Origin of the sequence: Herbaspirillum sp. 1130, assembly GCF_017833835.1 — a bacterium.
Classification (GTDB): domain Bacteria; phylum Pseudomonadota; class Gammaproteobacteria; order Burkholderiales; family Burkholderiaceae_D; genus Herbaspirillum; species Herbaspirillum huttiense.
In genome coordinates, this window is the sequence record NZ_JAFICQ010000003.1 from 628426 (window position 1) to 685862 (window position 57437).

Here is a 57437-nt window from a genome sequence, read left to right on the forward strand (position 1 = left end):
GCTTCTCGCAGTGAGGCTTCAAAAAGCATGATGCCCTTATTCAATGATTGGATGCCTCAATCATTGAATAATCGAATGATGCTTTTTATCAGGCTTTTCTCCGTTTCTGATCCGGCTCAGGAATTCAAAAGCAATCGCCGGAGTGCCGCCCCGTCAGCGCAGGCCTAGAATCAGTGGCATCCGATTCCGGGAGCGCTCCATGCTGACCATGACTTCTTCTCCTCCGCCGACTAGCTCCACTGCCTTCACCGCCGACGTCAACGGACTCGATCCCGACACCTGCTGGCAAGCCGTGCAGCAGCGCGATGCATCTTTCGATGGCCGGTTCTGGTATGCGGTGCGCACCACCGGCGTGTACTGCAAGCCCTCCTGCGGGGCACGCACACCCTTGCCCAAGAACGTGGCCTTCCACGCCAGCTGCGCTGCGGCCGAAGCAGCGGGCTTTCGTCCATGCCAGCGCTGCAAGCCGGACCAGCCGCCCTTGCACGAGCGCCAGGCACAGGCCATCGCGCAAGCCTGCCGCCTGATCGCGCAGGCCGAGGAACAGCCGGATACGGCCACGCTGGCGCAAGCCGTGGGCTTGAGCCGTCATCATTTTCATCGGGTCTTCAAGCAGCACACAGGACTCACTCCCAAGGCCTATGCCGATGCCCATCGCGCCGGCCGCCTCCGCGCGCAACTCGGCGGCAGTGCCAGCGTGACCGAGACGTTCTATGACGTCGGCTTCCATTCCAGTGGCCGCTTCTATGCTCAGAGCAAGGCGCAACTGGGCATGCAGCCGGCGACCTATCGTCGCGGCGGCCGTGGCGAGAAGATCCGCTTCGCCGTTGCGCAATGCTGGCTGGGAGCCTTGCTGGTGGCGGCCACGGAGCAGGGTATCTGCGCGCTCACCTTGGGCAGCGAGCCGGAGGAGTTGCTGCGGCAACTGCAGGATCGTTTCCCCCATGCCGATCTCGCCCCTGGCGATGCTGCCTTCGAGCAGACGCTGGCACAGGTACTGACCGCGCTGGACGATCCGCGACAGGGTGCCGCCTTGCCACTGGACGTGCGCGGTACCGCCTTCCAGCAGCGTGTGTGGCAAGCACTGCGCGCAGTGCCGCCCGGGATCACCTTGACCTATGCCGAACTGGCTGCGCGCATCGGCCAGCCTGCGGCGGTGCGGGCGGTCGCCAATGCCTGTGCGCGCAACGAGATCGCCGTGCTCATTCCCTGCCATCGCATCGTCCGGCTCGATGGCGCACCCTCCGGCTATCGCTGGGGCATCGCGCGCAAGAGCGCCTTGCTGGCGCGCGAAGCCGAGGGCAGGGAAGACGCCGCCAGCCCGAAAGACCAGCGCGCCTGAAGCCTTTGCCCTGCGCAGCTACAATAGGCCTTCCTTCATCGCTGGAGTTGCGCATGCATGTTCTTGGCAAGGCTGGTCTCGCATTCGCGGGCGCGGTACTGATCCTGGGTGGTGTGGTCGCCTGTTCGCCGCTGTCGGCCATCAATGCCGTCACGCCCGCTTCCTCCTACGTCAAGACCGAAGGGGTGGCCTACGCCAACACCGATAACCCGCGTCAAAAGCTGGACATCTATCGTCCTGCCAACGCGCCGGCCACCGCCTCCGGTCCGGGCTTGCCGGTAGTGGTGTTCTTCTATGGCGGCAGCTGGAACGAGGGTAGCCGCAAGGATTACGCCTTCGTCGGCGAGGCCCTGAGTTCACGCGGTTTCATCGCCGTACTGCCTGATTACCGCGTCTATCCCGAAGTGCGTTATCCCGATTTCGTGAAGGACAGCGCCCAGGCCGTGGCCTGGACCTTGCGCTCGGCGCGCGAGCTGGGTGGCGATCCGCAGCGCGTCTTTGTCATGGGACATAGCGCCGGTGCCTACAACGCCGCCATGGTGGCGCTCGATGCGCGTTGGCTGCGCGCAGCCGGGGCCTCGCCGGCACAGCTGCGCGGCTGGATCGGCCTGGCCGGTCCCTATGACTTCCTGCCCATCGAAAACGAGGATGTGAAACCGGTCTTCTTCGCGCCCGATTCGCCACCGGATTCGCAACCGGTGCGGCACGTGGAAGCCGGTGCGCCGCCCGCGTTGCTGATCGCCTCGCACAAGGACAAGCTGGTGGGCGCCGAACGCAATACCGGTGGCCTGGCCAAACTGCTGCGTGCACAGCAGGTGCCGGTGGTGGAGCGCTACTTCGACAACACCTCGCACGCTTCGCTGGTGGGCAGCCTCTCTCGGCCGCTGCGTTTCATCGCGCCGACTCTCGAAGAAGTGAGCCAATTCATTGAAAATCCGCCACCGCGTCCGGAGCCTTCCAAGTGACGGGTGACCTCTTCGCTGGCCTGGCGCGTGACCCTTCGGTGGAGACCATCACCGAAGGTGCGCTGCTGCTGCGCGCCTTTGTCGACGAAGAGGAAGCCGCAGCCTTGATGGCGGCCATCGACAAGGTTCTGGCCGCCTCGCCCCTGCGCCACATGCAGACCCCGGGCGGTTTCCGCATGTCGGTGGCGATGAGCAATTGCGGCCAGTTTGGATGGGTGACGGATCGCCGTGGCTATCGTTACCAGTCACTCGATCCATTGGCCGAGCGCGACTGGCCAGCCATGCCAGAGGCCTTTGCGGCATTGGCCGCGCGCGCCTCAGCGGCGGCGGGGTTTGCAGGATTCGATCCTGACGCTTGCCTCATCAATCGCTACGAACCCGGTGCGCGCATGTCGCTGCATCAGGACAAGAATGAACTGGACATGGACCAGCCCATCGTCTCCGTCTCGCTCGGTCTGCCCGCGACCTTCCTGTTCGGTGGCATGGCGCGCACCGACAAGCCGCAGCGCATGCGGCTGGAGAGTGGCGATGTGGTGGTGTGGGGTGGCCCGGCGCGGCTGGCCTTCCATGGCGTCGATCCCTTGCGCGACGGCGAGCACCCGCTGACCGGGCGCTGCCGCTACAACCTGACTTTCCGCCGCGCGCGCTGAGCGCTGCCGATTCAGGCGCGTGCCGCTGGCCGCGCCGCTTTTCTGCGCGGCACCGAAGCGGTGGCGGTGCGCGCGGCAGGTTTGCGACGTGGCTTGCGGGCCGGTTGTTGTTCCGCCTCTTGCAGACGCTGTTGCAGCAAGGCCAGTACAGCGGCTTCCTCCGGTGACAGATCCTGCAACTCTTCCACCAGTTCGGCCTGCACCCGTTCTTCCAGCCGCTCCGCAAAACTGCCGTCCAGGTAGCTTTCGATGACGGCAGGATGCACGTAACACTTGCGGCAGATGGAAGGCGTATTGCCCAGGCGGCGCGCCACGTTCTCGATGGCGCGCACCACGTTCTGCTTGGCCTGCGCCTGCGAGTCCACCCGCTCGAAGGCCTGCAGCGCCAGTGTGGCCAGCACCGTGCCGGCCCAGGTGCGGAAATCCTTGGCACTGAAATCCTCGCCCGCCGCTTCACGCAGATAGGCATTCACGTCACCCGAATCGATGCAGTGGCGCTCGCCCTCGTCATCCACGTACTGGAACAGTTCCTGCCCCGGCAACTCGCGCATTTTGCGGATGATGCGGGCCACGTAGGGATCGTGCAGCTTGATGTCATGCTGCACGCCGCTCTTGCCGCGGAAGCGGAACAGCACATCGCTGCCATCCACGCGCACGTGGCGATGGCGCAGCGTGGTCAGGCCGAAGGATTGATTCTGTTTGGCGTATTCGTCATTGCCCACGCGCATGAAGGTGGTCTGCAGCAGATGCACGACAGCGGCCAATACTTTCTGCCGATGCAGGCCGGGACGTTTCAGGTCTTGCTCCACCACGCGGCGGATGGTTGGCAGCGCACGCGCAAAACTGATCATGCGCAGGTACTTGGCATCATCGCGCACCGAGCGCCAGCGTGCGTGATAGCGATACTGCTTGCGTCCGCGCGCATCGCGTCCGGTGGCCTGGATGTGGCCGTTGGCGTGCGGGCTGATCCAGACGTCTTCCCAAGCGGGCGGGATGGCCAGAGACTTCAGGCGCGCCACCACATCGTCATCACGAATGAGCTCGCCGTGCGCATCGTGATAAGCGAAGCCCTTGCCACGCCGGCTGCGGCGTATGCCCGGCATGCCGTCGTTGACGTAGCGCAGCTGGTTGGCGCGGGCGATGTCGATGGCCTCGCCCTGATAGCGGGCATCGGAGGGCGGCGGGGCCGAAGGCGACGGCGATGACGATGATGAAGATTGTTCGGACGCTGCGGCGATACGATCCATGGTGGTCTCCTCGGACGCTGTCCGCCGGGAGATCCGGCGGCCGTCCATGCGGGCCATTATTGAGCAATCGCCGTGATGCGGCAGTCAGCCATCGGCCGGGGATGGTGTGGGATTTTTCCGGCAGGCAGCTCGACTCAGAACGCCCATTGCAGGTTGAAGCCGCCCGTCACGGCCGCCGTCTGGAAGCCTTGCGGCTTGGCCAGGGGCGTGGCCACGAACATGTCATAGCTCAGCTTGCCGAGGTTGCCGCGCAAGCCCAGCGCCGCCCCCGTGAGCCGCTGGCCGGTGAGGAATTGCGCCGAGGGCCCTGCGACCGCGCCGGTATCGATACCGGCAAACACTTCCTGTCCGCTCTCGCCCAGGCTCAGCGCCAGTTCATTGCGCAGGAACCAGCCACGCTCGGCCTGCAGCGTCAGTTCGCCGTCGAAACCGCGCACCGTATAACGGCCGCCGATGGAGAACTGATCCTGTGGCGGCAGACTGCCCCGGTTCCACTGCGCGCGCAGCGTGCTGCTGTAGCGCAGGCGCGCACCGGCCAGCTGGAACGGCGCATTGAGGGAGGCATCCAGCAGCCACAGACCATAGCGCGTGCCGATCTGCGGCAGGTCGAAGGGCGAGCTGGGCTCGGCTCCTTGCGTATCGAGTGAACGGCGATAGGCCAGCGTGGCATCGGCAATCGCATCGCCCAGAAACTGCCGGTGATTCAGTCCCGCTTCCCACGCCGTGGTGCGGCGTTGCTGGGCGCCGACTTCGAGTTCGTCAATCGCGTTGTAAGCCTTGCGCAGCAAGGCTTTGCCGAAGGCCGTGGTCTTGCCGGCCGCATCGCGATGGAGCAGGCGAGACAGTTTGAATTCGGTGGTTTCGGAACGCCCGCTGTAGACGAAATTCTCGAAGGCCCCCGCGACCGTCTGGTGATAGCGGTTGCCCGACATCGTCACGGCCGCCATCCAGTTGCCCAGCGGGAGCGAGTAATGCAGCGTGTAGGCATGGCTGCCGTGGTCGCCGTAGTGATTCAGGCTGCGGCTGACGCTGACGTAGAAGAGGTCATTGAGGGTCCACCAATTGTCATAGGACAAGGTCAGCCCGGCCAGGTATTTGCCGGTGGCCTTGGCACCGCCATCGTCGAGCGATGCCGTGAGACGGAAGGGGAAAGCCTGCTGGTACTGGATCACCAGATCGCTGTCGCCCGCCTCGGCCCCCTTGTCCTCGGAGGGCGTGATCTTGATGTCGGCCTGCACGGTCGGCAGGCGCTTGAAATTTTCCAGGCCCTGTTCGATATCGCGCAGGTTGAGGATGTCGCCCGGGCTGATGGGCAGGGCATTGAAGGCGGTCCCGCGCGCATCGGCGTCGGGCGCAAAGCGGATGTGGCGCACGCGCCCCGGCACCACGCTCAGCACCAGCCGTCCCGTCGACAGATCTTGCGGACGTGCCAGCACGCGCGTGGTGGTGTAGCCGCGCGCGACGATGGCGCTCTCGACCCGGGCCAGGACCAGGTTCACCCCTTGCGAGCCCAGGCAGCGGCCCACCGCGCCACGTTCGCCGGTGACGCTGTCGAGCGCAAAACGAAAACGCTCGGCCTGTTCACCCTCCAGCGCAATCGCCGTGATCCTGCGGCAGGGTTGCTCCTGCTCGGGGAAATCCTGCGCCATCGCGCTGGCGGCGGGGGTACCCAGATTCACGTCAGGACGCTGCTCCTGTTGCTGGCGCAGGGCGCGTTCGCGCTCGCGCTGCAACTGCTCCTGGTTGACGGCGGTTTGCCCGTGGGCAAGGGAAATGACCAGATTCAGACCAAGGATGAGTACAAATCGGGGAGACGGCGAACGGAAGATGGAAGACATCGGAAACATGGTGAGTCGTCCCAAAGCCACACTGGGCAAGGGATTCAAAAGAAATGGGAGGGCTGGCAAAACAAGTGTTGGTTTTTGCCTACAGGAAAGCTTCTCGTGTACTGAAAAATCACCTTTCCTCGTTAACCTAAATTAACATCCCGACCCTGGCAAGCAAAATATTGCTAACCGGAAACGGAAAACAACGAATCGGGGTTCGTTGTCGTGGCCGGTCATAACGACAACAGCACCCGGGGTTTTCATGAATCGTCAGCGTTACAAGCTGGTTTTCAACCGGCATCGTGGCCAGTTGATGGCCGTTGCAGAAATCGCCTCCAGTATCCAGCATCACGGCCGCACATCGGCCAACGGTGCGGCGATGCCGGACCTGTTACCGTCCGCTTTGCGCTTTTCGCTGCTGGCGGTAGCGCTGGCCCTGGCCATGAACACCGTGGCCCATGCGCAGATCCTGGGCGACCGCAGCGCCCCGCGCAATCAGCAGCCGACCGTGCTGGCCACGCCCAATGGCGTGCCGGTGGTCAACATCCAGACCCCGGGTGCAGCGGGGGTGTCGCTCAACAGCTACCGGCAATTCGATGTCGGCCCCAATGGCGCCATCCTCAACAATGCGCAGGGCACCACGGCCACCCAGCTGGGCGGCTATGTGGCGGGCAATCCATGGCTGGCCACGGGCGCAGCGCGCGTGATCGTGAACCAGGTCAACTCGGCCAACCCCAGCTATCTGCGTGGCTACCTGGAAGTGGCGGGGGCGCGGGCGCAGGTGGTGGTGGCCAATCCGGCGGGCATCACCTGTTCCGGTTGCGGCTTCATCAATGCCAATCGCGCCACGCTCACCACGGGCGTACCGCAGATCGTCAACGGCAATCTGGACAGCTATCGCGTGTCCAGCGGTGCGGTGCGCATCGAGGGCAACGGCATGGATGCCAGCCGCACCGATTACGCCGAGATCATCGCGCGCGCCGTGCAGGTCAATGCCGGCATCTGGGCCCCCGAACTCAAGGTCAGCGCGGGCCTCAACACCGTCAGCGCGGATCACGCCAGCGTGGTTCCCGGTGTGGCCGCCACCGACGCCGCACCGGCGGTGGCCATCGACGTGGCGCAACTGGGCGGCATGTATGCCGGCCACATCTATCTGACCTCCACCGAGCATGGCGTGGGCGTGCGCAACGCGGGCAACATCGGCGCGTCGGTAGGCCAGGCGGTGGTGACGGCCGATGGCCGGCTGGAGAACAGCGGCAGTCTCACTGCTACCGGCCTGCTGGCGGTGCAGACCACAGGCGGCATCAGCAATGCGGGCGAACTGGGCAGCAAGAGCGCGGCCAGCCTCAACACCACAGCGCTGGACAACAGCGGCAGCATCGCCAGTGCCGGTGCGCTGACGGTGCAGGCCAGCGGCGCGCTGCAGAACACCGGCAGCATCGGCGGCGAGGGCAATGTGCAGATCGCCGCCGCCAGTATCGACAACCGCAACAGCATCGGCAGCAGCACTTCCCTGGCCGTGCAGGCCGCCGGTTCCCTCAGCAACAGCGGCACGCTGCAGGCCAATGCCGATGCCAGCATCAACGCCGCCAGCGTGGACAACAGCGGTACCGTGCGTGCGGCGCAGGGTGCGCTGAACGTCAGCAGCAGCGCCCGCACCGGCAACAGCGGACGCATGGAAGCGGCGCAGGCCGTGAACCTGCAGGTCGGCAGTCTCGCCAACAGCGGCGCCGTCAATGCCGGCGAGCGCTTGCGCATCGAGGCTGCACAGAGCGTCAGCAACGACGGCACCCTGGCCGCCAATGGACCCGTGGCCGTGCAAGCCGCCAGCCTGGCCAACCGGGGAACGCTGGCCTCCAGTGCAGATGCGGTCAACGTGACGACCAGCGGAACCCTGGCCAACCAGGGCCAGGTGAATGCCGCACAAGCACTCACGCTGACAGCGGCAGGCATCGACAACCACAGCGGCAAGCTCAGCGCCAACGACATCCGCATCGACAGCCAGAACCAGTCCCTCGACAATCGCCAGGGCGACATCGCCGCGCAGCGTGACGTCCGCATCGCCAGCGGCGCGCTCGATAACGGCAGCGGCAACATCGTCGCGCAGGGCAAGCTCGACATCCGCAGCGGCGACCTCGGCAATGACGGCGGCCTGCTGCAAGCGGGCGATGCGTTGAGCCTGGATGCCGGCAGCAACACCGTGCGCAACGCCAATTCCGGCAGCGCGCGCGGCATCGTGGCGCAAGGTCCGCTGAGCGTGAGGGCAGGGGCGCTGGTCAATCGGGGCAATGTCTCGTCCAACGGCGACATCAGCCTCAAGACCACCGGCCTGGACAACGATGCCGGCGTGATCGGTGCCAATGGCAAGCTGACGGTGGAGGGCAGTGCCGTGAGCAATCGCGGCGGCTCGCTGCAGGCCAGACAGGGCGTGGATCTGCAGGTGGGCAGCGGCAACGTGGACAACAGCGCGGGCCTGATGCGCTCGGATGGCACCGTCAACGTGCAGGCCGGGACCGTCCGCAACGACAGCACCCAGGGCCAGAACCAAGGCATCGAAGGCGCCACCGTCAGCGTCAGCGCGGCCGATATCAGCAACCGCCAGGGCGCGATGCGCGGTGACGCCATCACGCTCACCGCCGGCACCCGCATCGACAACAACGCCGGCCTGATCTCCGCCACCAACAGCGCCAGCCTCACGGATGCCAACCCGGCCAGCCGCGCGCTGGTCATCGACAACAGCAACGGCACCGTCATCGCCGGACAGCAGACCAGCGTTTTGGCCTATTCCTTCACCGGGAGCGGCAGGTTCCTGAGCCAGAAGGACCTGCGCATCGACCTGGTGGCGTCGATTCTTCATACCGGCCAGATAGGGGCGAGCGGTGACATCGACCTGCGCACCGCAGGCACCTTCGCCAATGCCGGTGCGGTCGGTGCGGGCGGCACGCTCATGCTCACCGCCGCCACCATCGACAACCAGGCCAGCGGCTCGCTGGTGGGCAATACCCTGAAGCTCAAGGCCACCGACGTTCACACCTTCATCAACCGTGGCCTGATCGATGGCGTCAATACTGTCATCGAGAGCAGCACCGTCAACAACCTTGGCACCGGCCGCATCTATGGCGACAACATCGCCATCGGTGCGGACGTGCTGAACAACCAGGCCGAGACCGTCAACGGCGTGACCAGCGCACCGGTCATTGCGGCCCGCAACCGCCTCGACATCGGCGCGGGCGTGGTCAACAACAGCGAGCACGGGCTGATCTATTCGGTCGGCGACATGGCCATCGGCGGCGCGCTGGACGCCAACAAGAAAGCCACCGGCAGCGCCCGCGAGATCAACAACAGCAGTGCCACCATCAATGCCGATGGCAACCTGAGCATTGCGGCGGGAAGCATCAACAACACCAATGCGCATCTGGAGACGACGGACCAGACGGGGCCGGGCAATCGCATTGTCAGTTATCGCGTCAATGGTTCGTCGACGTTGATCGATGGGAACACGGCCAGTCTGGTCAACATCGGTTCGGGACAGGTGGTAGGACCGACCAACTGGCGGGCCATGGGCGATGAAGACAATTTTCGTCTTGTCCTGCCGTCATCGGCTTATCCAGCGGAACGCTATGGTCCTCCTTTCACTTATTCGAAGGGTGTCAAGGGGGGCGACGATGCCATCGCGCCAGCTTATTTCCCGGGATGGCAGGACGGTAGTGCGGGCGGCGATTCGACCGTCGTCGATCATCCGGCCATCTTCAACTACGAGGTGACGGATCGCGTCTGGCAAGTGATGGGCGTGACACCGCCGGAGGCGCTCGGGCCCATTCCCATCATGCCGCTTCCTACCGAGAACTGCTATGAGTCTTGCAGCACGACGCTACCCAGTGCGGAAGAGATGGCCAAGTACAAGGCGGAGTACGCAGTCTGGAAGCCCAAGTACGATGCCTACATGGCGGCGACGCTTGCGCTCAATGACAAGATCATCGCTTTCAACAACAACGTCCGCAGCCGTTCCTATCGAGAATGGACCATCTACGACGGTACCGAACAGATCACGCGCACGGTCGTCACCAAGAGCGATCCGGGCATGATCACGTCCGGCGGCAACATGAGCCTGGCCGCTGGCACGGTCAACAATTACGCCAGCCAATTCATCGCGGGCGGCACGGTGGCCGGCGACAGTGTCAACGGCACCAACCTCAACAACACCGGCCCGCTGGGCCGCCAGCGCGTGGTCTCGACGGGCTCGGCCAGCTACACCTACGTCAAGAGCCACACCTTCAGCGCAGATGATCGTCGCTATGACAATGCGCCGTATCAGTCGCAGGACATCGTCACCAACTTCCAGCTGGACATCACGCCGACCAGCGGAGCCGGACCTAATCGCCAGAATTCGGTACGCGCGGTGGCCTCGTCGGTATCGGGAGCCTCGGGTGCGAGTGCAGGCGCGGCCAGCATCCGCATCGCCAACCTCGACCTGACGCTGCCCAACAATGCGCTCTTCCGCATCAACGCGGGCTCGGCGCAGCGCTTCCTGGTGCAGACCGATCCGCAGTTCGTGGGCACGCGCAGCTGGCTGTCGTCGGATTTCATGTTGAATCAACTGGGTTTGACGGGCAGCGTGCGGCAGCTGGGGGATGGGTTCTATGAACAGCAACTGATCCAGCGCCAGGTGCAGCAGATCACCGGCCAGCGGTATCTGGCCGGATACAGCAGCAATGAAGCGCAATACCAGGCCTTGATGAATGCGGGCGTGCAGGTGGCGCAATCGCAGCGCTACACGCTGGGCGTGGCGCTGACCGATGCGCAGATTGCGGAACTGAAGACGGACATCGTCTGGCTGGTCAAGCAGACCGTGACGCTGGCCGATGGCAGTACGCAGGAAGTGCTGGTGCCGCAGGTGTACATCCATGCCTCCAATGTGCAGGTGACCGGGCAGGGCACGCTGATCGCGGGCAATGATGTGGCCTTCCAGGCGGCGCAGGATATCGTCAACAGTGGCGGCACGATTGCCGGTCGCCAGAGCGTTTCGCTGGCGGGCAACAATGTGCAGAACCTGGGCGGGCGCATCAGCGGCAGTGACGTGACGGTGGCGGCGGCGCAGGACATTAACAACATCGGCGGCACCATTGATGCGCGCAATACGCTGGTGGCCAGTGCGGGTCGTGACATCAACAGCGCTGCCACCACGGTAGCAACGGCCAATGCGGTCACCAGCGGGACCAACATCAACCAGAATGCGTCGATGTCGGTGTCCGAGAGCAATGGCTCGCTGACTGCCGTAGCCGGGCGCGACATCAATCTCAAGGCCAGCAGCACCTCTGCGGATAACGTGACGTTGGTTGCGCAACGTGACGTGAACCTGTCGACCGTGCACGAAACGTCTCAAGAAAAAATCACCTGGGACAACAACAACCGCGCCGAAGTCAACCGTGACAACGCCATTGGCAGCACGGTCCAAGGCAAGGAGATCAGCGTCACGGCCAAGCTCTTCCTCCGCAACGGCGATCTCGGCAAACCTGCCTAATCGATTTGCGGGGCGCCAGAGCGTTTCTCTGGCGGGCAACAATGTACAGAACCTGGGCGGGCGTATCAGCGGCAGTGACGTGACGGTGGCGGCGGCGCAGGACCTCAACAACCTGGGCGGCACCATCGACGGCAGCAACAGCGTGACACTGGCTGCCGGACGCGACATCAACGTCAACAGCACCAGCGTCAGCACCGCCAATGCGGTGACCAGCGGCACCAACATCAACCAGGTTGCCAGTGTCAGAGGCAAGGACATCACCATGGCCGCTGGCCGTGACGTCACGGCCAATGCAGCCGTGGTCGCCGCAACGGGCGATGTGAATCTGGCCGCAGGCCGCAACGTCAGCCTGGGGACGGTCAACGAGAACTTCCGGCAGCAGATCAGCTGGGCCAATGACAGCGGTGCTTCCAACTGGGTCGGCACGTTGACAGGCCCGAATCTGGTGGACCAGTCCAACGGTGCGCACGGCATCAGCGAAAGCGGCGTGAACCGCGCCACGCTCACCGGCAGCAAAGATGTGACCACGCAAGTCAGCGGCAACAACATCAGCATCCGCGCCGGTCAGGACGTGGTGACCAAGGGCACGCAGATCGTGGCCGAGGGCGCGCTCAGTGCAACGGCCGGGCGTGATGTGCGCATCGAGACGGCCAACGAATCCGGCAGTGCAAGAGATGAACACCAGCACAGCTCTGGCGGCCTGCTCACGGCCACGTCGGTCAAGACGGATGATTCCAGCAGCTACAGCCGAAACGTGGGCAGCACTTTCTCGGGGAACACCGTGGCGGTGCGTGCAGGCAATGATGTGAACATCACCGGTAGCGATGTGGTGTCCACACAGGGCACGGCGCTGGCGGCGGGCAATAACGTGAACATCGTGGCCGCAACGGACAGCAGCACACAGCGCAACTTCCGGCAGGAGACCAAGAGCGGCGTAATGGGGGCGGGCTTTGGGGTGACGGTGGGTAGCCGGGTGCAGAGTCATGATGTGGATGGGCAGAGCAAGACGGCGGCTGCTTCGACGGTGGGCAGCGTGGAGGGCAATGTCAGTATCGTCGCGGGCAATCGCTATACGCAGGTGGGTAGCGATGTGGTGGCGCCGAAGGGGGATATTGATATCGCCGCGAAGTCGGTGGAAATAAAAGCGGCCGAACAAGCGAGCAGAACCGTCACCGAAGACAAGTACAAGCAAAGCGGTGTCACTTTGTCGGTCACCAGTCCGGTGATTTCAGCGATGCAGTCGGTCGATCAGATGTCTGATGCGGCGAGCAAGACCAAGAGCGGCCGTGCCAAGGCATTGGCTGCAGCGACGGCGGGCATGTCGGTCTACAGCGCTGTGGGAGATATGCAGAAAGCGTCGGCAGAAGGCAGCGGCAACATCGGCATCAGCGTGATGCTGGGCAGCAGCCAGAACAGCAGCCGTACCGAACAGAATACGGTGACACAACGCGGCTCGACGGTGGCCTCCGGCGGCAACATGAGCATCCGCGCCACCGGCGGTGGCACTGACAGCAATATCACCATTGCGGGCAGCGACATCAATGCCAAGGGAAATCTGGCGCTGAAGGCGGACAACGACATCAACCTGATTGCGTCGCAGAACACGGACGAACAGCATGGCGATCGTTCGTCGTCGTCCTGGGGAGTAGGTTTTACGGCGCAGTTTGGTTCGCAGACCAAGTTCGGCTTTACCGCCAATGCGGCGGGTAGTCGCGGCAATAGCGACGGCAAGGACGTGTCCAATGTCATGACCCAAGTGCGCGCGGGTGGTCAGGTCAATATCGATTCCGGACGGGATACGAATCTGATTGGCGCGACTGTCTCAGGTGACAAGGTTGTGGCCGATGTGGGACGCGACCTGAACATCGCCAGCGTGCAGGACACCAGTACCTTCAAGAGCCGGGATCAGAGCATTGGCGGCAGTGCGACCATCGGCTATGGATCGGGTGCCAGCGTCAACGCCAGCCGCAGCCGGGTGGATGCGGACTATGCGAGCGTGGGCCAGCAGGCGGGGATCATGGCGGGTGATGGTGGATTCCAGATCAACGTCAAGGGCAATACGGACCTCAAGGGTGCGCAGATTGCCAGCACCGACAAGGCGGTGGAAGAGGGCAAGAACAGCCTGACAACCGGGACCTTGACGAGCAGTGATATCCAGAACCGTAGTCAGTACTCGGCGGAAAGCCAGAGTGTTAGTGCGGGTACATCCGGAGGGAAACCGGGTGGTGGTGCTGGGATCGGCAATGCATCTGGTAGCGAGACTAGCGTGACACGCAGTGGTGTGTCAGGTGGTGCTGTGAAGATCACCGATGCACAGGCGCAGCAGGCGAAGACCGGACAAAGCCCGGATCAGGTCGTGGCCTCGCTGGATACGTCGGTGCGCACGGGCAAGGACAGCAGCAATAGCCTGGCGAAGAACTGGAATGGCAATGAGCTGCGTGAGGATGTGGAGGCGCAGGCGAAGATTACGCAGGCGTTTGGGCAGCAGGCTTCCACACTGATTGGAAACTATGCGGAAGAACAGCAGAAGAAGGCTGGCGAGTTACGCAAGCAGGCCGCCACCACAAGTGATCCACAACTGGAAAAAGAACTTAACGATCAGGCTAATGCCCTTGACAGTAATTGGGGAGCAAACGGAGCTATGCGTATTCTCGCTCATACCCTAGTTGGAGGGCTGACGGGAGGAGGCGCTGGTGCTGCGGGGGCTGCCGTTGGCACATTGACTGCACCTGTGGTCACTGCTGTGCTGAAGCAGGAAGCACTTGATGGTGGTTTGACTAAGACGCTGATAGGTTTGGCCAGTACCCTTGCCGGTGCTGCTGTAGGAGGAAATGCCGGGGGAGCAGCAGGGTATAACGAAGTGTTAAATAATTGGCTTAGCCATATACCTCCCAATCTAGCTACACTTTCCGAACGTCAGCAGTATGACGCTGCGGTCGCGGGGTGTGCGCGAGGAGATCAAGATGCTTGTTCTAGGCGTGATGTACTAGTTCAACTTTCTCATTCTAGGGATGCCGCACTAGCACAAGCCTGTTCCGGAAAAACACCTGATGCATGTGCGGTACAGGTTCGTGATGCTACGACTAACGGCAATATTGTTTCAACCATTCCTGGTATCAGTTTTACTTATGCTAACAGTCCTATTCCGAGTGATCTAAACATCGCTACCATTGGAACAATTCCAAGAAGTGATTCATTCCATGATAAAGCCGCTGAGACTACCTCGTTAGCTCTAATCTTAGCTGGGCAAGACCAAATGCTGAGTTCGCTGATTGGAACCGTCTTACGAGGGTTGCGAGCTAGCTTTGATGAGATTGTTGATTTGCTCGCAGATTTGACCCTCTCCATTTGACCCACCTTCCACCGCCTACCAAAGGCGGCCACACGGTCATACGACCCTTCATATCCCAGTTCTTTTAGATCCAGGAACATCTGTTTCAGGGTTCTTCGTTGCTTTCGAGATTTAACGGACTCAGCGCTCAGCCAAGCGGAGAGCCTGGGAGCAAACTCATCAAGAGAGCTCGGTGAATGCCTTGCTGGGTATGCTGGTTCGATCGCGTCCAACCGGATATAACGGCGAACCGTATTGCGGGAGATGTCCAGGCGGCGGGCGATTTCCCGGATTGAGATATGGTCTCTAATGTACCAGCGTCGAATAATTCCAAGTAGGGCCACGTTTATCACTCCGTTCTCCCGCTCGCTGTCATGAGCAGGATTGTGGTCTAAACATGGGTCAACTTAGGATGCAAATTTCCTGAGAAAGTGGGTCAGATTTAAATGCAATTCAACAGACGCTGCGAGCAGACTGAAACTTGATCGTCATCCTGAAACACTCGATGCGTGCATGAATGCGCTGAACCTATGCAGAGCCTGGATGGCGGGGGGCGCTGTTGCTCCTGATGAGCTGGCGCACTTTGTTGATGTGGACGTTGGCGAGAAAAGCTGTCTGCAAGAGTCATGGTTTCAAGAAGATGCCGAGGGACGCGACGCATTCATCTTCGTCACGATGGTCGTGGCGCATGTTGCCCATTTTGCCTATGTGGCGGCCGGGCAGGAGACGCGTATGTCAGAGTCCATTGCAGAAGCTGGTTGGAATCTCATCGACACATTGATTGAGTATGGACGGAATGAGGGCCTGCTTTTCTCTGGACTACCTCGATTGGAATCCGGGACCTATCTGAGCTAGTGCCTTTGGCCCGCCCGGAGCTCCAGCAACTCTTCGCCACCTTCAGGCCTCGATCAAACGGACCATTCAAAAGAAGATCTGCCCGAACTGGATGTCTCCGGATTAACGGTGGCGCAATGAAATGAATGTTCTTTCTCAGCAGCGGCCACCAGCAGTCCCGGACGCGTGAAATGCCGATATGAAGCTCTGCACCCCGATAGCAGCCCGACAAAGTCAGAAAATTCATATCCCGCTTCATCTCAAATCCTCACAACTCCCGCAGTCCACCCATCCCGCGAGAACCAATCCCCCGAAACCCCACTCCTAGCTCAGCGTTCGGCCATGTGGTCTGACCATTTGACATCCCTGACCCTGCTCTCTAGAATAAATCGTCATACAAGTTGACCTCTGAACGACGAGGCCATCGTTTCATATAAGAAGAAATTGCAGCAAAACGCGGACGTTCAACAAGTCCGCTTTGATAGCCAACAACGGAGACAATATGAACGCATTGGTACGACGCCGTGGCGTCGGGCTGCATCTCGCGGCCATCGCAGCCACTTCGGCCACCCTCATCCTCGGCGCCGGCCACGCCAACGCGCAGGTCGCCACCGGCGATACCTCGCAAGCCAAGATCGCCCTGTCCAACAACTACGCGGCCAATGCCTGGCGTCAGTCCATGCTCAAGACCTGGGCCGCAACCGCCGACGATGCCGTCAAACGTAAGCTGGTGGCCGCCGCCCCCGCTTTCACCACCTCCGAAAACCAGCCCACCGAACAGGCCCAGCAGATCCAGAACCTGATCCTGCAAGGCTACAAGGCCATCGTGGTCGATGCCGCTTCTCCCACGGCCCTCAACGGCACCATCAAGAAAGCCTGCGCCGCCGGCGTGGTGGTGGTCTCCTATGACGGCGTGGTCACCGAACCCTGTGCCTATCGCGTCACCTTCGACTTCCGCAAGATGGGCGAACGCCAGGTCGACTACCTCGCCGAGCGTCTCAACGGCAAGGGCAACATCCTCGAAATCCGCGGCCTGGCCGGGGTGTCGGTCGATGGTGAAATCCACGCCGGCATCATGGACGGCCTCAAGAAGCATCCGGGCCTCAAGATCGTCGGCTCCGTCAACGGCGACTGGGCGCAGACCGTGGCCCAGAAGGCTGTGGCCGGCATCCTGCCGACCCTGCCCAAGGTCGATGGCGTGGTCACCCAGGGCGGCGATGGCTTCGGCGTGGCGCAAGCCTTCAAGGCCGCCAACCGCGAGCTGCCCATCATCATCCTCGGCAACCGCGAGGACGAACTGCAATGGTGGAAGACCCAGATCCCCAGCGGCTACAAGACCTATTCCGCTTCCAATCCGCCCGGCGCAGTGACCGTGGCCTTCTGGGTGGCGCAGCAGGTGCTGGCCGGCAAGAAGATCCCCAAGGACGTCGATATCGTGGCACCGCTGCTCTACCTGACGGCGGAACAACTGCCGGATGCCCTGGCCAAGACGCCGCAGGGCGGGGTGGCCGATATCGGCTTCTCCCAGGCCGATACCGTCAAGCTGCTCGATACGCCGAAATCCAAGTAAGTTCTGTCCCATCCCCGCGCAGACCGCCTCGCTGAAGGCGGCGCGCGGGCCATGGGCGCATCCACTGCCTCAAGAACACAGGTGATCCAGCGTGAACGCCAGCCATCCCCCCTCGGCCGCCTTGTGCAGCCTGTCGCATATCCGCAAGTCCTTTGGTCCCGTCAAGGCGCTGCAAGATGTGAGCGTGGACATCCAGCCCGGTGAATGCTGGGGCCTGGTCGGCCACAACGGCGCGGGCAAGTCCACCCTCATGAACGTGCTGGCCGGCGTGCTGCCCGGTGACGACGGCCAGATCATCATCGACGGCCAGGCCCGCCAGAACTACACCACGCAGGCCGCCTACCGGCTGGGCGTGCGTTGCGTCTTCCAGGAATTGTCCCTGTGCCAGAACCTCAACGTGGCCGAAAACCTCTGCGTGTTTCATCCGCAGCTCAAGGGCTGGGGCTGGCGGCGCCGGGCGCGCAAGCTGGTGACGGAGAAGCTCGATGACATCTTCCCCGGCCATGGCATCGATCCCGATCGCATCGTCGGCGAACTCAGCATCACCCAGCGCCAGATGGTGGAAATCGCCTGCGCCTTCACGGTGGTCGATGCGCCGGTGCGCCTGCTGATCCTCGATGAACCGACCTCCAGTCTCGATGCGCAAACGGCAGCGCGGCTCACGGCCTACATCCGCCGGCGTCTTGAAGACGGTATGAGCCTGGTCTTCATCTCGCACATGCTGGGCGAGATCTTTGACTGCTGCAATCGCATTGCCGTCATGCGCGATGGACAGCTGGTCTTGCAGGATCACACCGCCCATCTCACGCGTGATGCGCTGGTCCACGCCATGGGCCACGCCGACCAGAAGCAGATCGAGCGTCAGGCCGAACAGCAGGCGCAGCAGGAATCGGAGTCCGCAGACGTGCAAAGCCAGCAACTGCTGGAAGTGAAACTGCCGGCAGCGTCACCGGTCGGTGCACTGGGCGTGCGCCGTGGCCAGGTGGTCGGATTGTCCGGGCTGGCGGGGCAGGGGCAGACCGAGATGCTGATCCGGCTCTTCGAGCAATATCGCGGCAAGATGCGGGTGGCCTTCGTGGCCGGGGATCGCGCGCGGGATGGCAACTTCCCGCTGTGGAGTATCCTGCGCAACCTGAGCATCCGCGAGCTGCCGCATCTGGCGCGCGGCGGCGTGATCGATCGTGCTGCCGAGGCTGAACTGGGCCGCCAGTGGCATGAACGCGTGGCGATCCGTACGCCGGACCTGTCCAACAATATCCTCTCGCTGTCCGGTGGCAACCAGCAGAAGGTGCTGTTTGCGCGGGCCTTGTCGTCGGATGCGGAACTGATCCTGATGGACGATCCCATGCGCGGCGTCGACTTCGGCACCAAGGTCGACATGTATCGCCTGATCCGTGCAGAAGCGGCGCGCGGCCGCAGCTTCGTCTGGTACACCACCGAGAACGACGAGCTCGAATACTGCGATGCGACCTACGTCTTCTACCAGCAGCAGGTCACCCTGAAACTGGCCCGCCATGAACTCTCGGAGGAACGCATCATCGCCGCGTCCTTCGGCAACGTGCGCGCCGATGGCGGCACCGTCACACCCCCACTCGAAGGAGCCCGCGCATGACTACGCTTGCCCGCACCCCCGTGCGTGCGCGCCACGGCCTGCTGTCGCGCCACGAGGTCCAGACCCTGTTGCTGCCCATGGCCACGCTGGCCGTGGTGCTGGCACCGATCTTCTGGATCAATCCCAATACGATGAGTTATTTCGGGTTGGGTCTGCTGTTGAATCTGGCCGTGCCGATGATCCTGGCCAGCATGGCGCAGCTGTGCATCATTGCCGTCAATGACCTGGATCTGTCCATCGGTGCCTTCATCAGCCTGGTCTCCTGCATCGCCGTGACCTGGTTGCCGGAGCGTCCGCTGCTGGGCGTGGCGGCGTTGATTGCCTGCGTGCTGCTGTACGCGGCCATCGGCGCGCTGGTGGAATTGTTCGATCTGCCGTCCATCGTGGTGACGCTGGGCCTGTCCTTCGTCTGGGGCGGCTGGGCGCTGATCCTGCTGCCGATGCCGGGCGGTGCCACGCCGCAATGGATACAGGATGTGATGAACCTGGCCATTCCGGTGGTGCCTACGCCCATCGTCTATGCGGTCCTGATCGCGCTGTGCGGACACTGGTTCCTGATGCGTTCCTCGCTGGGCGTGCGGCTGCGCGGTGCCGGCGGCAATCCCAAGGCCATCGTGCGCAGCGGCGGTTCGGTGGTGCGCGCCAAGGCGCTGATGTACGGGCTGGCCGGCGTGCTGGGCATTCTCTCTGCACTGACGCTGGTCGGCATCACTACTTCGGCCGATGCCAATATTGCGCAGCGCTACACGCTGATCTCGATTGCCGCCGTGATCCTGGGCGGCGGCAGCTTCATCGGCGGCAAGGTCTCGCCCATCGGAGCCACGCTGGGGGCCATCACGCTGGGGATTGCGGCCTCGTTCCTGTCCTTCCTCAACATCGCGCCGAAGTGGCAGATCGGCTTGCAGGGCGCGATCCTGATCATCGTGTTGTCGATGCGCATCCTGCTGTCGGCACGGGGAGAACGTCAATGAGCGCCGCGCGTGCAACGATGGGGGCCGCGCTGCAACAGCGGCCCTGGGTCTGGTCCTTCATGGGGGCGGCCCTGCTGTGGCTGGCCACGCTGGCGGTGGCCGGGCCGGAGGCGGCCTTCAATATCGGCTTGTCGGCGTTTTCTTTCGGGGCACTGATGGTGCTGGTAGGCCTGGGGCAGATGCTGGTGGTGACCACCGGGCCAGGCAACATCGATCTCTCCATTCCGTCCACCATCGCGCTGGCCGGTGCGCTGGGCTTGCGTACCATGGGCGGCGAGGATGGCGGCATCCTGCTCGGGCTGCTGGTCACGCTCGGGGTGGGCGTGGGCATCGGGCTGGCCAATTACTTGCTGATCCGCCTGTTGCAGATTCCGCCCATCATCGCCACCATGTCGTCGTCCTTCATCCTGCAGTCGCTGGCGATTCATGTCGGGCAGGGCCTCAAAATCACACCACCACAATTGCTGGCCAGCTTCGCGACCGGATGGCTGCTGCACCTTCCGCAACTGGCCTGGCTAGTGCTGGCCGTGGCGCTGGGGCTGGCCTGGATACTGGGGCGCACGCTGTTCGGCCGCTTCCTCTCGGCGGTCGGCCAGAATGCGCGTGCAGCCTGGCTGGCGGGCATCGGCGTGGAACGCATCCGCTGCCTGTGCTACGTGCTGTGCGCGGTCTTTGCGGCGCTGTGCGCCTTGCTCATCGCCGGTTTCTCGGGCGGTGCCTCGCTCGACATGGGCAATGAATATCTGTTGATGTCGGTGGCCGTGGTGGTCATCGGCGGCACCAGCGTTACCGGTGGCCGGCCCAGCGTGGCCGGGATCTGGGGCGCGGCACTGTTCCTGTATTTCACCAATACGCTGTTGAACGTGGTGGGCCTGTCGGCGGGCGAACGCTCGGTGCTGTCGGGTCTCATCATCATCGCCGTGATCGTCTGTTCCGGCCGCCGCCGCCAGTATCGCTGAGGCGCCAGCGTCAATTACACCGAAAAGGAGAACGCATGTCCTTGCCCGATACCCCCTTCCAGCATCTCGATCCGCGCTTTCGCCGCATGGTCATCGACACCGCCCAGGTCGATCGTCTCTACCACGGCTGCCGCTGGGCCGAAGGCCCGGTGTGGCTGCCGGCCACGCAGGAACTGATCTGGAGCGACATTCCCAACAATCGCCTGATGCGCTGGTCCGAGGGCGCAGGGGCGGGCGTATTTCGCCAGCCCTCCCACTTCAACAACGGCAATACGCTGGACCGTGAAGGCCGCATCGTCGGCTGCCTGCACGGTGGCCGCGCCGTGGTCCGCACCGAACACGATGGCAGCATCACTACGCTGGCCTCGCACTGGCAGGGCAAGCGTCTCAATTCGCCCAATGACGTGGTGGTCAAGTCCGATGGCTCGATCTGGTTCACCGATCCGGATTACGGCATCAACAGCGATTACGAAGGCTATCAGGCCGAGAGCGAAATCGGTGCGTGCAATGTCTATCGCATCGATGGCGACAGCGGTGACATCAGCCTCGTCAGCAGCGACCTGGAGCGCCCCAACGGGCTGGCGTTCTCCACCGATGAAAGCCGCCTCTACATCGCCGATACCGGCCTCACGCACCGTGCGGGCGGGCCGCATCACATCCGCGTATTCGATGTGGTGGAGGGCGCCACGCTCAAGGGCGGCGAGGTGTTTGCGACCATCGATCCGGGGCTGGCCGATGGTTTCCGGCTGGATGCCCAGGGCAACATCTGGACCTCGGCCGGCGATGGCGTGCATTGCTATGCGCCGGATGGCACCTTGCTGGGCAAGATTTTGATTCCGGAAGTGGTGTCCAATGTGGTCTTCGGCGGGCCGCGCGGCAATCGCCTCTTCATCACCGCCACTACCTCGCTGTATGCGGTGTATCTGGCGGTCAACGGGGCCGTGCGGCCCTGAGCGGCGGCACGCGCGCCGTCTGCATCAGTCGCCCGGTGTGCGCACCGGGCGTTTCTTTTTCATGGTCACGCCCAGTCCGGCGACGATGGCCACGGCACCGGTCATCATCGACACCGACAGCGTCTCGCCCAGGATCCACGCCGAGGCCACTACGCCAAACAGCGGTGAGAGCGCATTGAGCATGAGCGCTTTCACGCCCAGCCGCGCTACCACCCAGTTGAACATGGCCACGCTGACGATGCTCACCAGCACGCCCTGGTAGGCGCTCTGCAGCAGCAGTGCCGAGGCCGGCTTGCTGAAGGTCTGCGTGCCCAGCCACGGCAGCGCCAGCAGCATGCAGGCCAGCGACAGCACTTGCGTCAGCGCCACCGCATCCAGGGGCGCAATCTTCCAGGCGCGATTGAGCATCAGGTAACTGGACCACATCAGCGCCGACAGCACAAACAGCAGATCGCCGCGCCACGCGCCATCGGGAGCCAGTCCGCCGCTGGCGAGGATGCCATTGAGCGCCACCAGTACCAGTCCGGCAAGCAGCAGTAGCACGCCCCACAGGGAGATGCGTTCGCGCTGCCCGAGGGCGAAGCGGCTGATCGCCATGCCGAACAGCGGCGTCAGGGCCGGATGGATCAGCGCGCCATGTGAAGCCGGCGCGTAGTTCACGCCCGCCACCAGCACCAGGCTGAACAAGGGGCCCGACAGCAGGAACAGCACCAGCCCGCGCCCCCAGCCGACACCGCAGGCCTGCCAGAGCCCGCGCCGCCAGGCAAAGGGCAGGATCAGCAGGCCGCTGGTGAGAAAGCGCATCAAGGTCGCATCCAGGGGCGTGAGCCCTTGCTGCAAGCCGTAGCGCGAGATCACGGGCTGTAGGCCCCAGATGAGCGCGACCAGGATGCCGGAGAGGAGGGGAGGAGGCATGGCGAAATCGTTGGATGAAAACCGTACAGTAGGGCAGGGCCGGTTGACTGACTTTCGTACTTGGGTCAAGAATGTTTGAATTTACGCCAAGCTGCGAGGCAAGCTTCGTGGTGGCGGAGTTTCCATCATCGGTGCGTCATCTTTGCATGTACGCCAAGCGAGACCAGACCATGCGCAAGCCTTCTCCCTCCCGTCCCCCGCTGCCCATCGACCGGGTGGACCGCATCGCGCGCCCGGTGGTGGCGGCCGGCGCCGATTACGCGCGCGATTCGCTGCAGGCCTGGCACAGCCATCGCCGGGCGCAGTTGCTGTTCGGGCTGGGGGGACTGATGCAGGTGGTGACGCAGGATGGGGCCTGGGTGGTGCCGCCGCAGCACGCGGTGTGGATTCCTTCCGGGCGCGAGCACCAGAGCCGCATGCTCTTGCCGGTGACGACCTGCAGCGCCTTCGTCGAGCCTGAACATGCGCCGCGCGCCGCGCGGACCTGCCAGGTGCTGGAGGTGCATCCACTGCTGCGCGAGCTGCTGATCGAAGCCACCCGCATCGATCCGCATTACGCACCCGATAGCCGCGAGGAGGCGCTGATGCACCTGCTGCTCAAGGAGATCGCCCGCGCCCGCGAGATTCCCATGTACGTGCCGCTGCCGCAGGAGGAGAAGCTGGGGGCGCTGTGTCGCGACTTCATGCGATCGCCCTCGATCCGCGCGCGCCCGGCCGAGTGGGCCGAACAATTGCACATGAGCGAGCGCAGCTTCACCCGCAGATTCCTGGCGCAGACCGGCATGGGCTTCCAGCAATGGCGGCTGCGCGCCTGCATCGTCAATGCGATCTCGCGGCTGGCGCTGGGACACTCGGTGACGGCGATTGCCTACGACCTCGGCTATGAACAGCCGGCGACATTCTCGACCATGTTCAAGCGGATGACGGGATATGTCCCCTCATCGCATCCGGCCGTGCGCGCATAAAAAAGGCCGGAGCATTTCACTCCGGCCAACCATTCTGCGAGGGATGCAGAAGAGACTATCGAGGATGTCCTGTTGCAGCGATCAGGCCCCAGCCAGACGCGGCGTCTGCACGGTGCTGCCCGAGGCCATGTAGCGCGCCACCGACAGGTCTTCATGGGCGATGGCAGGGCGGCGGCCCGAGATCAGGTCGGCCAGCAGCTGGCCCGAACCGCAGGACATGGTCCAGCCCAGCGTGCCGTGACCGGTGTTGATGTACAGGTTCGAGACCGGGGTGGCACCGACCACGGGCGTGCCGTCCGGGGTCATCGGGCGCAGGCCGGTCCAGAAGCTGGCTTGCTTCGTGTCGCCCGCACCGGGGAACAGATCGTTGACCACCAGTTCCAGCGTGGCGCGGCGCTTGGCCTTGAGGGCCGTGTCATAGCCGACGATCTCGGCCATGCCGCCGACGCGGATGCGGTCATCGAAGCGGGTGACGGCGATCTTGTAGGTCTCGTCGAGAATGGTGGAGACCGGTGCGGCCGAGGCATCGGTGATCGGCACGGTGATCGAGTAACCCTTGAGCGGATACACCGGAATGCCCGGCAGGCCGGGGATGTCGCGCAGCAGTTGCGGCGAGTAGGAGCCGAGGGCGACCACGTAGCTGTCGGCCTGCACCAGTTCCTTGCCGCAGACCACACCGGCGATCTTGCCACCGGCCATGGTGAGGGCGTCGATCGACACGCCATAACGGAATTTCACGCCCAGTTGCTCGGCCATCCTGGCCAGGCGGGTGGTGAAGAGCTGGCAGTCGCCGGTTTCGTCATTGGGCAGGCGCAGGCCGCCGGTGAGCTTGCCGCGCACCTTGTCCAGCGCCGGTTCGGCACCGCCCAGCTGTTCGGGGGTCAGCAGTTCGAAGGGCACGCCGGCTTCCTGCAGCACGGCGATGTCCTTGGCGGCACCCTCGAGCTGTTCTTGCGAGCGGAACAGTTGCAGCGTGCCTTGCTGGCGGCCTTCATAGGGGATGCCGACATCGGCGCGCAGGTCGCGCAGGCAGTCGCGGCTGTATTCAGCCAGGCGCACCATGCGTTCCTTGTTGACGGCGTAGCTTTCGGCGTTGCAGTTGCGCAGCATCTGCCACATCCAGCGCAGCTGGTTGAGCGTGCCGTCCGGGCGGATGGCCAGCGGAGCATGTTCCTGGAACATCCACTTGATGGCCTTCAGGGGAATACCGGGGGCGGCCCAGGGCGAGGCATAGCCGGGAGAGATCTGGCCGGCATTGCCGAAGGAGGTTTCCAGCGCAGGGCCGGGCTGGCGGTCCAGCACGGTCACATCGTGACCGGCCCTGGCCAGATACCAGGCGCTGGTGACCCCGATGACACCGCTTCCAAGAATGACGACGCGCATGCTGAACTCCCCGTTTCGTTGATGCCGCTGCAAAAGGCTGTTGGATTAGAAGATTCAGCTATGATATGGGTGAATAAATAGTGTTTGTTCGCGTATTTATGGCTGATTTCATGAACAGTTCATGAAAATCGCGCTGAAACGGGAAAATTTCATGAGAACCCAGCAACAGTCCATTCGCACCCTCGACAAGCTCGATCATCGCATCCTGGCCGTGTTGCAGAAGGATGGCCGCATCTCCATGAAGGAGCTCGGGGAGCAGGTCGGTTTGTCAGTTACGCCCTGCATCGAACGGGTCAGGCGCATGGAGCGCGATGGCGTCATCAGCGGCTATTACGCGCGCGTCAATCCCGAGTCATTGGGCGCGACCTTGCTGGTGTTCGTGGAGATCACGCTCAATCACAAGTCCGGCAACATGTTCGAGCAGTTCCGCCGCGAGGTGCTGCGCATTCCCGAAGTGCAGGAATGCCACCTGGTCTCGGGCGACTTCGACTACCTCATCAAGGCGCGCATCCGGGGCATGGCGGAATACCGCAAGCTGCTGGGCGATATCCTGCTGCAGCTGCCGGGGGCGGCGCAGTCCAAAAGCTATGTGGTGATGGAAGAAATCAAGGAGACACTGGCGCTGCCGCTGGATGACTGAGCCCGGCAGCAGCCGGTACGGATGGGCGTACGGATAACAGTACAGTGGCCGGACAGTTCCGGTACAGAAAAGCAGACACCCGCAACTTCAGCTACTGTACACATCGTCGGCGAGTCTTTGCGCGCGCGGCTTGACAGGCACTGTGCTTGAATCCGTCGCCGCTCCCTGTGCATTCCGGTCGGGACTGGCGTGTCCTAGACTTCTCCTACACTGGACTCCACTCCATCCCGAGACAACATGCCTTCCAAACCAAGAATCGAGCAATACAATCAACCCGCAGGCGGCTGGGGCGCACTGAAGTATGTCGCGCTGAACCTGGTCAAGGAACACGTAGCCGACGGCAAGGGTTTGCGTACCCTGTTGTCGCAAAACCAGCCTGACGGCTTTGATTGCCCCGGTTGCGCATGGCCGGACCGCGAGCACACTTCCACCTTCGAATTCTGCGAGAACGGCGTCAAGGCCGTGGCCGCCGAAGCCACCAAGAAGCGTGTCACCCCCGAGTTCTTCGACAAGCACACCGTCACCGAGCTGATGCAGCAATCGGATTACGAGCTGGAAGAACACGGCCGCCTGACGCATCCGATGGTGTATGACGCCGCCACCGACAAGTACAAGAAGATCGACTGGTCCGCCGCCTTCGAGCTGATGGCCAAGCACCTCAATGCCTTGCCCGATCCGGACATGGCGGACTTCTATGTGTCCGGCCGCGCCAGCAACGAAGCGGCTTTCCTGTTCCAGTTGTTCGTGCGCCAGTACGGCACCAACAATTTCCCCGACTGCTCCAACATGTGCCACGAACCCACCAGCGTGGGCCTGCCGGGCACGGTCGGCATCGGCAAGGGCACGGTGCTGCTGGAAGATTTCGATCATTGCGACACGCTGCTGCTGTTCGGCCAGAACCCGGCCACCAACCATCCGCGCATGATGGGCGAGCTGCGCCACGCTTCCAAGCGCGGCGCCACCATCGTGGCCATCAACCCCTTGAAGGAACGCGGCCTGGAGCGCTTTGCCGATCCGCAGAGCAAGGTCGAGATGCTGACCATGGGCAGCACCCGCATCAGTTCCATGTTCATCCACCCCACGCTGGGCGGCGACCTGGCGCTGATCAAGGGCGTCATCAAGCGCACCATCGAACTGGATGACGCGGCCAAGGCGGCCGGTGCCGAGCGCGTGATCGACGTCAAGTTCATCGAGGAACATACCGCCGGCTTCGAGGAATTCGCCGCCCAGGCGCGCGCCGAAAGCTGGGATGACATCATCGCCGAGTCCGGCGTCTCGCGCGAAGACATCGAGAAACTGGCCCAGGTCTACGTCAAGGGCAAGGCCGTGATCGCCACCTGGGGCATGGGCCTGACCCAGCACAAGTACGCGGTGGCCACCATCCAGCTGCTGTCGAACATGATGATGCTGCGCGGGAACATCGGCCGCCAGGGTGCGGGCCTGTGCCCGGTGCGCGGCCACTCCAACGTGCAGGGCGACCGCACGGTCGGCATCGACGAGAAGCCGACCCCGGCCTTCCTGGATCGCCTGGAACAGGTGTTTGGTTTCAAGGCCCCGCGCCATCACGGCAATGACACCGTGGGTTCGGTGATGGCCATGCTGGAAGGCCGTACCAAGGTTTTCATCGGCCTGGGCGGCAACTTCGCCATGGCCACGCCTGATACGCCGCGCACCTTCGAGGCCATGCGTTCCTGCAACCTCACGGTACACATCACCACCAAGCTCAACCGCAGCCACCTGGTGCATGGCAAGGATGCGCTGATCCTGCCGACCATGGGCCGCACCGAGATCGACGTGCAGAAGTCTGGTCCGCAAGGCGTGACGGTGGAAGATTCGATGAGCATGGTCCACGTCTCCTACGGCATCAACAAGCCGGCGTCCGAACACCTGATGTCGGAAACGGCCATCGTGGCGCATCTCGCCGAAGCGACGATGAAGTCGCGCAACAATGGTCCGAAGATCGACTGGCTGTGGTACGCCGAAGATTATTCGCGCATCCGCGACGCCATCGAGAAGGTGTATGACGCCTTCAAGGGCTACAACGAGCGCATCGCCAATCCGGGCGGCTTCCACCTGGGCGTGGCCTCGCGCGATCGCGTCTGGAAGACCGGCAGCGGCAAGGCCAACTTCATCGTCCATGACATTCCCAAGGACACGCCCATCCATCGTGCCCGCGCGATCCATGGCGAGAAGCTGCTGACCTTGATGACCACCCGTTCGCACGACCAGTACAACACCACCATCTATGGCATGGACGACCGTTATCGCGGCGTGTTCGGCCAGCGCCGCGTGGTCTTCATCAACCCGGCGGACCTGCAGATGCTGGGTTTGAAGGATGGTGAATGGGTCGACATCACCAGCGTCTGGGATGACGGCGTGGAGCGCCGTGCCGATGGTTTCCTGCTGGTGGAATATGACATCCCGCGCGGTTGTATCGGCAGTTACTATCCCGAGACCAATCCGCTGGTGCCGCTGGAAAGCTTTGCCGACAAGGCGCGCACGCCCACTTCCAAATCCATTCCGGTGCTGTTGTCGCGTTCGGCGGTGCAGCGCTCGGCAGCGTGATGGAGGCCGGCATGAGCGTCGTCGAGATGCCCGCCCAGGAGGACGCCGATCTGCAGGCCCGCGCGCAGCAGATGGGCGTGCCGCCTGAAGTGCTGCTGATCGTGGAAACCCTGCAGGCGGATGCTGAAGAGAAGGAGGGCGGGGCGCTGTCGCTGGCGCGCTTGTCCAAGCGCACGCAATTGCGCATGAGTACCTTGCGGCGCTTCCTGTCGGCGCTGGAAGAGGCCGGGGTGGTGAAGGTCGAGATGAATGAGGATGGGACCGGTAGCGTGAGCTTGCTGGTGTCGCCTCAGTAAATGCGAAATGCGAAATGCGGTTTGCGGCGCACCGTTCAGGCGCGCCGCAAATTCACCCTGCCAGTTCCTCAACCAGTTTCCCCACCAGTTTCAATGCCTGCTCGGTCTCCTTCGACCAGGCATAGCTGTAGTTCAGCCGAATGAAATGACTGTACCGGTTGGTCGCCGCAAAGATGCGCCCCGGTGCCACCGTGATCCCCAGCGCCAGGCTGCGGCGATACAGTTCCATCGCATCCACCCCCTGCGGCAATTCCACCCACAGCACATAACCGCCTTGCGGCTCGGACACCTGCGTACCAGCCGGGAAGAAGCGCAGCACGAAGTGCCGCATCATGTCGCGCTGCTGCGCGAAGACGCGGCGCACGCGCCGCAGGTGGCGTTCATAGCCGCCCTGCGTGAGGTATTCCGCGATGGCGCGTTGCGGCGCGGTCGGCGTGGCCAGCGTGTTGAGGAACTTGAGTTTTTCCACCTGCGCCCGATAGCGCCCCGGCATCGCCCAGCCGATGCGGTAGGCCGAGGTCAGGCTCTTGGAAAACGAAGAACAATGCAGCACCAGTCCCTCGCGGTCATAGTTCTTCAGCGATGAAGGATGGGCATTGCCGTAATACAGCTCGCTGTAGACGGCGTTTTCGATCAGCGGCATCTGGTGCTGTTCGGCCAGGCGCACCAATCTTTCCTTTTCGCTGTCCGGCATCTGGAAACCCAGCGGATTCTGGAAGTTGGGCATCACCATGCAGGCCGCCACCGGCTGCGTCTTCATCCGCTCTTCCAGGACCCCGACATCGAGGCCGCGCTGCGGATCGGTCGGGATTTCCAGGGCCCGCATGCCCAGGCGCTCGATGGCGTGCAGCATGGCGTAGAAGGTCGGGGTCTCCACCGCAATGGTGTCGCCGGGACGGGCCACAGCCTGCAGACAGAGATTGATGGCCTCGGTGGCACCGACGGTGACGACGATTTCTTCGGGATCGACCTTGAGGCCGTTTTCCAGATAGCGGCGCGCGATCTGGCGCAGCAGGTCCGGGTGGCCCGGCGGCAGGTCGTCGAACACGCTGGACTGGCTGGCGTGGCGCGCGATACGGCCGGCGTATTGCGCCAGCCGGTGCGAAGGAAACAGTGCCGGGTTGGGATAGGGTGAACCCAGCGGCACGGTGCCGTCCTGCTGGATGGTCTTCAGGGTGGCCAGCACCAGGCGGCTGACGTCGACCTCGGTGGATTCCTGCCAGGCCGGATGATCGGCCTGAGAAGGCGGCTTGATGACGGGGCGGGGAATGCTCTCGGCCTGTTCGCGCACGAAGTAGCCGGACTGCGGCTGGCTCTCGATGATGCCGCGGCTTTCCAGCAGTTCGTAGGCGCGCACCACGGTCGTGACGCTGACCTTGTGCTGCTGGCTGGCGATGCGCACCGAGGCGATGCGCTCGCCCGGGCGCAGCACGCCGTCGCGGATGGAGGCCGCGAGCTGGTCGGCAAATTGTTTGTAAAGAGGCGTGACGGCCATGGGGCGGGTTTCTTGATGGTGTTAGAGTTGTCGCTTCGCATTTTACAAGGACCGCGCCATGATCACCGTGCATCACCTGAACAACTCCCGCTCGCAGCGCGTGCTGTGGCTGCTGGAAGAGCTGGGCCTGGACTACGAGATCAAGTTTTACCAGCGCGACCCCAAGACCATGCTGGCCCCGCCCGAGCTGCTGAAAGTGCATCCGTTGGGCAAGTCGCCGGTCATCACCGATGGCGATCTGACGGTGGCCGAATCGGGCAACATCGTCGAATACCTGCTGGAGCGTTACGGTGCCGACAGTGGCCTGTTGCCCGCACCCGGCACGCCCGAGCGCCTGCGCTACCGCTACTGGCTGCACTTTGCCGAGGGCTCGGCCATGCCCTGGCTGCTGCTGGGGCTGATCTTCAGCAAGATGCCCAAGGCCGTGCCGGCGCTGATCCGTCCGATTGCGCGGATGCTGTCCGAGGGCATGCGCAGCCGTCTGGTGGCACCGCAGATCGAGCGGCAGATGCGCTACATGGAAGCCGAACTGGGCAAGGATGGCTGGTTCGCCGGCAAGAGCATCACCGGGGCCGATATTCAGATGAGCTTCCCGGTGGAGGGCATGCGGGCACGTGGCGGGCTCGATGGCCGCCATCCCAATCTGCTCAAGTTCCTCGAAGCCATCCATGCGCGCCCGGCCTATCAGCGTGCGTTGGAGAAGGGCGGGCCTTACGAACTGCTGCGCTGAGGCCTGCGCATTGCTCCGGTTCAGGCCGGCAGGCTGATGCAGGCTTGCAGGCCCTGGTCGCCCGGCTGGTGGCGGTTGCGCAGTTCCAGCCGGCCACCATGGGCCTCGATGCAGGAACGGGCGATCGCCAGGCCCAGGCCGAAGTTGCCGCCGGAGCGTGCCGGGTCGAGGCGCACGAAGGGTTTGAAGACTTCCTGCAAGTGTTCCTCCGCAATGCCGGGACCGTCATCGTCGACGAGGATGGACAGGCTGCCATCGTGCTCCACGATCAATGACAATCTCGCCCGCTGGCCGTGGCGCACGGCGTTGTCCACCAGGTTCGACAGCGCGCGCTTGAGATGGACGGGCCGGCAGCGATAGCGCAGGGGAGCGTCCTGCTGCGCCAGGGGGTCATGCGCTACCTTGTTCTGCACTTTCTGCTGCACATTTTTCTGCACGCTGATCTGTACATCGCGGCCTTGGCTGGCGTGCTCCTGAGCAAGTTCCTGCAGCAACGCCGCCAGGTCGATTTCCCGCGTGGCTTCGGCATGCGCATCATCGCGTGCGAAGCGCACGGTCTCTTCCACCATCACCCGCATCTCGTCCAAAGTACGGATCATCGCCGTGCGCAGGGCCGCGTCATCGACCAGTTCCGCGCGCAGGCGCAATGAGGTGATCGGGGTGCGCAGGTCATGGCTGATGGCCGCCAGCATGCGGGTGCGGTCCTCGACGAAGCGGCGCAGGCGTTGCTGCATCAGGTTGAAGGCCGCAGTGACCTCGCGCGCTTCCTGCGGGCCGGTCAGCGGCAGTGGCGCCACTTCCTCGCCGCGGCTCACCCGTTCTGCCGCCTGGGCCAGCGCCTTGACCGGACGCAGGATGCGGCGCAGGAACAAGGCCACGATCAGCAACACCGGCAGGGTGCTCACAGGGACTGAAAACCGCAGTGGCCGGACCCAGCCCTGCGTGATCAAGGGCTGCTGCTGCGTGTTGACCCACAGGCCCGCTGGCGTACGCAGCGCGATGCGCAGCAGGGCCGGGCCATCGTCGGCTTCGCGCAGGCTGATGCGCAGCGCCTCGGGCGGCAGGCCCAGTTGCGCCTGCAGTCGCTGGCGCAGCAGATCCTGGTCGCCGCCCTCCTCATGGGCGGCATCGATCTGCGGATCCGGATCGAGCCGGTAGCGCGTGTCGCCGTCGCTGGCACGTGCCAGTGCCTCCTGCGCTTGCGCCGCCGGCAGCTGCGCCAGGCGCCAGGCCACGGCGGCGTGCTCGGCCATCTGGTCGCGCGAGATGACGTGGATGCGCGTGCCATTCGGTTGCACCAGCAGCAGTCCGATCAGGTGTGCCGCCACCAGACCCAGCAGCAGCAAGGCCAGCAATTGTGCGGTCATGCTGCGCGGCCAGGCCCTCATGGCGTGGCCGGGTCGGCACTCACGTGCGCGGCCAGCAGGTAGCCATTGCCCCAGACCGTCTTGAGCAGGCCGGGCTTGCGCGGATCGGGTTCGAGTTTCTTGCGCAGACGGCTGACCTGGCTGTCGATGCTGCGGTCAAAGGCCAGCGCGTCGCTGCCGGCGGTCAGGTCCAGCAGGCGGTCGCGCGACAGGACCGTGTTGGGATGCTCCACCAGCGCCCGCAGCAGGCGATATTCCACGCTGGAGAGGGTCACGAGGGTGCCGTCGCGGTCGCGCAGTTCGCGCCGTTGCACATCAAGTGTCCAGGTGTCGAAGACATAGCGCTGCACCGTGCCGGTACTGGCCGCTTTGGCCGGGACCGGCAACTGTCGTGCCACCCGGCGCAATACGCTGCGGATGCGGGCCAGCAACTCATGGGGATCGAAGGGTTTCACCACGTAATCGTCGGCACCGGTCTCCAGGCCACGGATGCGGTCGCTGCTGGCCGCCAGCGCAGTGAGCAGGATCACCGGGGTGCCATGCTGCTGGCTGATGCTCTGGCACAGCGAAAGACCGTCCTCGCCCGGCATCATCACATCCAGCACCACCAGGTCGAATGCCTGCGCCTGCAGCAACGCCCGTGCCTCCGCCGCATTGGCGGCCAGGCTGACCTGCATGTCCTGCCGGCGCAGGTAGGCCGCCAGCGGCTCGCTGATGTCCGCATGATCGTCCACCACCAGGACGTGACGTTGCGCGTGCATGTTCTTGTTCCTTCCCCTCGATGACGGCGGTGCGCGCAATGCGCCCGGATGGGTCGCGCGCACCGTGCGGCTTGCCACAATTTGACAAACTTTTGCCAATTTTAAATGAATATAATTCTCATTCGCAAATCAATCGCCATTGTCCGGGCCGTGCCGGTCCCGTTCGCCTTCCCATGCATCCGCGTCGATGCGGGCTGCCGTTGCCGCCTGCAGGGGCGGACTTGCGCCCGGACCCTGGCTCGTCATCACCACAGGGGAATTCATCATGCATCATCCGCACCATCACCTTCCTGCGCCTGGCGCGCTGTCCGTTACGCGCATGGCGCAGGCGGTAGCGGCGGCGCTGGCCTTGTACGTCTCCGGTTGCGGCCTGGCCGTGGCGCAGGATGCCGGGGCTGGCCTGAAGGAAGTGGTGGTCACCGCCACCGGCTTCGAACAGGAGGTGGTGGACGCACCGGCCAGCATCACCGTCATCAGCCAGGAGGAACTGAAGAAGCGTCCTTTCCGCGATCTCACCGATGCCCTGCGTGATGTCGAGGGCGTCACCATCACCGGTACGGCCAGCGAGAAGGACATCTTCATTCGTGGCCTGCCCGGTGCCTACACGCTTATCCTGGTGGACGGCAAGCGCCAGAGCACGCGCGATGCGCGGACCAATGGCAATTCCGGCTTCGAGCAGTCCTACATTCCGCCGCTGGAGGCCATCGAGCGCATCGAGGTAGTACGCGGACCGATGTCTTCACTGTATGGCTCCGATGCCATGGGGGGCGTCATCAACATCATCACCAAGAAAGTGGCGCGGCAATGGGGCGGCTCGCTGAGCGTCGACACCACGCTGCAGCAGCATGGCGACTCGGGCGACGCCTACCAGGGCCAGTTCTACGTCAATGGCCCGATCGCCAGCGAGGTCCTGGGTCTGCAACTGTGGGGCAAGGTCTACAAGCGCCAGGAAGACCGCATTCTCAACGGCAATACCAAGGCGCTCGATACCGATTTCACCGCGCGCCTGGCACTCACGCCCAACAAGAATCACGACATCCTGGCCGAGATCGGCACATCCCAGGTGCGCCGCGACGCCTCCAGCGATCACACGCTGGCCGCGACCCGTACCACCGCCGACAGCTATACCGAAAACCCGCGCGACCACATGGCACTGTCGCATACGGGCCGCTACGGCTGGGCCACCTCGGATGTCTCGATCGCCTACGAGAAGGCGCAACGCAAAACTTATACCGAGAGTCCCGTCGGCAGCGATCGCTACACCCAGGCCACGCGCGCGCCAAAGATCGAGAATCTGGTACTGGACGGCAAGCTGTCCGTGCCGCTGGGCGCGCACTGGATGGTGCTGGGCGGGCAGTGGAACGAGGCCACGCTCACCGACGTCAATCCCGGCGTGAGCAGTACCCGCGTGCAGGAATTCCGCATTGCCCAGAAGGCGCTGTTCGTGGAGGATGAGTGGAAACTCACCGAGCGCCTGGCCCTGACCGGCGGCTTGCGCCTGGACAACCACCAGGTCTACGGCAACCACTGGAGCCCGCGCCTCTACGCGGTGTGGCATGGCAGCGAGCAGCTCACCATCAAGGGCGGGGTCTCGCGCGGCTTCAAGGCACCGGACATTCGTACCATCGCGCCGGGCTACGCCTACACGACCGGCGGTGCCGGCTGCACCGTCGGTCCCACCGGCACCTGCGGCGTCATCATCGGCGACCCCAACCTCAAACCGGAAACCAGCACCAGCTGGGAGCTGGGCGCCCTGTGGGACAACCATGCCGGCCTCTCCGGCGGTGCCACGCTGTTCTACACCGACTTCAAGGACAAGGTCAGCAATGCCCTGGTCTACAACGCCGATGGCTCCATCGCCCGCTGGTCGGCCAACAACAATTACCGTCTCTGGACCAGCTACAACGTGGATCGCGCCACCATCAAGGGCCTGGAGCTGAGCGGTCGCTGGCAGGCCACGCGCAGCCTGGCTTTCAAGACGAATTACACCTTCACCGATTCGCGCCAGAAGGGCGGCAGCTACGATGGCTATGCGCTGGCCCGCACGCCGCGCCACATGTTCAACCTGCGCGCGGACTGGACCCCGGCCGACGCCTGGACGGTGTGGACCGCGCTGAACTACCACGGCAAGGAAGTCAACGCCGCCGCGCGCGTGGGCACGGCCGGGACCACCATCTCGTCCTCGGGCGTGAAGGAGTACCAGGCCTATACGCTGGCCGATCTGGGCGTGACGCATGCGATCAACCAGCGCACCTCGGTGAGCGCGGCCATCTACAACCTGACCGACAAGCGCCTGGACGAGCAGAGCTTCAACACCGTCGGCGACGGCCGCCGCCTGTGGGTCAGCCTGACCCAGCGCTTCTGATGGCGCCGCTGCTGCCGGGCCGCCGGCGTATCCTGGGGGCGGCGATGCTCGCCTGCCTGCCCATCCGGGCGACGGCCCAGCCAGATCTGTCGCGTCCGTTGGGCCCCACCATCGCTGACACGGGCTCGGCCTGGTATCGCTTCAGTCGCTTCACGCTGGGTTCCGTGGATGGTCAGCGCAGCTACCGCATCACCTTGGGCGTGCCGCTGCGTCCGCCACCGCGGCAGGGCTATCCGGCCATCGTGCTGCTCGATGGCAACGCGGCGCTGGCGGCCATCGACGAGCCGCAGTTGCAGGCCTTGCAGGAGGGCTCGCCGCCGGTCATCGTGGCCGTGGGCTACGACACGGCGCTGCGCTTCGACGTGGCTGCCCGCGCGTATGACTACACGCCGCCCATCCCTGCCGGTCAGGTCGATGAGGAAACCTCGCGCGGACGACGGGGCGGTGGCGCGACGGTATTCCTGGATTTGCTGCAGGATCGCATCCTGCCCCAGGTGCGCCAGCAGGTGGCACTGGACGCCACGCAACTGAGCCTGTGGGGCCACTCCTATGGCGGCCTGTTCGTGCTGCACACCTTGTTCACCCGGCCCGGCCTGTTCAGCCGCTATATCGCGGCCAGTCCCTCGCTGTGGTGGCAGGGCGGGGTGATCCTGCAGGAAGAGCGGGGTTTTCCGGGAGCGCCCGGCGCCCGGCTGTGGCTGATGGCGGGGGAGGCAGAACGGCGCGAGCGCATGCTCGCAGAGGCGGACGATGCACGTACCCGCGCCATGCTGGCCGCGCGCGCAGCCATCCCGCCGCAGGCCTTGCCGGAACTGGCCGGCCGTCTGCGCGACCGGCACGGCCTGGCGGTGCAATGGCAAAGTTTTCCGGGACTGGCCCACGGTCCCATGCTGCCGGCCTCGCTGGCACCGGCGCTGCGTATCGCGGCGGGGCTGGCTCCCTGATGGGGTTTGTATCCTCATGTATCGCAAAGTAAAAGTCCGCCGGGCGGCTAGCGAGGCATGGATGAGTCCAGATATAATTGAGAATTATTATTATTTGGTGCGAGATCCGAGGATCCTCGTCCTGCCCCTCCTTCCCGATTCCGCTGCCGTCTCATGAAGCCCGCTGCCGCCCATTCCCTGCCTGTAGTTGCCGACCAGAAACGCCGCGCCTTCTGGCTCAAGCATCTGCATCAATGGCACTGGATCAGTTCCGGCATCTGCCTGGTGGCCATGCTGGTGTTCGCCGCCACCGGTCTCACGCTCAATCACGCGGCGCAGATCGAGGCCAAGCCGCAGGTCACCCATCGCAAGGCCACGCTGCCCGAATCCCTGCTGGCCCCGCTGCGCCAACAGGCCGAAGCGGCCGATGCCAAAGGCAGCAGCAAGGCCGCGCTGCCGCCCGCGGTGCGCGACTGGGTCGGCCGAGAACTGGCGGTGACGGTGGACCAGCAGAGCGCCGAATGGTCGGCCGATGAAGTCTACGTGGCGCTGCCGCGCCCGGGCGGGGATGCCTGGCTGCGCGTGGCGCTGGAGGACGGCCAGGTCGAGTATGAGAAGACCGACCGTGGCTGGATTTCCTATTTCAATGACCTGCACAAGGGCCGCAATACGGGCGCGGCCTGGAGCTGGTTCATCGATGTGTTTGCGGTGGCTTGCCTGGTGTTCTGCATCACCGGCCTGTTCCTGCTGCAGATGCACGCCGGCAAGCGCCCGGCCACCTGGCCGCTGGTGGCGCTGGGGCTGGTAGCGCCCTTGCTGCTGGCGCTGGTCTTCATTCACTGAATTCGTCGTTTCCCTTAGCCAGACAGGCCCTTGCGGCTTGCAGCCAGTCATCCTGTTTTCTTAGCGAGGTCCCATGAAGCGTAGCAAGTCCGCCCTGTTGAAACCGACCGCCCTGGCCCTGGCCATGGCGGCGCTGTTTGCCGCTGCCGCCCCGGCCGGCGCAGCGGAGATGAACGTCAAGATTGAAATCCCGACCCTGAACGTGGCCGAATATCACCGGCCCTATCTTGCCGCCTGGATCGAACGCGCCGACCAGAGCGTGGCCGCCAACCTGGCGGTTTGGTACGACGTGAAGAAAAAGGACAAGGAAGGCGAGAAGTGGTTGAAGGACATGCGCCAATGGTGGCGTCGCAGCGGGCGTGAGCAGCAGATGCCCATCGATGGCGTCAGCGGTGCGACCCGTGCACCGGGTGAACAGAAACTCAATTTCGGCTCCGGCAAGGGACCGCTCGCCAATCTCGCTCCCGGCGACTATGTGCTGATGGTGGAAGCCGCGCGTGAAGTCGGCGGCCGCGAGCTGGTCAAGGTGCCGTTCCAGTGGCCGCCCAAGGCCGCCCAGAGCGCCAAGGCCCAAGGCAGCAGCGAGCTGGGTGCCGTGGCCCTGGAACTGAAGCCCTGATGGCTTGCCATCTCTGACTCCCCAACAAGATCAACCAGAACAAGGAACCTGCCATGTCGTTTTCCCTCAAGCATTTCGCCGGCCGCTCCATGAAGATCGCCGCCCTGGCCCTGGCCATCAGCCTGCCGCTGTCGGCCCACGCACACCGCCAGTGGCTGCTGCCCTCGGCCACCGTCCTGTCGGGCAATGAAGCCTGGGTCACGGTGGACGCCGCCGTTTCCAATGACCTGTTCTACTTCGAACACTTCCCGCTGCGCCTGGACGGCCTGGTCGTGACCGGCCCCGAAGGCAAGCCGGTGCAAGCGGTCAACGCCGCCACCGGCAAGTACCGCAGCACTTTCGATGTGCAACTGAGCCAGCCCGGCACCTACAAGATCGCCGTGGTCAACAATGGCGTCTTCGCCAGCTACAAGGTGGATGGCCAGCAGAAGCGCTGGCGCGGCACCGCCGAGACCCTGGCCAAGGAAATCCCGGCCAATGCCACCGATCTGAAGGTGACCCAGATGAACAGCCGCGTGGAAACCTTCGTCACCGCCGGCAAGCCGAGCAAGGGCGCGCTGGCCCCGACCGGCGTGGGCCTGGAGCTGCAACCGGTGACCCATCCCACCGACCTGGTGGCGGGCGACACCGCGACTTTCCAGCTGCTGCTCGATGGCAAGCCGGCGTCGGATGTGGAAGTGGAACTGGTACCCGGCGGCATCCGCTATCGCGACAAGCTGCTGGACAGCAAGCTCAAGACCGATGCCGACGGCAAGTTCAGCGTGAAGTGGACCGGCCCGGGCATGTACTGGATGGAAGCCAGCGTCTCCGACCAGAAGACCTCGCTGCCGCAGGCCACGCAACGTCGTGCCACCTACATCGCCACCATCGAAGTGCTGCCCTGATCGCGTGATCGCTTGATCGCCTTTGATGGCATTTGATTGACCCCGATGGCACCTGCATTGCAGGTGCCGTTTTCATTGCTGAAGATGACGATGTCCCACCGCGTCCTGATCCCCGTCGACCTGCAAGCCCCGTCCCTCCTGCCGCCTGATGTGGCGCTCCAGCGCCTGTCCGGGCAGACCATGGGCACCACCTGGAGCGTGCAGGCGCTGGCCCCGCGCAGCATCACGCAGGAGACGATCGCAACGGACATCGCGGCCCGGCTGCAGCGGGTCATCGACGAGATGAGTACCTGGGAAGCCGATTCCCTCATCAGCCGTTTCAACCGCGCCCCTGCGGGTAGCTGGCATGCCTTGCCGGCGGACTTTTTCACCGTGCTGGATGCCGCGCTCACCATGGCCGTGGACAGCGCCGGTGCCTTCGATCCCACGGTCGGTCCGCTGGTGGACTTGTGGGGCTTCGGTGCGGGCAGCGTGCAGCGCGACGCATTGCGCCTGCCAGACGCGACTTTGCTTGAATCGACCCGCCAGCGTTGCGGCTGGCAGCGTCTCGTGTTCGACCGTGCGCAGCGCAAGGTACAGCAGGCGGGCGGCGTGCATCTGGATTTTTCCGGGATCGCCAAGGGATATGCGGTGGACCTGGTCGCGCAGGCATTGCGCGATTGCGGTTGCGTGAGCTGGCTGGCGGAGGTCGGCGGCGAACTGGTGGGGGAGGGCGTCAAGGCCGATGGTCAGCCCTGGTGGGTGGCGCTGGAACGCCCGCCGCAGGATGACAGCGCCGGCATGGTGGTCGCCTTGCACGGCCTGGCCATCGCCACCTCGGGCGATTATCGCCGCTATGTCGATCACGACGGCCTGCGCTACGCCCACACCATCGATCCCCGTACCGGTACACCTGTGCGCAGTGCACTGGCGTCTGTCACGGTACTGCACCGGCAATGCATGGTGGCCGATGCCCTGGCGACCGTGTTGACTGTACTGGGCGAGGAAGCCGGACTGTCCTTTGCCCGCGAACGCGGGATTGCCGCTCTTTTCATCACCCGCGAAGCCGGTGGCTTCCGTGAGAGCCTCACCCCGGCCCTGGCCGCCATGTTGCAGTGAGCGACGCCATGCAGACCCGATACCTGATGGCCGCGCTGGTGGCGCTGACTTACCTGGTGTTCTGCGTGATGACCTTGCTCCGGCATCGTCGCGCGCAGCAGTTGCAGCTGGCCCAGTGGGGAACTGTACAGGCCACTGGCCCGCAAACCGTACTGGTCGTCTTTGCCAGCCAGACCGGTATAGCCGAGCAACTGGCCTGGCAGACCGCGCAAAGTTTGCGCTCAGGTGGCCTGGTGGTGCGCGTGCTGCCTGCCGGACAGTTGACCGATGCCGACTTGCTGGCCACGCGCCTGGCCCTGTTCGTGGCCAGCACCACCGGCGAAGGCGATGCACCCGATGACGCATCCGCACTGGCCCGCCAACTGGGCAGCAGCGACAGTGCCGCATTGCCGGACCTGCGTTTCGGCGTGCTGGCCCTGGGCGACCGCAGCTATCAGCAATACTGCGCCTTCGGCCACGCGCTGCACGCCTGGCTGTGCCGCCGCCATGCGCAGCCGCTGTTCGATGCCATCGAGGTGGATAACGGGGATGAGGGCGCGCTGCGGCATTGGCAGCATCAACTGGGTGTCCTGAGTGGCCATAGCGATGAAGCCGACTGGAGCGCACCGGCCTATGGCCGCTGGCGGCTGGCCGGGCGGCGCGTGCTCAACCCGGGCAGCGCGGGGGAGCCGGTGTTTCACCTGAGCCTCACGCCGCTGGATCTGCCATCCCCGCAATGGCAGGCCGGCGATATCGCCGAGATCGGCCCGCACAACAGCGGGGCGGCTGTTGATGCCTTCCTGCAAGCGATTGGCCGCCAGGACGATTCCCTGCGCGCAGCGCTGGCCACGCGCCTGCTGCCGCATGAGACCGACCAGCTCGCCGCATTGCGCAGCTTGCCCGATGAGGAATTGCTGGCCGCTTTGCCAGTGCTGCCGCATCGCGCTTATTCGATTGCTTCACTGCCCGCCGATGGCGCTCTCGAACTGATGGTGCGCCTGATGCGCCTGCCCGATGGGCGCGCCGGTCTGGGTTCCGGCTGGCTGGGGCTGCATGCGCAGCCGGGGCAGGAGATCGCCCTGCGCGTGCGCAGCAACCGCAGTTTCCATGGCCCCGGCGATGATCGCCCGCTGATCCTGATCGGCAACGGCACCGGGCTGGCCGGCCTGCGGGCGCATCTGCGCGAGCGCGTGGCGGCGGGGCAGCGGCGCAACTGGCTGTTGTTCGGCGAGCGCTCGCGTCAGCACGATTTCTTCCATCAGCAGGAGCTGCAGGAGTGGCAGGCCCAGGGCTGGCTGCAACGGCTGGACCTGGCCTTCTCGCGTGACCAGCCCGATCGTATCTATGTCCAGCACAAGCTGCGCGCAGCCGCCGATGTCCTGCGGCAATGGGTGGAGGAGGGTGCCAGCGTCTACGTCTGCGGCAGCCTGCAGGGCATGGCCGGTGGCGTGGCACTGGCCCTGCAGGAGATTCTGGGTGAGGACGCCCTGCAGGCGCTGGCGGAACAGGGGCGTTACCGGCGCGACGTGTATTGAAGCAGTGAGCGAAGTTTGTGTTGGAGGACCCTGCTGCCCGGCCGGCAGGAGGCTTCACTCTGTCCTTGATTGGCGTGAATTTGCTTTTTCTCCCCGTTGCGCGAGAGAATGTCACGTCAAATCAATGAGATAAGAACAACATGAACAACATGAGCATATTCACCAGTCTGCTGCTGATCCTGCTCCTGGTCGTGGTCAGCGCCTTTCTTTCCTGCGCCGAGATCTCCATTGCCGCCTCGCGCAAGATCCGTCTTGAGATGATGTCCAAGGAGGGCGTGCACAACGCCGACCGGGTCCTCTCGCTGCAAGCCCAGCCGGGCAATTTCTTCACGGTGGTGCAGATCGGCCTGAACGCCGTGGCCATCCTCGGTGGTGTGGTCGGCGAGCCGGCGCTCACGCCGCACATGCGCGAGATCGTCAGCACCTTTTACGTCGGCCCGCTGCTGGAGAACATCAGCTTTGCCATGTCCTTCCTGGTGGTGACGGCTTTCTTCATCCTCTTTGCCGACCTCATGCCCAAGCGCCTGGCCATGGCCGCGCCCGAGCGCGCCGCGGTGGCGCTGGTGCAGCCCATGCTGCTGCTGGAAACGCTCTTCAGGCCGCTGGTGTGGTTCTTCAACAGTCTGTCGAAGTGGATCTTCACGCTGTTCGGTTTGCCGCAGGTGCGCCAGGACGTCATCACGCCCAGCGAGATTCACGCCATGGTCGACGCGGGCGCGCAGGCCGGTGTGCTGCTCACGCAGGAGCATCACCTGATCGAGAACGTGTTCGAGCTGGAAAGCCGCTACGTGCCCTCGGCCATGACGCCGCGCGACAGCATCGTCTATTTCCTGCTGACCGACAGCGAAGACATGATCCGCCAGAAGATCATCGATCACCCGCATTCGCGCTTCCTGGTCTGCGATGGGCATATCGATGCGGTGCTGGGCTACATCGACAGCAAGGATGTGCTCAAGCGCTTGCTCAAGGGTGAACAGTTCTCCCTGGCCGACAAGGGTCTGGTGCATACGCCGCTGTCCATACCGGACTCCCTGAACCTGTGGGAAGTGCTGGAACGCATGAAGGCCATGGATGAAGACCTGGCCATCGTGGTGAACGAATATGCACTGGTGGTCGGCATCATCAGCATCACCGACGTGACGGGCGTGCTCATGGGTAATCTGCTGGCCATCACCGAGGAAGAGCAGCAGATCGTGCGCCGTGACGAGAACTCCTGGCTCATGGATGGCCTGACGCCCTTGAACGATGTCATGAACGAACTGGACATCGACGAGTATCCCAACCCGGTCGGCTATGAGACCTTGTCGGGTTTCATCATGTACATGCTGCGCAAGATTCCGAAGAAGACCGATTTCGTGCTCTTCTCCGATTTCAAGTTCGAGGTGGTGGATATCGAAGGCAATCGCATCAACCAGTTGCTGGTGACCCGCTTCAAGCAGGACAAGGGAGAAAAATCGGACAAGGCAGATAAAACGGACAAATCGGACAAATCCGATAAGACAAGTCAGTCCGGCAAAACGGAATAGCAGTCCGGCACAACTTGATCTCGTTTTTTCAGACTTTTCCTATGCCCATGAACGCCGTAAACCGGGATACTCCCGTCCAGTCGCTTGCTTGAAAGACTGGTACTCGGGGAAAGCAGGCGGCTGTAGTACCTGTAGCACTGTAGTAACCGTAGCAGAGGTAGTCGTGGGCTGGCCCGCATTCGCAAGGATGCGGGCCTTTTTCATGGGGCAGGGCGTCAGCAGGCTTTCCGGCATTGCAGTACAGTCAGGACTGTCTGAATATGAATGAAGTGGAATCCGCAAGTGGCAAAAGACGTCAAGAGCCCCTGTGTCTCGCTGTGCAAGCTCAAGCACGAAGTCTGTACCGGCTGCGGCCGCACCCGGGATGAAATCAAGGACTGGAAATCGATGAAGCGCAAGGAGCAGCTCCACACCGTGGAGCTGGCCGCCAAGCGCATGAAGGCATTGAAAAAGAAGTAGGGCGGCCGGGAAGGGCCGCCGGCAGGGTTCAGGCGCGTGCGCCGTGGTTGCGTTCGGAGATCTGGGCGTTGAGCGTCCAGAAGTCGTACAGCACGCCCAGCAGGAAGAAGCCGCCGGTGAAGAAATAGACGATGCCGCTGATCCACTTGCCGATGTACAGGCGGTGCGCGCCGAAGATGCCCAGGAAAGTCAGCAGCAGCCAGGCCACCGAATAGTTGATCTCGCCGCCCACGAAACGGCGGTCGGCTTCGCGATCCATCGAGGGGATCAGGAACAGGTCGACGATCCAGCCAATGCCCAACAGGCCCAGCGTGAAGAACCAGATCGTGCCGGTGACGGGTTTGCCGTAGTAGAAGCGGTGCGCGCCGAGAAATCCGAAGATCCAGAGCAGATAGCCCAGGGTTTTGCTGTGGGTGTTGTTGATGTTGTTGTTCATCCAGGCTCCAAATGAGGGTGGGGCAGGTTATAGCGTGATATGAAGATTGTTTCGCACGATGCGCCGTGCTGCATTGTGACATGGGCTCATCCTGAAAGTGCCCTTTGCGCAGAGTGAAGCGGTGTGTCCGATGGCGGCCGACTGTCTGCCAAAGTCTTCACATCGTTGCGGCGATCCGACGGCTTGCCCGCAAGAAAAGGCCAGCTGGGTTAAACTATGACCCTTCAGGAGGCCGTGCAACGAAGAGCCTCCCTGGAATTCCGCCACTGTCACCCGCTCTGTTGCCCCGTTGCCTACCGTGCGACCCTCGCTGCTCATTCCGCTCATTGTCGGCTGTGCGCTGTTCATGGAAAACATGGACGCCACCGTGCTGGCCACCTCGCTCCCCGCGCTCGCGCGCGATCTCCATCAAGACCCGATCACCCTGAAACTGGCCATGACCGCCTATGTCGCGGCGCTGGGCGTGTTCATTCCGATCTCCGGCTGGATGGCCGACAAGCTGGGCGCGCGCAAGGTGTTCAGCTGGGCCATGATCGTCTTCATGACCGGCTCCATCCTGTGCGCCGTCTCCGGCTCGCTGGTGACCTTCGTGGCGGCGCGCTTCCTGCAGGGCATCGGCGGGGCCATGATGGTGCCGGTGGGGCGGGTCATCATTGCGCGTTCGGTCGACAAGTCCGAACTGGTCAAGGCGGTCAGCTATCTCACCTTGCCGGCGTTGTTGGGGCCCGTGGTCGGGCCGCTGCTGGGCGGCTTTCTCACGACCTACTTCCACTGGCGCTGGGTGTTCCTGATCAATATCCCGTTCTGCTTCCTGGGCCTGTATCTGGCCAAGCGCTTCATCCAGAACTTCAAGGAAGACAATCCGGCCCCGCTGGATGTGAAAGGTTTTGTACTCACCTCGGTGGGCGCGGCCATGATCATGCTGGGCCTGTCGCTGTTCGGCAGCCAGCTGGTCGACGGCGCCACGCCGGTGGCCATGTGTTCCATCGGTGCCATTGCGCTGGTGATGTATTACCGTCATTCCACCCAGATCCCGTATCCGCTGCTGGATTTCCGCCTGCTGCGCATCCCCACGCTGCATGCCAGCGTGGTGGGCGGCTCGCTGTTCCGCATCGGCTTGGGGGCGGTGCCGTTCCTGTTGCCGCTGGCCTTGCAGGAAGGGCTGGGCATGACCGCCTTCCAGGCCGGCAGCATCACCTGTGCCTCGGCCTTCGGTTCGCTCTTCATCCGTCTGCTGGCCAGCCGGGTGCTGCGCCGCTATGGCTTCCGCACCGTGCTGATGGTCAATGCGGTGTTCGCCGGCATCGCGCTGGCGGCTTACGGCATCTTCAGCATGCATACGCCTTATCTGCTCATCGTCACCATCGTGCTGATGGGCGGGGTGTTCCCGGCGCTGCAGTTCACCTGCCTCAATTCGATCGCCTATGCCGACATCGACAGCCGCGACGCCGGCCGCGTCACCAGCCTGGCCAGCGTGATCCAGCAGCTGTCGCTGGGCCTGGGCGTGACGGTGGCGGGCATCGTGCTGCAATTGTCGAATCATTTGCAGGGGCATGCGAGCATCGTCGAGGCCGATTTCTGGCCGGCCTTCCTGGTCATCGGCCTGTTCTCGGTGGCCTCGGTGCCGATCAGCGGCAAGCTGCCGCACAATGCCGGGCTGGAGCTCTCGCGCGGCAAGTGAGCTGGTGCCGTCATGCCGGGCTGCTATCATCCCGGCATCCTGAACTCTGGAGTCGCGCATGTCCTTTTCCCGTTTCCCCGTTTCCGCACTGCGCCGCACGCTGGCGGCCAGTCTCTTGCTGGCCAGCTGCGGTGCCCTGGCCTTTTCGCTGTCCGACCTGAGCAACCAGGACGCCACCGCCGGCCTGAAAGCCGCGCTGGAGAAGGGCGCCAATACCGCCGTGGCCAACCTGGGCCGGCCCAACGGCTTCCTCGGCAATGACAAGGTCAAGATCCAGCTGCCCGGTGCGCTGGAGCAGGCCATGCCACTGCTGCGCATGACCGGCATGGGCGGCCAGGTCGATGGCCTGGTGGCCGACATGAACCACGCCGCCGAGGCCGCCGTGCCGATGGCCAAGCCGCTGCTGGTCAATGCCGTCAAGTCGATGTCGGTGAGCGATGCCAAGAACATCCTGGCCGGTGGCGATACCTCCGTGACCGATTTCTTCCGCCAGAAAACCTCGGGCGAACTGGCCGTGAAGTTCCTGCCCATCGTCAAGCAGATCACCGACAAGAACGGCCTCTCCGGGCGCTACAACGCCGTCATGGGCCAGGTCGCCAAATCCGGGCTGGTGAGCGCCGAGCAGAGCACCGTGGAAGGCTACGTCACCCAGCGTGCGCTGGATGGCTTGTTCCTGATGATCGGCGAGGAAGAAAAAGCCATCCGCAAGGATCCGGTCGGGACCGGCAGCGCCATTCTGGGCAAGGTGTTCGGCGCCATGCGCTGACAGCGCAGCACCGACGCGGCGACCTCCTGCCGCGCTTCTGAAAAATTTTTCGCCGGCCTCGCACAGAGGTCCGGCGATTTTTTTTGCCCCATGTTGCTCATTAGTCAAGCTCGGCGGGAGCCGCATGGGGCAAGGGATAGCGCCGCGCTGGCGGTTTTCAGGATGACCACTTTTAACGGCATATTGACCGCCGTTGGGAACTTTTAAAAGTGCTTCAGATCTGTAAGTTATCGATTCACATTGCTACATTGCTGGACAGCATTAAGCGATTGCTTTAAACTATCGTTCTTTCGCTGCATCTTGCTCGCGAAATCACTTGTTCAACAACGACTCTTAGCAGTGTCCGATCCGCAGTGTGCGGGTTGTCCGAATTTCCGGCTGGCAGCGCGAACGCCCTCCCGTTCTCCACGGTGAATCGTTCCCATCCCTGTCCGGTGTGCACTATGCCGAGGCTGGCTTCATCGCTTCGGTTTCATCGCTGCCCTTGCAGCTTTCGGTTCGCATCCAAACGATACGCCCAACGGGGCAAGCGAACCCTTTAAAACTTGATCCCAGAAACCCGTCGTCGCGGCGTCATGTCGTGTCGGCTATACCAACAGGGGGTAACATGACACGTGTTCGTCACGTCTTCGCCGGCGCGTTCGGTTTTGCGCTGGTTATTGCAGGCCTGGTCTGGTGGATCGGTCCGGACGTCATCCAGAAGTATCGCGGTGACCTGGTCTACTACACCGGCAAGCACCTGGAACTGGTCTTCAGTTCGATGGTGCTGGCCCTGGCCACCGGCATTCCGGCCGGTATCGCGCTGTCCCGCCCGGGCGCGCAACGCAGTGCAGAGAAGTTCATCCAGATCTTCAACATCGGCAACACCATCCCCTCCATCGCCGTGCTGGCGCTGGCATTGGCTGCCTTCGGCATCGGCAATGGCCCGACCATCCTGGCCCTGTGGCTGGCTTCGTTGCTGCCCATCGTGCGCAACACCTACGAGGGGTTGAAGAACGTGCCGGCCGCCATGAAGGAAGCTGCGCGCGGCATCGGCATGAAGCCGCACCAGATCCTGTTCCGCGTGGAGTTGCCCAATGCGCTGCCGATCATCGTCGGTGGCGTGCGTACTTCGCTGGCGATCAACGTCGGTACCGCACCGCTGTCGATGCTGATCGGCGGCGAGAGCCTGGGTGGCCTGATCTTCCCCGGCATCTATCTGAACAATCACGGCCAGCTGCTGCTGGGCGCTGCCGCTACCGCCTTGCTGGCGCTGGTGCTGGATGCCCTGATGACCTCGCTGTCGGGTTTCTACCTGGCGCGTCGCGGGCTGCGCACCTGATCCGGCAGCTCATCCCCATCACAAGAACGACCGCACGCCAGCAGTTTCCGGCACAGCGGTAGAGAGGAAAGCATGACAAAGAAGACCATCGCAAAATATGCCCTGTGCGCCCTGGCGCTTGGCCTGGCCATGTTCGGCACGGCCCGCGCTCAGGCCCAGAACCTGGTCATCGGCGGCAAGAACTTCACCGAGCAGCTGCTGCTCTCGGACATGACCGCGCAATACCTGCGCGCCAAGGGTTACGACACCGATCTGAAGAACGGCCTCGGCACGACCCTGATGCGCTCGGCGCTGGAGAGCGGCCAGATCGACATCGTCTGGGACTACACCGGCACCGCCCTGATCGTCTACAACCACATCGAGGACAAGCTCGATCCCGACCAGATCTACCAGAAGGTCAAGGAACTGGACGCGCCGCGCGGCCTGACCTGGCTCAACCAGTCGGAGCTGAACAACACCTACGCCTTCGCCATGCCGCGTGACGTGGCCGAGAAGTATCACATCCACTCGCTGCAGGATCTCGCCAACCGTATCAACGAAGACGACAAGGAAGGCAACAAGCAGCACCTGCTGGGCGTGGACTATGAATTCGCTTCCCGTCCCGACGGCCTGGGCCCGATGCAGGCGCTGTATGGCTTCAAGCTGGATCGCAGCGAAGTCAAACAGATGGACCCGGGTCTGGTCTACACGGCCCTGAAGAACGAACAATTGTTCGTCGGCCTGACCTACGCCTCCGATGGCCGCATCAAGGGTTTCGACCTGCAGCTGCTGGAGGATGACAAGGGCTACTTTGCCGCCTACAAGGCCACCCCCGTAGTGCGCCAGGAGATCCTGGACAAGAACCCCAAGCTGGCCGAGCAACTGAACGCCCTGGCCGCCAAGATCGACACGGCGACCATGACCGAGCTGAACAAGCGCGTCGACATCGACCAGGAACCGGTGGCCAAGGTGGCGGCCGATTTCCTGAAGCAAGCCGGCCTGATCTGAGGAGGGGACCATGAACATCTTCCAATACCTGCAATCGGACTGGCGCAACATCCTCGACCTGACCCTGCAGCACCTTGAACTGGTGGGCATTGCGGTGAGCCTGGCCATTGCCATCGGCGTACCGCTGGGCATCCTGATCGTGCGGGTGCGCTGGCTGGCCGGTCCGTTGATGGGGCTGGCGACCATCGTGCTGACGCTGCCTTCCATCGCACTGTTCGGCCTGATGATTCCGGTGTTCTCGCAATTTGGTGCCGGCATCGGCCCCTTGCCCGCCATCACCGCCGTGTTCCTGTATTCGCTGCTGCCGATCATGCGCAACACTTATCTGGCGCTGGAGAACATTGAAGCCGGCATCAAGGAAGCCGGCATCGGCATCGGCATGACCTTCTGGCAGCGCCTGCGCATGGTGGACCTGCCGCTGGCCGTGCCTGTCATCCTGGGCGGCGTGCGTACCGCCGTCGTGATGAACATCGGCGTCATGGCCATTGCGGCCGTGATTGGTGCTGGTGGGCTGGGCGTGCTGATCCTGCATGCGATCAGCCAGAGCAACATGCAAAAACTCGTGGTGGGCGCGGTGATGATCAGCGTGCTGGCCATCATTGCGGACACCCTGCTGCAACGTCTGCAGAAAATCCTGACACCGAAAGGAGTACAAAAATGATCGAACTGGACCAACTGAGCAAGACCTACACTCAAAAGGATGGCACGCAGGTCAAGGCGGTGGACGCCGTCAGCCTGAAGGTGGCGGAAGGGGAGATCTGCGTCTTCCTCGGCCCCTCGGGATGTGGCAAGACCACCACCCTCAAGATGATCAATCGCCTGATCAACCCGACCTCCGGCCGCGTACTGCTGAACGGCCAGGACACCTCCGGCATCGATGAAGTGGAACTGCGCCGCCATATCGGCTACGTGATCCAGCAGATCGGTCTGTTCCCCAACATGACCATCGAAGAAAACATCACCATCGTCCCGCGCCTCCTGGGCTGGGACAAGAACCGCTGCCAGGAGCGTGCCACCGAACTGATGGCCATGGTGGCACTGGACCCGAAGAAATTCCTCAAGCGCTACCCGCGTGAGCTGTCTGGTGGCCAGCAGCAGCGTATCGGCGTCATCCGCGCACTGGCGGCCGATGCGCCGGTGCTGCTGATGGATGAACCGTTTGGCGCGGTCGATCCGATCAATCGCGAATCGATCCAGAACGAGTTCTTCCAGATGCAGCGCCAGCTGAACAAGACCGTCATCATGGTCAGCCACGACATCGACGAAGCCATCAAGCTGGGCGACAAGGTGGCCGTGTTCCGCGCTGGCAAGCTGGTGCAGTTCGATAACCCGGACACCTTGCTGGCCCGTCCCAAGGATGATTTCGTGAGCGCCTTCGTGGGTCAGGATCACACCCTGAAGCGCCTGCTGCTGGTGCGTGCCGGCGAGGCCGCGACCACCCCGGCCACCGCCCACCCGGACGTATCGTGCGACCAGGCGCTGGCGCTGATGGATGACCAGGATTCGCGCTATCTCACCATCATCGATGCCGACAACCGCGCCCTGGGTTATCTGACCCGCCGTGATGTGCGCGGCAACACCGGTGTGGCCGAGGACATGGTGCGTCCCTTCACCATGAATGCCGATCCGGACGAGAACCTGCGCGTGGTGCTCTCCAAGATGTACAAGCACAGCACCAGCTGGATGCCGGTCATTGCCAACGATGGCAGCTACGTGGGCGAGGTGACGCAGGATTCGATTGCCAGCTATCTCAGCTCCGGCAAGTCGCGCGGCATGGCGATGGCGGCTTGATGGCGCCTGGTCGGGGCCGCACTCGGTGCGGTCAAGCGGCCGGATGAAGGCTTGTTCATCCTGTGCGCCGTTGCAGGCCATGCCTGGAGTACAGGAGCTGATGGGCAGTGAAGTATCAGCCCCAAAAACGAAAATGCCCGCATCGATGATGCGGGCATTTTTTTGTACTCAGTCAGGCAGCGTTCAAGCCAGCGGCTTGTGCATGAACATCGCCTTGCCGGTTTCCGCCTTGAGTTCGTATCCCTCGAAGCCGCAGGCGCGATACAGCGAACGCGCCACGGCATTGCCTTCCAGGACTTCCAGCGTGAGCTTGCAGCAGCCCAGCTGGCGGGCTTGGTCCTCGACCGCCGCCAGCAGCAGCTTGGCCACGCCCTGACCGCGATAGGCAGGCATCACGGCCAGGTCATGCAGGTTCAGCAGCGGCTTGCAGGCGAAGGTCGAGAAACCTTCGATGCAGGTCGCCAGGCCTGCTGGCGTTTCACCATCGAAGGCCAGGAAGACATGGGCAGTGGGACGTTTCTTCAGCTCGGCGGCCAGGTTCTCGCGCACGTAGCCGGAGAGCTGCTTGCCGCCGCCCATGGCGTCGGAAGCGTAGGCATTGAGGGTCTCGAACAGCGCTGCCGCGTGGGCAGCGTTGCCGAGGTCGGCCTTGATGACGGTCACACTCATGTCTTTCCTTTTCTTGTGATGGACGATGAAGGATGCTGCCCGGAAAGCGGCTTGAAGCCTGCTTACTTGCCGGCTGCGCGCTGGCCGCCATGGGTCAGGGCCGACGGACGCGGACCACCCTGGCGTTGCGGCTGACCGGCACTGCGCGGCTGGCCGTTGGCATTGGCCGGCTTGGGTGCGCGGTTGGCATTGTTGCCGCCGTTGCCGGCATTGCCACCATTGCCGCCGCCATTGCCACGTCCACCCTGGCCACGGGCGGTATTGCCGTTGCCATTGCCATTGGCTGCCGCGCGCGGCTTGGCTGCCTGGCCATGGCCGGCGTTGCCGCCGGCCGGCTTGGGTGCTGCCGCATTGCCGTTGCCGGCGGGTTTGCGCGGGGCACTGCGCTGGCCACCGCGTCCGCCACCGTTCTGGTGACGGCCCTGGCCGCTGCGCAGCTGGATCGGCTGCGGCTTGGCGGTCGGGTCCGGTTCGAAACCGGCGATCACTTCCACCGGGATTTCGCGCTTGATGAAGCGCTCGATGTCGTGCAGCAGGTCGCGTTCATCCACGCAGACCAGCGACACGGCTTCGCCGGTGGCGCCAGCACGGCCGGTACGGCCGATGCGGTGGACGTAGTCTTCCGGCACGTTGGGCAGGTCATAGTTGACCACGTGCGGCAGTTGGTCGATGTCGATGCCACGGGCAGCGATGTCGGTGGCGATTAGGGCGGTCAGCTTGCCGTCCTTGAATTCGGCCAGGGCCTTGGTGCGGGCCGACTGGCTCTTGTTGCCGTGGATTGCCATGGCGGTGATGCCGTCGCGGGCCAGCTGTTCGACCAGCTTGTTGGCGCCATGCTTGGTGCGGGTGAAGACCAGCACCTGCTTCCACTGGTGGGTCTTGATCAGGTGCGCCAGCATCGGGTGCTTCTTGTCGCGGTCGACCGGGTGGATCTTCTGGGCGATCACTTCCACGGTGGAGTTGCGGCGTGCCACTTCGATCAGGGCCGGGTTGTTCAGCAGGCTGTCGGCCAGCTTCTTGATCTCGTCGGCGAAGGTGGCCGAGAACAGCAGGTTCTGGCGCTTGGGCGGCAGGGCGGCCAGCACCTTGCGGATGTCGCGGATGAAGCCCATGTCCAGCATGCGGTCGGCTTCGTCCAGCACCAGGATCTGGATGTGCTGCAGGTTCACGGTGCCTTGCTGCATGTGGTCCAGCAGGCGGCCAGGGGTGGCCACCAGGATGTCCACGCCGCGCTTCAACAGGGTGATCTGCGGATTGATGCCGACGCCGCCGAAGATGCAGGCCGAGGTCAGCGGCAAATACTTGCCGTACTGGCGCACGCTTTCTTCGACCTGGGCGGCCAGTTCGCGGGTGGGCGCCAGGATCAGCGCGCGGATCGGCAGGTGGCCGTTGATTTTCTGGCGCGGCATGGCCGACAGGCGTTGCAGCAGCGGCAGGGTGAAGCCGGCGGTCTTGCCGGTGCCGGTCTGGGCGCCGGCCAGCAGGTCACCACCGGAAAGTACGGCGGGAACGGCTTGAGCCTGAATCGGGGTAGGGGAGGTATAGCCTTGTTCGGAAACGGCACGAACGATTTCGTCGGACAAGCCGAGCGCGGAAAATGACATGAGACTCTGAAATTGGGTTTGGCCTGTGGCCCCGTGAGGGCGCCAGTCGCAGGCAAACGGGTTGGAACTTGAGGAGGGCGCGGACTTGACTGGCTATACGCCGCGCAGGCCGCAGTATAACAGCGCAGCCCGCGCACCAAGGGATTTATTTTGAGGAAGCGTGAGGCTCAGCTCATCCTTGTTGCTGCGCCAAAAAGCGCAGCACGTGCGGCAAAACCAGCGCACTTTGCATCAGCCCGCCGAAGTGCGTTACCCCGGGCAGGCTGACGAATTCACCCTGCGGCAACAGCGACGCCGTGCGCTGGACGGCCGCATGGCGCGCATCTGCATCGCCACAGAAGAGCAGGCAGGGCAGGTCCATGCGGGTCAGCAGGTCTTCCTGCGAGGGGCGCGGCTGCTGGGCGGCAGCGGCCAGTGCCACCAGGTCGTTGGCGCGGATGAGCATCTTCACCTGCGGCGAGATCTGCTCGTCGAGCAGGCCTTCGAAGGTGGCGATGAAGGCCTCCGGATCGCGTCCGTCGATGCCATGGAATCCATCCCAGCTGCGATCTTCATAGGGATGGGCTGCGCCCAGGATGAGGCTGCGCAGGCGCTGCGGCGCATGGCGCACCAGGCCGTAGCCGACCCAGCCGCCCAGCGAATAACCGAAGAAATGGGCGCGCTCCACGCCCACTGCATCGAGCACCGACAGCGCATCGCGGCAGCGCTGTACCTGGGTATAGGCGGCGGGATCGTGCGGCTTGTCGCTTTGGCCGTGGCCCAGTGCGTCGAAGAGGATGACCTGGAAATGCTCGCGCAGCACCTCCGTGAAGCCGAAGAAGCGCCAGGCTTCCAGGCTGCTGGTGAAACCGTGGTGCAGGAGCAGGGGCGGGCCGTTGCCCTCGATCTGGTAGTGGATCTTGCGGTGGTCGCTGAGGGCAAAGGGCATGTGTATGCGTGCAGGGTTGGTCAGGTTGGGTCAGTTCTTCTCGTCGGCCAGCTTCTTGCAGCGGCGCGCCAGCATCTCGCGCGAGCGCGCGCAGATTTCTTCATTGCTGAGGTCTTCGATATGCGTGGCGATCGACCATACATGGCCAAAAGGATCGCGCAGCGTGCCGGAGCGATCACCGTAGAACTGGTTCTGAACGGGGCGCAGCTGGACTGCACCTGCGGCCAGCGCCTGGGTGAAGACGGCATCGACATCGGCCACGTAGACCAGCAGGCTCACGCCCGCGCCGCCCAGGGTCTGGGGACTGAGGAAACCGAGTTCGGGATGTTCGTCAGCCAGCATCACGCGGGCATTGCCGATCTGGATCTCGGCATGCCAGACCTTGCCGTGCGGACCGTCGAGCCGCATGATCTCGGCCGCACCGAACGCGCGCCGGTAGAAGGCGATGGCCTCGGCGGATGTCTTGACGATCAGGTAGGGGGTGACGCTGTGGTAGCCGGGTGGCAACGCGCAAGTGGCCTGGTCGTCGCTGGCTTGCTGGGAAGGAAGGTTCATGTCGTCTCCTCGGTCTGCGCCGGTAGCCGCACTATAGCAGCAATGCCGGGCGCAATGAGGAGACGCGGTCTTGCAGGAGGGACGATCAGGCCAATCAGGCCAATCAGGCGAATTCAGACAGCAGGTTCACTTGCTGCGCGAAGATCTTCGGGCTGCCGGCGATGACGTCTCCCTTGTAGAGGTAGTCGGAGTCGCCCTTGAAGGTGCCCACGATACCGCCCGCTTCGGTCACCAGCAGGGAGCCGGCGGCGATGTCCCAGGGCTTCAGGCCCTTCTCGAAGAAGCCGTCCAGGCGACCGGCGGCGACGTAGGCCAGGTCCAGGGCAGCGGCACCCGGACGGCGCAGGCCGGCGCTGTGCTCGGTCATGACCTTGAACATCTTGACGTATTCGTTCAGGCCATCGAGGTCGCGGAAGGGGAAGCCGGTACCGATCAGTGCATCGGCGATCTTGTCGCGCTTGCCCACGCGGATGCGCTTTTCGTTCAGGTAGGCACCTGCGCCCTTGGAGGCGGTGAAGAGGTCGTTGCGGGTCGGGTCATAGACCACGGCCTGGGTGATGATGCCGCGCTGCTGCAGGGCGATCGAGACGCAGTATTGCGGGAAGCCGTGGATGAAGTTGGTGGTGCCGTCCAGAGGATCGATGATCCAGACGTTTTCGTTTTCATCGTGCAGGTTGTCGGACGCACCCGATTCCTCGGCCAGGATGGCGTGGTCGGGGTAGGCGTTCTTGAGCACGTCGATGATCGCATCCTCGGCTGCCTTGTCCACCTCGGTGACGAAGTCGTTGTGCGACTTCTTCGACACTTTCAGCAGCGACACGTCGAAGGACGCGCGGTTGATGATGGTAGCGGCGCGGCGGGCTGCCTTGATCGCCGTATTGAGCATGGGTGGGATGATCATTCCGATGGTTCCGTTAAAATTGCGGCCACCGAAGACGATGGCTGCGTTGCTCATCGTCGCCATGGCCGACCAGCCAGCCTTCCGCGACAAGCATGCGGAACAGCTGGCCAGGCGAAACCCGGCAGTCAAACCAGTGCGACGATGAAATTAATGAGCGTTGCGCCGCCCACGGCTGTTATGCTTGCGGGTTTGCCAGGCAGTCCAAGGGCAGTGGCGTCGGTCAAGTCGGCGAACAAAGTCGACCTGGGTTGACAGCCTTGCTGCAATATTGGCGTTTTGCCAACATCTGATCCTGGGGCGCGAATCCCGCTATTTTAAATGAACAAGCAAGTGTCAGGACAATCTCTTTTCAGCCGTTTGCGTTTCGTGCTGGTCAATACCAGCAGTCCCGGCAACATTGGCTCGGCCGCACGGGCCATCAAGACCATGGGCTTTTCGGAGCTGGTGCTGGTCAATCCGCGCTTTCCGGACGCGGTGAAGGAAGATGAAGCCATTGCCTTCGCCAGCGGTGCCATCGATGTGTTGCAAAATGCACGCATCGTCGGCAGCGTGGAAGAAGCGTTGCAGGGATGCAACTTCGCCGCGGCCGTCAGTGCCCGTTTGCGCGAATTCTCGCCGCCGGTGGTCTCGCCGCGCGAGCTGGCGGGGCAGCTGTCGCGTGATACCGGCTTGAATGCCGCCCTCTTGTTCGGCAATGAACGTTTTGGCCTGCCCAATGAGGTGGTGCAGAAGTGCAATGCCTTGCTCAATATCCCTGCCAATCCGGACTATTCCTCGCTGAACCTGTCGCAGGCGGTGCAGGTGCTGGCTTATGAATGCCGCATGACCGAGCTGGAAGTGCAGGGTGGCCCCATGCAGACCAGCGGCGATGCACGCGCGCCGGGCGAGGTGGGTTTCCATGGGCAGAGCGCCAGCGTGGCCGAGATCGAGGGCATGTTCGCGCATCTGGAGCAGGCGCTGGTGGCCATCGATTTCCTCAATCCCGACAATCCCAAGAAGCTGATGCCGCGTCTGAAACGCATGTTTTCGCGCGCCCAGCTGGAGACCGAAGAGGTCAACATCCTGCGCGGCATCGCCCGCCAGATCTTGGAACCGAAGCAGGCCAAGGCCGGCCGGCAAGAACAAAACGAACAAGGAGAAGGCTGACATGGCCAAGCTGACCCTGGACCGCATCCTGCAATCGCAGGGTTTCGGTTCGCGCAAATATTGCCGCGAGTTGATTGAGGATGGTGAAGTCGTCATCAACGGCGAGGTGGTGGACGATTACCGCGCCACGCCCGATACGAACGGCCTGGTGCTGACCATCTTCGAGGAAGAGTGGGAATACCGCGAGCACGTCTACATCGCCATCAACAAGCCGCAGAACATCGAATGCTCGCGCAAGCCCAGCCATCATCCGGGGGTGTTGACGCTGCTGCCGGAACAGTTCACCTGGCGCGACGTGCAGCCGGTGGGCCGGCTGGATCACGATACGACCGGCTTGCTGTTGATGTCCGATGATGGTGCGTTCATTCACGCGCAGTCCTCGCCCAAGCGCCACGTGCCCAAGGTGTATGCCGCCACCACGGCCGAGCCGGTGACCGAGGCCTTGATCGCGCAACTGAAGGCGGGCGTGCAACTGCATGACGAACCGGCGCCGCTGGCTGCAACCCGTTGCCGCCAACTGGGTGAGAACCTGCTGGAAATCGTGCTGGAGCAGGGCAAGTATCACCAGGTCAAGCGCATGCTGGCCGCGGCCGGCAATCATTGCAGTGCCTTGCGGCGCACTGCCATCGGCGGCCTGCAGCTGGAGGCGTTGGAACTGGAAGAAGGGGAGTGGACTTATCTGGATGCGGAGCAGATGGCCTTGCTGGTGCCGGATGCGGAGTGACCAGCGAGTGCGGTCCACAAAGGAAAACGCCATCGGCAAACCGATGGCGTTTTTTTATTGCTGTGCGACCGTCATGGATGGTTCAATGCCGCGCGTCGCTCGCCTCGCTCGCGCCACCCACATCGGCCACGAACAGCTGCGCGCAGTCCACCGCATCGAACTCGTAATGCTGGCCGCAGAAATCGCAGTCGATGGCCAGTTTTTCCATCTGTGACAAGGCTTCAGCCACTTCTTCCTGGCCCAGCATCTTGAGCATGTTGCCAACCTTCTCGCGCGAGCAGGAGCAGTGGAATTGCGGGTGCACCGGATCGAAGACGCGGATGGTCTGTTCCCAGAACAGCCGATGCATCAGCGTGGCGATATCGGTGGAAAGCAGTTCTTCGCGCTTGAGGGTATCGCCCAGCATGACCATGTGGTTCCAGTCTTCCAGCTCGCCTTCCGGCTTGACGGTCGGGGCCGCATTGCCGCCGATGGACGGCAGCTTCTGCAGCAGCAGGCCGCGCGAGACCTTTTCATCGGCTGCCAGCCACAGCTTGGTATCGAGCTGTTCGGAGCGCAGCATGTAATTCTCGATGACGGTGGCTACGCTCTCGCCATCCAGCGGGACCACGCCCTGGTAGGCTTGCTGGCCGGGCAGCTTGTCCTTGGGGTCGAGGGTGATGACGAAGCGGCCGTTGCCATTGGCATTGACCAGATCGGTCAGCGTTGCATCGTCAGCGATCTCGGCATCATCGGCCAGCTTGGCGGTAGCGCGAAGTTGCAGTTCGGAGTCGCACTCGACCACCAGCAGCTTGACCGG

49 protein-coding genes and 1 pseudogene (2 of these 50 only partly in view) are annotated in these 57437 nt (G+C 63.5%); 34 read left to right on the forward strand and 16 right to left on the reverse strand.

What is annotated here, in order from left to right:
• The 4 genes from JOD78_RS16445 to alkB all read left to right on the forward strand — a co-directional run.
• Positions 1-14: the 3' end of an Lrp/AsnC family transcriptional regulator gene (locus tag JOD78_RS16445; protein ID WP_039785713.1), read on the forward strand. The gene continues 505 nt to the left of window position 1, outside the view; 14 of the gene's 519 nt are visible here — the last part of the coding sequence; its start codon lies beyond the left edge, outside the window; it ends in the stop codon at positions 12-14.
• Positions 15-199: 185 nt separating this feature from the next.
• A complete protein-coding gene (gene ada, locus JOD78_RS16450) occupies positions 200-1342 on the forward strand; it encodes a bifunctional DNA-binding transcriptional regulator/O6-methylguanine-DNA methyltransferase Ada (protein ID WP_209568449.1) in 1143 nt (380 codons plus the stop codon).
• Positions 1343-1395: 53 nt separating this feature from the next.
• A complete protein-coding gene (locus JOD78_RS16455) occupies positions 1396-2307 on the forward strand; it encodes an alpha/beta hydrolase (protein WP_209568447.1) in 912 nt (303 codons plus the stop codon).
• Positions 2304-2957, forward strand: a complete 654-nt coding sequence (gene alkB / locus JOD78_RS16460) for a DNA oxidative demethylase AlkB (RefSeq protein ID WP_209568445.1) — start codon at positions 2304-2306, stop codon at positions 2955-2957. Before JOD78_RS16455 ends, alkB begins: the two co-directional genes overlap by 4 nt.
• Before the next feature lie 11 nt (positions 2958-2968).
• Here alkB and JOD78_RS16465 read toward each other — a convergent pair whose 3' ends face one another.
• The gene (locus JOD78_RS16465) at positions 2969-4204 is read right to left on the reverse strand and encodes a DNA topoisomerase IB (RefSeq protein ID WP_209568443.1); all 1236 of its coding nucleotides are present in this window, start codon (positions 4202-4204) and stop codon (positions 2969-2971) included.
• A 134-nt stretch (positions 4205-4338) separates the two neighbouring features.
• A complete protein-coding gene (locus JOD78_RS16470) occupies positions 4339-6042 on the reverse strand; it encodes a ShlB/FhaC/HecB family hemolysin secretion/activation protein (protein WP_209568441.1) in 1704 nt (567 codons plus the stop codon).
• Positions 6043-6292: 250 nt separating this feature from the next.
• Here JOD78_RS16470 and JOD78_RS16475 point away from each other — a divergent pair, with 250 nt between their 5' ends.
• A complete protein-coding gene (locus JOD78_RS16475; protein ID WP_209568439.1) occupies positions 6293-11551 on the forward strand; it encodes a filamentous hemagglutinin N-terminal domain-containing protein in 5259 nt (1752 codons plus the stop codon).
• Complete coding sequence (locus tag JOD78_RS16480) at positions 11457-14903, forward strand: hemagglutinin repeat-containing protein (RefSeq protein ID WP_348534267.1); 3447 nt, start codon at positions 11457-11459, stop codon at positions 14901-14903. Before JOD78_RS16475 ends, JOD78_RS16480 begins: the two co-directional genes overlap by 95 nt.
• Positions 14904-14911: 8 nt before the next feature.
• On the opposite strand, the pseudogene JOD78_RS28025 reads toward JOD78_RS16480, so the two are convergent.
• Positions 14912-15235: pseudogene (locus tag JOD78_RS28025) on the reverse strand (HTH domain-containing protein); the annotation flags it as partial.
• A 121-nt stretch (positions 15236-15356) separates the two neighbouring features.
• On the opposite strand from JOD78_RS28025, the gene JOD78_RS16485 reads away from it, so the two are divergent.
• The 6 genes from JOD78_RS16485 to JOD78_RS16510 all read left to right on the forward strand — a co-directional run bounded on the left by JOD78_RS16485 (position 15357) and on the right by JOD78_RS16510 (position 21781).
• The gene (locus JOD78_RS16485) at positions 15357-15737 is read left to right on the forward strand and encodes an Imm6 family immunity protein (protein WP_280921000.1); all 381 of its coding nucleotides are present in this window, start codon (positions 15357-15359) and stop codon (positions 15735-15737) included.
• Between the two features lie 481 nt (positions 15738-16218).
• Entirely contained in the window at positions 16219-17286 is a 1068-nt protein-coding gene (locus JOD78_RS16490) for an ABC transporter substrate-binding protein (RefSeq protein ID WP_039787515.1), read from the forward strand.
• A 91-nt stretch (positions 17287-17377) separates the two neighbouring features.
• The gene (locus tag JOD78_RS16495; RefSeq protein ID WP_121039019.1) at positions 17378-18898 is read left to right on the forward strand and encodes a sugar ABC transporter ATP-binding protein; all 1521 of its coding nucleotides are present in this window, start codon (positions 17378-17380) and stop codon (positions 18896-18898) included.
• Positions 18899-18975: 77 nt separating this feature from the next.
• Positions 18976-19869, forward strand: a complete 894-nt coding sequence (locus JOD78_RS16500) for an ABC transporter permease (protein ID WP_121040328.1) — start codon at positions 18976-18978, stop codon at positions 19867-19869.
• Complete coding sequence (locus tag JOD78_RS16505; RefSeq protein ID WP_121039022.1) at positions 19866-20828, forward strand: ABC transporter permease; 963 nt, start codon at positions 19866-19868, stop codon at positions 20826-20828. Before JOD78_RS16500 ends, JOD78_RS16505 begins: the two co-directional genes overlap by 4 nt.
• A gap of 35 nt (positions 20829-20863) precedes the next feature.
• Positions 20864-21781 carry an SMP-30/gluconolactonase/LRE family protein gene (locus tag JOD78_RS16510; protein ID WP_034337219.1) on the forward strand — a complete coding sequence of 306 codons (918 nt, stop codon included), beginning with the start codon at positions 20864-20866 and terminating at the stop codon, positions 21779-21781.
• A 24-nt stretch (positions 21782-21805) separates the two neighbouring features.
• Here JOD78_RS16510 and JOD78_RS16515 read toward each other — a convergent pair whose 3' ends face one another.
• A complete protein-coding gene (locus tag JOD78_RS16515; protein WP_121039025.1) occupies positions 21806-22696 on the reverse strand; it encodes a DMT family transporter in 891 nt (296 codons plus the stop codon).
• 170 nt (positions 22697-22866) lie between these two features.
• Here JOD78_RS16515 and JOD78_RS16520 point away from each other — a divergent pair, with 170 nt between their 5' ends.
• Entirely contained in the window at positions 22867-23661 is a 795-nt protein-coding gene (locus JOD78_RS16520) for a helix-turn-helix transcriptional regulator (RefSeq protein ID WP_121040330.1), read from the forward strand.
• A gap of 81 nt (positions 23662-23742) precedes the next feature.
• On the opposite strand, the gene JOD78_RS16525 is transcribed toward JOD78_RS16520, so the two are convergent.
• Positions 23743-25044, reverse strand: coding sequence for a D-amino acid dehydrogenase (locus tag JOD78_RS16525; RefSeq protein WP_121039028.1), 1302 nt, complete (start codon positions 25042-25044; stop codon positions 23743-23745).
• A 151-nt stretch (positions 25045-25195) separates the two neighbouring features.
• Here JOD78_RS16525 and JOD78_RS16530 point away from each other — a divergent pair, with 151 nt between their 5' ends.
• The 3 genes from JOD78_RS16530 to JOD78_RS16540 all read left to right on the forward strand — a co-directional run bounded on the left by JOD78_RS16530 (position 25196) and on the right by JOD78_RS16540 (position 28545).
• Positions 25196-25684: an Lrp/AsnC ligand binding domain-containing protein gene (locus tag JOD78_RS16530; RefSeq protein ID WP_026051927.1), complete on the forward strand. Its 489-nt coding sequence runs from the start codon at positions 25196-25198 to the stop codon at positions 25682-25684.
• A 237-nt stretch (positions 25685-25921) separates the two neighbouring features.
• Entirely contained in the window at positions 25922-28249 is a 2328-nt protein-coding gene (locus JOD78_RS16535) for an FdhF/YdeP family oxidoreductase (RefSeq protein ID WP_121039031.1), read from the forward strand.
• 11 nt (positions 28250-28260) lie between these two features.
• Entirely contained in the window at positions 28261-28545 is a 285-nt protein-coding gene (locus JOD78_RS16540; protein WP_227022609.1) for a helix-turn-helix domain-containing protein, read from the forward strand.
• 52 nt (positions 28546-28597) lie between these two features.
• Here the strand turns inward: JOD78_RS16540 and JOD78_RS16545 are convergent, their stop codons facing one another.
• A complete protein-coding gene (locus tag JOD78_RS16545) occupies positions 28598-30040 on the reverse strand; it encodes a PLP-dependent aminotransferase family protein (RefSeq protein WP_121039037.1) in 1443 nt (480 codons plus the stop codon).
• Between the two features lie 58 nt (positions 30041-30098).
• On the opposite strand from JOD78_RS16545, the gene JOD78_RS16550 reads away from it, so the two are divergent.
• A complete protein-coding gene (locus tag JOD78_RS16550; protein ID WP_121039040.1) occupies positions 30099-30770 on the forward strand; it encodes a glutathione S-transferase in 672 nt (223 codons plus the stop codon).
• Positions 30771-30790: 20 nt separating this feature from the next.
• On the opposite strand, the gene JOD78_RS16555 is transcribed toward JOD78_RS16550, so the two are convergent.
• The 3 genes from JOD78_RS16555 to JOD78_RS16565 all read right to left on the reverse strand — a co-directional run bounded on the left by JOD78_RS16555 (position 30791) and on the right by JOD78_RS16565 (position 33165).
• A complete protein-coding gene (locus JOD78_RS16555; RefSeq protein ID WP_209568434.1) occupies positions 30791-32137 on the reverse strand; it encodes an ATP-binding protein in 1347 nt (448 codons plus the stop codon).
• Positions 32138-32154: 17 nt separating this feature from the next.
• The gene (locus JOD78_RS16560) at positions 32155-32898 is read right to left on the reverse strand and encodes a response regulator (RefSeq protein WP_121039046.1); all 744 of its coding nucleotides are present in this window, start codon (positions 32896-32898) and stop codon (positions 32155-32157) included.
• 129 nt (positions 32899-33027) lie between these two features.
• Entirely contained in the window at positions 33028-33165 is a 138-nt protein-coding gene (locus JOD78_RS16565) for a hypothetical protein (RefSeq protein WP_166675051.1), read from the reverse strand.
• Here JOD78_RS16565 and JOD78_RS16570 point away from each other — a divergent pair.
• The 9 genes from JOD78_RS16570 to JOD78_RS16610 all read left to right on the forward strand — a co-directional run bounded on the left by JOD78_RS16570 (position 33164) and on the right by JOD78_RS16610 (position 43129).
• Positions 33164-35263 carry a TonB-dependent receptor gene (locus JOD78_RS16570; RefSeq protein WP_121039049.1) on the forward strand — a complete coding sequence of 700 codons (2100 nt, stop codon included), beginning with the start codon at positions 33164-33166 and terminating at the stop codon, positions 35261-35263. The genes JOD78_RS16565 and JOD78_RS16570 overlap by 2 nt on opposite strands.
• On the forward strand, positions 35263-36207 hold the full coding sequence (locus JOD78_RS16575) for an alpha/beta hydrolase-fold protein (protein ID WP_209568432.1): 945 nt from the start codon (positions 35263-35265) through the stop codon (positions 36205-36207). The genes JOD78_RS16570 and JOD78_RS16575 overlap by 1 nt, the downstream gene beginning before the upstream one ends.
• 153 nt (positions 36208-36360) lie before the next feature.
• Positions 36361-37029, forward strand: coding sequence for a PepSY-associated TM helix domain-containing protein (locus JOD78_RS16580; protein ID WP_204725269.1), 669 nt, complete (start codon positions 36361-36363; stop codon positions 37027-37029).
• Between the two features lie 73 nt (positions 37030-37102).
• Complete coding sequence (locus JOD78_RS16585) at positions 37103-37648, forward strand: DUF2271 domain-containing protein (RefSeq protein WP_034333040.1); 546 nt, start codon at positions 37103-37105, stop codon at positions 37646-37648.
• A gap of 53 nt (positions 37649-37701) precedes the next feature.
• The gene (locus tag JOD78_RS16590; RefSeq protein ID WP_134135048.1) at positions 37702-38532 is read left to right on the forward strand and encodes a DUF4198 domain-containing protein; all 831 of its coding nucleotides are present in this window, start codon (positions 37702-37704) and stop codon (positions 38530-38532) included.
• 90 nt (positions 38533-38622) lie between these two features.
• On the forward strand, positions 38623-39630 hold the full coding sequence (locus JOD78_RS16595; RefSeq protein WP_209568430.1) for an FAD:protein FMN transferase: 1008 nt from the start codon (positions 38623-38625) through the stop codon (positions 39628-39630).
• An 8-nt stretch (positions 39631-39638) separates the two neighbouring features.
• Positions 39639-41144: a sulfite reductase flavoprotein subunit alpha gene (locus JOD78_RS16600; protein WP_245202159.1), complete on the forward strand. Its 1506-nt coding sequence runs from the start codon at positions 39639-39641 to the stop codon at positions 41142-41144.
• A gap of 149 nt (positions 41145-41293) precedes the next feature.
• Positions 41294-42670 carry a hemolysin family protein gene (locus tag JOD78_RS16605; protein ID WP_134135052.1) on the forward strand — a complete coding sequence of 459 codons (1377 nt, stop codon included), beginning with the start codon at positions 41294-41296 and terminating at the stop codon, positions 42668-42670.
• 282 nt (positions 42671-42952) lie between these two features.
• A complete protein-coding gene (locus JOD78_RS16610) occupies positions 42953-43129 on the forward strand; it encodes a DUF1289 domain-containing protein (RefSeq protein ID WP_088754304.1) in 177 nt (58 codons plus the stop codon).
• Between the two features lie 28 nt (positions 43130-43157).
• Here JOD78_RS16610 and JOD78_RS16615 read toward each other — a convergent pair whose 3' ends face one another.
• Positions 43158-43565, reverse strand: a complete 408-nt coding sequence (locus tag JOD78_RS16615) for a TM2 domain-containing protein (protein WP_209568426.1) — start codon at positions 43563-43565, stop codon at positions 43158-43160.
• Positions 43566-43911: 346 nt separating this feature from the next.
• On the opposite strand from JOD78_RS16615, the gene JOD78_RS16620 reads away from it, so the two are divergent.
• The 6 genes from JOD78_RS16620 (at position 43912) to JOD78_RS16645 (ending at position 50111) form a co-directional block, all read left to right on the forward strand.
• A complete protein-coding gene (locus JOD78_RS16620; protein ID WP_051156462.1) occupies positions 43912-45246 on the forward strand; it encodes an MFS transporter in 1335 nt (444 codons plus the stop codon).
• A 58-nt stretch (positions 45247-45304) separates the two neighbouring features.
• Positions 45305-46012 carry a DUF4197 domain-containing protein gene (locus JOD78_RS16625; RefSeq protein ID WP_121039070.1) on the forward strand — a complete coding sequence of 236 codons (708 nt, stop codon included), beginning with the start codon at positions 45305-45307 and terminating at the stop codon, positions 46010-46012.
• Between the two features lie 607 nt (positions 46013-46619).
• Entirely contained in the window at positions 46620-47333 is a 714-nt protein-coding gene (locus JOD78_RS16630; protein ID WP_209568424.1) for an ABC transporter permease, read from the forward strand.
• A gap of 72 nt (positions 47334-47405) precedes the next feature.
• A complete protein-coding gene (locus JOD78_RS16635) occupies positions 47406-48320 on the forward strand; it encodes a glycine betaine ABC transporter substrate-binding protein (RefSeq protein WP_039786789.1) in 915 nt (304 codons plus the stop codon).
• Positions 48321-48330: 10 nt separating this feature from the next.
• Complete coding sequence (locus tag JOD78_RS16640; RefSeq protein WP_039786787.1) at positions 48331-48981, forward strand: ABC transporter permease; 651 nt, start codon at positions 48331-48333, stop codon at positions 48979-48981.
• Positions 48978-50111, forward strand: coding sequence for an ABC transporter ATP-binding protein (locus JOD78_RS16645; protein ID WP_209568422.1), 1134 nt, complete (start codon positions 48978-48980; stop codon positions 50109-50111). The genes JOD78_RS16640 and JOD78_RS16645 overlap by 4 nt, the downstream gene beginning before the upstream one ends.
• A gap of 183 nt (positions 50112-50294) precedes the next feature.
• Here JOD78_RS16645 and JOD78_RS16650 read toward each other — a convergent pair whose 3' ends face one another.
• The 5 genes from JOD78_RS16650 to JOD78_RS16670 form a co-directional block, all read right to left on the reverse strand.
• Positions 50295-50780: a GNAT family N-acetyltransferase gene (locus JOD78_RS16650; protein ID WP_121039088.1), complete on the reverse strand. Its 486-nt coding sequence runs from the start codon at positions 50778-50780 to the stop codon at positions 50295-50297.
• A gap of 62 nt (positions 50781-50842) precedes the next feature.
• Positions 50843-52384 (reverse strand): DEAD/DEAH box helicase, encoded by a 1542-nt coding sequence (locus tag JOD78_RS16655; protein ID WP_209568420.1) that lies wholly within the window; start codon positions 52382-52384, stop codon positions 50843-50845.
• Between the two features lie 172 nt (positions 52385-52556).
• The gene (locus tag JOD78_RS16660; RefSeq protein WP_209568418.1) at positions 52557-53312 is read right to left on the reverse strand and encodes an alpha/beta hydrolase; all 756 of its coding nucleotides are present in this window, start codon (positions 53310-53312) and stop codon (positions 52557-52559) included.
• Between the two features lie 30 nt (positions 53313-53342).
• Entirely contained in the window at positions 53343-53867 is a 525-nt protein-coding gene (locus JOD78_RS16665) for a VOC family protein (RefSeq protein ID WP_209568416.1), read from the reverse strand.
• Positions 53868-53970: 103 nt separating this feature from the next.
• On the reverse strand, positions 53971-54768 hold the full coding sequence (locus JOD78_RS16670; RefSeq protein ID WP_034334500.1) for an inositol monophosphatase family protein: 798 nt from the start codon (positions 54766-54768) through the stop codon (positions 53971-53973).
• 318 nt (positions 54769-55086) lie between these two features.
• Between JOD78_RS16670 and JOD78_RS16675 the strand changes: the two genes are divergently transcribed.
• Both JOD78_RS16675 and JOD78_RS16680 read left to right on the forward strand, forming a co-directional pair.
• Positions 55087-55914 carry an RNA methyltransferase gene (locus tag JOD78_RS16675; RefSeq protein ID WP_134135060.1) on the forward strand — a complete coding sequence of 276 codons (828 nt, stop codon included), beginning with the start codon at positions 55087-55089 and terminating at the stop codon, positions 55912-55914.
• Position 55915: 1 nt separating this feature from the next.
• A complete protein-coding gene (locus JOD78_RS16680; protein WP_121039103.1) occupies positions 55916-56638 on the forward strand; it encodes a 16S rRNA pseudouridine(516) synthase in 723 nt (240 codons plus the stop codon).
• 82 nt (positions 56639-56720) lie between these two features.
• On the opposite strand, the gene hslO is transcribed toward JOD78_RS16680, so the two are convergent.
• Positions 56721-57437, reverse strand: the 3' portion of a protein-coding gene (gene hslO / locus JOD78_RS16685) for an Hsp33 family molecular chaperone HslO (protein WP_121039106.1). The gene runs 213 nt beyond the window's last position; the window shows 717 of its 930 coding nt (coding positions 214-930); the start codon falls outside the window, past its right edge; its stop codon occupies positions 56721-56723.

Bases quoted from the DNA above. Each gene is read 5' to 3' on its own strand.
- JOD78_RS16615 (WP_209568426.1), bottom strand. From the start codon at position 43,565: ATGAACAACAACATCAACAACACCCACAGCAAAACCCTGGGCTATCTG.
- JOD78_RS16620 (WP_051156462.1), top strand. From the start codon at position 43,912: ATGGAAAACATGGACGCCACCGTGCTGGCCACCTCGCTCCCCGCGCTC.
- JOD78_RS16545 (WP_121039037.1), bottom strand. From the start codon at position 30,040: ATGGCCGTCACGCCTCTTTACAAACAATTTGCCGACCAGCTCGCGGCC.
- JOD78_RS16675 (WP_134135060.1), top strand. From the start codon at position 55,087: ATGAACAAGCAAGTGTCAGGACAATCTCTTTTCAGCCGTTTGCGTTTC.
- JOD78_RS16580 (WP_204725269.1), top strand. From the start codon at position 36,361: ATGAAGCCCGCTGCCGCCCATTCCCTGCCTGTAGTTGCCGACCAGAAA.
- JOD78_RS16465 (WP_209568443.1), bottom strand. From the start codon at position 4,204: ATGGATCGTATCGCCGCAGCGTCCGAACAATCTTCATCATCGTCATCG.
- JOD78_RS16490 (WP_039787515.1), top strand. From the start codon at position 16,219: ATGAACGCATTGGTACGACGCCGTGGCGTCGGGCTGCATCTCGCGGCC.
- JOD78_RS16645 (WP_209568422.1), top strand. From the start codon at position 48,978: ATGATCGAACTGGACCAACTGAGCAAGACCTACACTCAAAAGGATGGC.
- JOD78_RS16625 (WP_121039070.1), top strand. From the start codon at position 45,305: ATGTCCTTTTCCCGTTTCCCCGTTTCCGCACTGCGCCGCACGCTGGCG.
- JOD78_RS16565 (WP_166675051.1), bottom strand. From the start codon at position 33,165: ATGATGAATTCCCCTGTGGTGATGACGAGCCAGGGTCCGGGCGCAAGT.
- JOD78_RS16640 (WP_039786787.1), top strand. From the start codon at position 48,331: ATGAACATCTTCCAATACCTGCAATCGGACTGGCGCAACATCCTCGAC.
- JOD78_RS16595 (WP_209568430.1), top strand. From the start codon at position 38,623: ATGTCCCACCGCGTCCTGATCCCCGTCGACCTGCAAGCCCCGTCCCTC.
- JOD78_RS16520 (WP_121040330.1), top strand. From the start codon at position 22,867: ATGCGCAAGCCTTCTCCCTCCCGTCCCCCGCTGCCCATCGACCGGGTG.
- JOD78_RS16475 (WP_209568439.1), top strand. From the start codon at position 6,293: ATGAATCGTCAGCGTTACAAGCTGGTTTTCAACCGGCATCGTGGCCAG.
- JOD78_RS16515 (WP_121039025.1), bottom strand. From the start codon at position 22,696: ATGCCTCCTCCCCTCCTCTCCGGCATCCTGGTCGCGCTCATCTGGGGC.
- JOD78_RS16530 (WP_026051927.1), top strand. From the start codon at position 25,196: ATGAGAACCCAGCAACAGTCCATTCGCACCCTCGACAAGCTCGATCAT.
- JOD78_RS16630 (WP_209568424.1), top strand. From the start codon at position 46,620: ATGACACGTGTTCGTCACGTCTTCGCCGGCGCGTTCGGTTTTGCGCTG.
- JOD78_RS16655 (WP_209568420.1), bottom strand. From the start codon at position 52,384: ATGTCATTTTCCGCGCTCGGCTTGTCCGACGAAATCGTTCGTGCCGTT.
- JOD78_RS16505 (WP_121039022.1), top strand. From the start codon at position 19,866: ATGAGCGCCGCGCGTGCAACGATGGGGGCCGCGCTGCAACAGCGGCCC.
- JOD78_RS16470 (WP_209568441.1), bottom strand. From the start codon at position 6,042: ATGTCTTCCATCTTCCGTTCGCCGTCTCCCCGATTTGTACTCATCCTT.
- JOD78_RS16605 (WP_134135052.1), top strand. From the start codon at position 41,294: ATGAGCATATTCACCAGTCTGCTGCTGATCCTGCTCCTGGTCGTGGTC.
- JOD78_RS16585 (WP_034333040.1), top strand. From the start codon at position 37,103: ATGAAGCGTAGCAAGTCCGCCCTGTTGAAACCGACCGCCCTGGCCCTG.
- JOD78_RS16600 (WP_245202159.1), top strand. From the start codon at position 39,639: ATGCAGACCCGATACCTGATGGCCGCGCTGGTGGCGCTGACTTACCTG.
- JOD78_RS16560 (WP_121039046.1), bottom strand. From the start codon at position 32,898: ATGCACGCGCAACGTCACGTCCTGGTGGTGGACGATCATGCGGACATC.
- JOD78_RS16635 (WP_039786789.1), top strand. From the start codon at position 47,406: ATGACAAAGAAGACCATCGCAAAATATGCCCTGTGCGCCCTGGCGCTT.
- JOD78_RS16555 (WP_209568434.1), bottom strand. From the start codon at position 32,137: ATGACCGCACAATTGCTGGCCTTGCTGCTGCTGGGTCTGGTGGCGGCA.
- JOD78_RS16575 (WP_209568432.1), top strand. From the start codon at position 35,263: ATGGCGCCGCTGCTGCCGGGCCGCCGGCGTATCCTGGGGGCGGCGATG.
- JOD78_RS16665 (WP_209568416.1), bottom strand. From the start codon at position 53,867: ATGAACCTTCCTTCCCAGCAAGCCAGCGACGACCAGGCCACTTGCGCG.
- JOD78_RS16525 (WP_121039028.1), bottom strand. From the start codon at position 25,044: ATGCGCGTCGTCATTCTTGGAAGCGGTGTCATCGGGGTCACCAGCGCC.
- JOD78_RS16535 (WP_121039031.1), top strand. From the start codon at position 25,922: ATGCCTTCCAAACCAAGAATCGAGCAATACAATCAACCCGCAGGCGGC.
- JOD78_RS16550 (WP_121039040.1), top strand. From the start codon at position 30,099: ATGATCACCGTGCATCACCTGAACAACTCCCGCTCGCAGCGCGTGCTG.
- JOD78_RS16680 (WP_121039103.1), top strand. From the start codon at position 55,916: ATGGCCAAGCTGACCCTGGACCGCATCCTGCAATCGCAGGGTTTCGGT.
- JOD78_RS16540 (WP_227022609.1), top strand. From the start codon at position 28,261: ATGAGCGTCGTCGAGATGCCCGCCCAGGAGGACGCCGATCTGCAGGCC.
- JOD78_RS16670 (WP_034334500.1), bottom strand. From the start codon at position 54,768: ATGATCATCCCACCCATGCTCAATACGGCGATCAAGGCAGCCCGCCGC.
- JOD78_RS16570 (WP_121039049.1), top strand. From the start codon at position 33,164: ATGCATCATCCGCACCATCACCTTCCTGCGCCTGGCGCGCTGTCCGTT.
- ada (WP_209568449.1), top strand. From the start codon at position 200: ATGCTGACCATGACTTCTTCTCCTCCGCCGACTAGCTCCACTGCCTTC.
- JOD78_RS16650 (WP_121039088.1), bottom strand. From the start codon at position 50,780: ATGAGTGTGACCGTCATCAAGGCCGACCTCGGCAACGCTGCCCACGCG.
- JOD78_RS16455 (WP_209568447.1), top strand. From the start codon at position 1,396: ATGCATGTTCTTGGCAAGGCTGGTCTCGCATTCGCGGGCGCGGTACTG.
- JOD78_RS16510 (WP_034337219.1), top strand. From the start codon at position 20,864: ATGTCCTTGCCCGATACCCCCTTCCAGCATCTCGATCCGCGCTTTCGC.
- JOD78_RS16590 (WP_134135048.1), top strand. From the start codon at position 37,702: ATGTCGTTTTCCCTCAAGCATTTCGCCGGCCGCTCCATGAAGATCGCC.
- JOD78_RS16500 (WP_121040328.1), top strand. From the start codon at position 18,976: ATGGCCACGCTGGCCGTGGTGCTGGCACCGATCTTCTGGATCAATCCC.
- JOD78_RS16660 (WP_209568418.1), bottom strand. From the start codon at position 53,312: ATGCCCTTTGCCCTCAGCGACCACCGCAAGATCCACTACCAGATCGAG.